Below are 57671 nucleotides of genomic sequence, written 5' to 3'. Positions count from 1 at the left end.
CCAAGATCAATATAAGCCAATACCTTCTTCGATTTCGTAACCAGCGCGTTGGCTGCGCCTTGTCCAACATCCAAAACGAAAACTCTCTCGACACTGTCGGCCGGCAGAGCTTCTCGGAGTTCATCGCCTGATTTTGCGTAGGGCGATAAGTCGGTTACTCTCTTCAAGCTGCTTAGAACATGCGGTGTGATACCCGCTTGAGAGAAGCGCACACGCACGGCTGGTCCGTTTATGTTTCCGTATAGATTAGCTGGGCCATGTTCGTCTTCGAATATTTGAAGCTCTAACCACGTCGGAAGCCTGCCCGACCAAAAGTCGAGCCATTCCAGGGCCGCGAGATCTTCGCCGAGCCGTGAGTTGATCTCGATCGCGTAAACCGGGGCCCCCATGGAGAGCGAAAGCCAACGGCCACTGGTCAGAGGTCCCAGAGATGAGGCGTTCTCACCGTCGAACCAGTCGGCGTCGACTGCATCAAACAGCGCATACTCTGACCGATTCCATTCGATCAGTCGCGCGTAGACTCTGCCGGGAACCTTAAAAGCACATTCAGGCAGGAAGAAGTGGTTCAGTCTCATGGGGGATGCCGGCTCGCTAGTTAAACTCGTAATCAATGAATAATTCGCCCGTGGCCGGGATCTTGAATTGATCCGGGAGCTCGCCAGCCGTCTTCTCAGCCTTCGTCCCTTGCGTGGCCACTTGATCGCTCCTTGCCAGTTGACCTTCCATTCGCCCGCGCAGAGCGTCCAGCAAGGGCTCTCGAGGAACCTGGTTGTATGCGTGGATCTGAGTGGAGCACATCCCAACGCAGCCGAGCCTCATAGCTGCTACCGCATCCTTGGGCGTCGCATTTGCACTGCCATGATGACCTACCTTGTAGAAGTCGATCTTCCCCAGGATCGACTGGGCATTTTTGGTCAGCTCGGTATGGCCCGGGGTTCCATACGCCCCGCCGTACAGAAAGTTTTCCCAGTTGCCCCACTGGGCGTCACCGGCAAACAGCAAATGCCTTCCTCGAAAGCTGAACAGGACAACGAGGCTTTGGTTGTTCAAGGTGTTATCCGCCGCCTTGGCGCGAGCCGCTAAGACGTCGGGCTGCGCGCCGTCGATCAAGCGGATTATCGTCTGATCGTCATAAATTCTGAAAGCGTCATTGGGATAGCCGTTCTTGTCGGTGCAAAATGCCTTGGGAAACGGTCGCACCACTTCGTCATCTGTCTCGATCTCGTCAGACAAATACTGCTGGTTCACCTTGGTCATTTGCGAGATGAGCTTGGGATCAATCGGCGGACCGAGGATCTGGGCGGATAGACCGGCATCAGTGAGACTCTTGGGCAAGATAGGCTGGTCGCCGGCCTTGTAGTAATCATGGTCCGCCTCGTTCTTGAAGCCTCTGTGAAGGACGTCCAAGGCCTTTTGATTTTTTGACCCACCGCCGGCGGCTGCCATCCCTCCGGTGATATTGTCGACCATATCCTTGAGCATCGGCGAATCACTGCCGCCTCGCGCGGCGAATCTCGCCGAAAGATTATCCGCCATCGCAGTGAGGCTCGCCTGAAAGGCCATCGCTTTGTCGTTCTTTGGATCCTCGAACCAAGGCATCCAAACACGCTCGACCGTGAAGCCGCTGAAGATGTCGCTACAGCTCGCAAAGCCCGATATGTGGTCGGCATGTCGATGCGTCATGATGACGAGCGCGAGCTTAGAGCCGCAATCGTTAGCCATCTGCTGCACCGCATCCCGGATGCTCCCGAGGTCCTGCGCGTGAACGCCGCAGTCTATCAGAACATGCTCGCTCGCCCCGCCGGCCACCGGCACAGTCAAGAGAAAGAAATCGCCAAAACCAACTCGAAACATTCGTACCCGTAGCCCTCGGGCGCTCTCGTTTGAAGAAGGATCGGTCGAAGGCGAGCTCGTGTCCTTCCCGCGCGGAGGCATCTTCGCGGCCTTGCCGCCCTTCCTGGCAGGTGCCTTTGCCGTCTTGTTCCGAACTTTGGGGGCGGATTTTTTCTTGGGTGCCATGATTAAGCTCCGGCGTGCAGTAAGCCGAAATCAAGCTGGAAGCGTGCGTCGTCTCCTGCTTCGCCGACCTCGCCACTTTCAATCTTGGGGCTGATCGCGCGGCCGCTCGAGGCATAGTATGTCCGCACGCGATCCTCGCGCTCAGCGCTGTGAAGCTTTGCAATCACAAACCGTATTCTCGGCGGCGGCCTCTTGTCCGCTTGCGGCGGGTCCTGAGAGATCAGCAGCGTCACGCCGTTCCGCATTGGAAAAGTACCTGAGCCAGCATCACCGAACGGCGTTCGCACGGTTTGGACCAATTCAGCCACCATATCCACAAACAGCCGACCGTCTTCGCCCATGTGAAACATGGGATGAAACGAAAGTGCCTGGATTTTGCCGAGATTCTTATCAAACCCGAGCAGGTCACCGTACTTCTGCGCGTAGGCGCGCAGAACGTCCCCGTTATTGTCCTTCTCGGACTTGGTCAATCCGTTCGGATCGCCGAATTGAAGTCCGTCGACGGTCGGGAGCGCATCGCGCCGGACTTTCGGCCAGAACAGGGATTCTTCAGAGAATGAAGCCGCTCCGTCTGCAATGATTCCGCGCAGGCGGAATGCCTGCATCAGCGCGTCGCGAACACCGTCCGGATCGTTTGGATGCAGATCAAGGTCCGCAGTCAGGACGGCGCGCAAAAAATCTCCAAAGGTGATGTCGACCGGCGGGCAGTAGTCAAGCGCTCGTGCACAAATGACGAAAAACTGCTCTGCCGTATGACTTGCTTCCGCTGCCAGGCGTTCGGCGAGCGGCGCGGGCAGATCGTCATGGTCGAGATTGCCGCCACCAGCGCGATGAATCCGAAACAGATCCGCTGTTCTGCGGATATAGATGGTGAAGTACGCATCGAACACCGCAGCGACCAGGATCGACCCGCGATCGTGAGGTTCCGTCTTGACGTTAATGTCGTTTGAATTGGGCGGTGTGCCGAGCGCGCTGCGGAGCGCGCCGCGCAAACCGACTGCCTCTCCAAACTGGGTCGCGAGGGCGACGAGGGGATTGGCTTTTCCAATCTGCGCCTGAATGTCCGCTCCAGTCGATCCGGCCGAAATTGCCAGCTCTGGTTTGAGGTGCGAGTCGAACAATCGGCCGCCGGTTTTTTCCAAGGTGTCAAGCAGGAACTCCTTGTGTGAGAAGTGCGAGAACAACGCGGCAAGATCTGCGAATGCCTCGTGAAATGCCGGAACGTCGATATTGGTTGGTTCGGTAAAGAAGCTGCGTATGCCGTCCACGATCGCATGCGTCGTCTCGTGCGCGATAATGTCATGCGACAGGCACGTGAAGACGGTCTGCCCGGGAAGATTGCTTCCCGGATTGCTGCGGCTGGCTCTGAAATACCCGAAGAGGATTCCGTGTGCCTCGGGACTATAAAACGCATTCGCCTGGCACATGGCGTGAGGAAATAGATTGAGGCAGCGAGACGCACCGCGCGGAACTGGATCGGCGCTCGCCGAGCGCTTTGTGCCTCGCCAATGAATCCGACGTCCCAGCGCGAACTCGAACCGCTGCAGCGTTTCGCTCGCCACCGCATAGACCATCTGCTGGTGAAAGCGAGGATCTGCCTCGCTTGGTGCGAGGCCCCCGCGGATCAGGAGCCTCGGATCGTTTAGATCGACCGGCTGGTAAAATGTCTTGTTTGCCCCGTCGTAGTCGATCACGGCAAATCGTTCGCCGATCGGACCTGGTTGAACCGCTTCATAGCGCACCGAGGCGGTCATGTAGTTTCCGACAAGCCGGCCTGCGCTGGGGTCAAATGCGTAGACGTTTAGCGGGCGTTCGCTCGGTGTCGGTATCTCCGATGACGTATAGATGTCGGGAGGCGACGAAGCTTGCGGTTGCTTCCCGCTATCGCCCTGATCGCGAACTTCCTCGCAAACAATAGTCGGACGTCTCATCATGTTGCCTCACAATGAGCGAGACTAAGCGGCATTGCGCTGGGTGCGCGCTGCCGCTATCTCGCTGATCCTCAGTATTCGTCGGGAAACGGAAAGCCCGTGGGATCAGTAATCTTTATGTCAAGCGTCGTCTGCAATCCGGGAGGGATATGCTTGCGCAGTGCGGCGTCGCAGATCGCGTAGCCCCAATTCATGAGCTGATTTTGAAGTTTGATCGGCATCCGTTCCAAACGGGTGGCGACTGCAGCCAAAGCAGCGGACTGTCTGGTCGCACATTTCAGTGGGTCGGTCGCGAGCTGGTAATCTGAAAATGAGGTGCGAATTCCCCAGAACGCGCCGGTGTGGTCACCGCGCTTGTAAGCGTCGATCAGGTGTCGCTTGCGAAGACTGCGGACCTGGTTATCGATCGTGTCGAGGATACGCATGGAGTGGCGTACCCAATCGTGATGCGGATCCTCTTCGGGCGCAATCTTTTGGCCGGCATCACTCACCAGCAGCGTCTTGAAGCGTTTGGTCGTTTCCAAGCCGAGATTGTCATAGACCCCGCCATCGCTGAGTACGGCCTGCGTCGTGAACGGAGGACGGTTGAGCTGACTACCGGGCGGCGCTTCTACCTTTTGGCCGATAGGCAGGACCATGGGGGAGAGGATGGGCGGAAAGGCGGATGATGCTGCAACCGCAGTGCAAAGCGATACGTCTGGATCCTTGACCAGGCCGACGAGATAATCGCCCATGTACGGCCTTGAAAAGCGCCAGAGTGCCGAGCTTTGGACGTTGGTCGCATTGATCACAAAGCGGGGAGCCTTGTTTTGCGAATCATCGGGAAGGTCCTTTAGCCTTGCACCCTTGAATAGTACGTCGTCATACGACTGGGCGACCTTTTCGCTGATCGAAAGTGAAGAGAAAATCCCACCGATGACAGCGCCGGCGTCGACTGTGGTGTCTGCCATTGCGCGAATTCGGTCAACGAGCAGACCGAACTTTACTGTTTTTCCGTTGCTAAACTGAAGTTCCTCCCAGAGCAGGCCCAGCACACCTGCAGTGATGGACCCGCCCGAGACACTAGATATCCTCTTCAACTTTCCCAACAGGCCGATCTCGTTGAGCCGATAAAGGGCTCCAACATGGAAGACCATGGCACGATATCCGCCGCCTGAAAGCGACAGGGCGACCCCATCTTCGATGGCTATAGATTGCTTATGCGGATCAATAAGTTCTTCTTCCATTTGAGGTCCCAGCTGCTGGCGTTCTCACAAGGTCAAATCGCAAATCGAGCGGTCACGTCCAACCGCTGGTTTGATCTCGTTCAGCAGATCTAAGCCGTGGGGAGCCTTGCACGGGGAGTGATTGACTGAATAAGCCAGAAAGACTGAGGAATGGACGTGACATCTGAATGGTTCACTGAAAACGTGTGACGCAAAGGCTCAAGCGCGGCCAAAATATCCGTGGCCCCGGCGCTGTTGAAATATGACTCGATCAATTATGTCGGCGTATGAAACCGCTTATGCAGCGTCGCTGCGTAAGATTCAACCACAACGATAGTATTGCATGAGTTGCTCGAGGATTCCAATCAATACGTGTGAAAAAATGCAGATAAGCTGCGTCCGCCTTCGGCTACTTTCGGTAGGACCTGCAAAGCGTGGAGGGGGCCGGGTTTGTGGTAATCGACTGGACTGGCTGAACAGAGCGCATCGGCAGGCTCACGGGGGCGTCAGTGCCTTAGCAGCTCAGCGTGCGTTTGCGTTTCAAGGCATGTGCGTCAAATTGCGCAGAGGAAGACGATTGTCTTCGTGGATCGTAGAGCTTGGCGAATGCGAGGAAGTGAGCGGTTCGCGCTGAAGACAATTCCGGGAAGAACGGTAGAGCGGGACCTTTTAGGACGTCGCTTGTTTGGCTCTTTCTTATTCGAGACGAAGCTCGCCTTTGGCCAGATTGGCCGGCCGCTTCTCGAGGTTCTCATCGCAGATACCGCCTTCCGCGCCTTGGGCTCCTTGCGTAGGCACGGCTGCGGTTTGAAGCGAGCGATATCAAGGCAAGCATTGCCATCAGGATCGAACGAAATGTTCGAGGCCCTTCGTGTTGCCCGCCGGGCTGGATATGCGTGTGATCTGCCGCGCTAAGTAGACTGAGAAAATTCATTTGATAGTTCTGGGGATTAGATGATCAATGCACTTCGCGTGGCAAAGACAGCCAATTTTCACAGTCTGAAGCGAGCGCTGAGCAACGCCGCGGTTGATGATCTTTTCCGGCGGATTCGCGCGGGGCAGCCATCCGCCTCCCAGAATGTTTTCCACCATCGCCGCATTTTGGCGGGGGCGACCTATTGGTCAGCGATTTCCTTTTTTTACGAACGCCCATCGGCGTTCATGTCCGAGGAGGCCGGCATTCGGGAGCGGATTTGTGGGTTCCTCCTGCTGGTCGAGCACCGAGGCCACGTCGCCATATTCAAGTCAAAGCTTGATCTCCCAGCCGAATTCTCAACGCGATACTTCGCGCGGGTGCCGTCCGAGCGGGTCGACATCGCCGTCGCGCGTAATGACGCCGTGTTCGAAAAGATCCGGCTCCGCAACATGTCGATCTCAAAAGACGTGATGCGAACCAAGACATTTGAGGCTAGCGATCTAAGTAACGTCGTGGGACCGGCCGGGGCGAGCCGTTACGTGCCACAAGGTTACACAGTCCGATCGAACGCCGGCCACTATTCGACAACCCCTCGCACGGGCCGGATTGGTCAACGATCCGATCGTGTCGGCCACCAGGACTTGATCGATTATGCGACTTCCGTAATTGATCAGCTGGTCGACGCTCAGGGAGCCCCAGCCAGATTCATCGGTACATTCGCCCGTGCGATTGACTTGTCGAGCATCCAAGGAAGCGTCAGTCCGACTGCGTTTGCGGTTGACCTAGCTAGCCTGACAGACGCCGTCCACGAGCGACGTGATATTAGGTTGGTGCGTAAGAGCAACGAGAACTATGTCGTTCTCTCAAAGTCGGAAATCGACCAGGTGTTATCGGAATTGGACTGCGTGCTAAAGGTCGACGGCCAAGGTAAGCTGCTGGATCTGGTCGATAGCGCTACCAGCAGCAAGGTCGGTGCCATAGCGATCAATCAGAGTCGGATTGCGCTGCGCGACCTACGCCTTCCTCTTGGCGCCGATGTTGAGATTGAAGATTCGGATCGTCCGCTGGGCGAAGATCCAGATCGAATCTCGCTTCGACGTTACATTGAACGGGAGGATTATTTCATCGTATTGTTCGACTCGCCCTCGCTGGCGTATATAGACGGCACTCTGTTCAGGGATGAGGGGTTCGGCGACGGTGGCGTGGCTTTGCTACGTTACTTGCGCGCGAACGCCCTCCTCGGCGGCGTTGTCGACGAGAAGGGAAAGTTTACGGCTGCACATGCGACGTTTGATTCCGATTCAACGTTCGGAGTTATCGAAAAAAGTGTCGCTGATGGAGACGAAGTTCTTGTATGCGACGATTTGGGCGACGAATGGGCGGACTTCATCGGGCTGAATAATTCGAGCAGTCCACCTCGCATCACCTTTTATCATGCTAAGCACGGGCCGCCTTCGCTGGGCGCCGGTCCGTTTCATATTTCGGTCAGCCAAGCTATCAAGAATTTGCAGCGCATGAGCCTGCCGGCAGATGCGATGGGAGCAAAAATCCGCCGGTGGGAAAAGAATTATAGCAACGGCGGGGCAACGACCAAGATCCCGCGGACCCTCCGCGGAAGCGTAGGTCAGCTCGCCACGGAGTTTGCACGTGCGCGAACCGCTCCCGATGCAATCCGCCGGGTCTTTATCGTGACCTCATCGCTCAGCCGAGGTGCGGTCGAAGCCGCTCTTGCGCGCGTTAAGGCAGGTCACGCGGCGGACCCATATTTCGTTCAGCTCTACTGGCTTCTGATGTCGTTTTTCTCGGCTTGCACGGAAATGAATGCGCACGGCTATGTCGTTTGTCAGGATTAGAGAGCACGCATTCCCTCAGCGACATGATGAGATGGTCAAGCTGCACTTCGGCTTAACCCGGCCGGCTCGTTCTAAATTGGGGCGTTCAGAAGCCTTGGTCGGCTGTCGCGTTGTAGAGAAGAACAGGGGAGAGTGCCGCTGCCACACTGACTGGTTAGACAGCCGCGGGCCATGGCAATCCAGTATCGGATGAGGGCAACTGCGTACCCTCAATTGCATTCATTTCAAGAGTAGTTATTGCGTGCCTCACAACCTAGCATAAACTCTAAGCCATTTGTCATTTTATCTCGATTTCAGGAAATCCATATGTTCGGTCGGATCACGGCCCGTTTCGGGTCACTTGCGGTATTTCTGTCCATCCTTGTAGCGTCGCCGATCTTAGCCACGTCAGCATCCGCCAACGACCTGCCGCAACGAATGAGGTTGCCGGTCGGCAGCTACTGGATTGGGGGTGGCGGAGGCGGGGACCTCCCGTCGGGGCACCTGGGGCTGAACCGCACGGCCAATACCGACGGACGTTCCACCTTCAGCATGCCCGCCTATTGCATCGACAAGGGGCGATCGGCACCGAACAGTGGTCACCCGATTACAGCGTTCAGTGGTGACGTCCGAATTCAGCGGTACGAAAAGGGCCCGCTTGTCGCAGAGAAGCCATTTGTCGACGCCATTTCAGGACCAACGCCCTGGGTCTTTGTCTCGGGGCAAGACGATGAGGGCAAAGAGGGATCTCCAATTAGAATTGCGATCACCCCGCTTGATGGTCGCTACGACTACGCGGTCCACGTCCAGGGCTTGGCGATTGCAGGGACCGACGCCAACGATGTTGCCAAGGCCTCACAGGAGTGGAGGGGCAATGAGGGAGTTCTGAGGGTCTCCAGCGCCTTCGATGTAATGAGGGCGATCGTTGCATTGGCACCAGATCCATACGAGACTCTCGATAGAATTGAGAACGTGAGGCAGGGGCTGGAGTGGCGCTTCTTCGGAAGCCAATCGTCCGGTGCAGACGTGGCGGGCGCCAAAGTGAATTTGCCTGTAGTGCGGGCCGCAGTTGACCGCCTGATGGCAGCGGATTTTGCGCCCCGAGGCCGCGCGTTGAAGGCGCGCGATCGTGGCGACTGGATAACGTTTGCAAAGGGCGGCAATGTTCCAGCTTCCGAGGGAGAGCAGCTTTCGCGAGTGTTGTCTGATATCGGCACGGAAATCGCTTTGCCGGATGACATCGATCAGCCCGAAACTCTTTCGATGCTTGCAAACGTCAACAGACTGATGGCTCTGGATCGCGCTCGGGCGCTTCAACCTTCTCGAATAATTTCTGCTGAGAGCGAGGTCGGTCTCGCCTCAGGGCCGAGCATTTTGCGGTCGTTTTACGCCACCCGGACCCAGGGCGGTCAGTCTTTCGCAAAGGCGCTTCGGATCGCAGCTTACCAGCGATTTAATCCGCTTGATGTGGCAAGCGGCCAGGTTGAATACGATCTTCTGCAGGACTTGCAATGCGCGGCTGAATTGGATCGGGAGGATGTAGCCGCAGGCCTTTTGGGCGGCAGGCTATTCGTTCGTAACGAACAAGCTGCAGCCTTATCGATTGCTCCGCTGCAGGCTTTGGCTCGTCAACTGCATCTCTACGCTGACGAATTTGGTAAATCGCGCAAGGTGAAGGTGTCGAGCAACGATACGCATATTTGTTTCCAGTGGTTTGATGATCATGGAAAGCTAAATACAAAGAAGATACCGCGAGAGGAATTCGGAGGACGCTTCGTGTCAAGCTTCGGTCCGGCCGTATTCATCACAGACGGAAGTGATGGCGCTTTGGATGAGTTGCTCAGCGCGGCCGGCGCCGAGGCTCAAAATCTCGTTAACGCGAGATTGCGGCTCGCTGCAAGTTCTGTCCGAATGCCGACAGGGAAGCCTGGCAAAAAGCCCGATGTTGAGATCGTGCAGCGAGCGGGGGCAGGGGAGCGCTCCACGGACGTTTCCATACTCGAGCTGGACGGAAATGGTGATGCAGGCGTGATTAAGCTGGAGGATGGATCCATCGTCATAGTCGATACCGGACGAAGCCGCGACATCGTCCAGCAATTGAGGAAGTTTCTCGTTCGGAACTACAGGAATGAGAAGCCGCAGATCAAATTGATCATCACCCATTCGCATCAGGACCATATCGGTGGGCTTGACGCTCTCATTGATGCTGGGTTCCGCATTGATGAGATTATCGTCGGCAAATCCATGCAAGACTTGGCAGACGATGGGGTTATTGCCAATCTACAAAAACGCTTGAAGAGCGCGGGATACAACGACAAATCGACAGATTCAATCGGCCACTTCGTTCGCGACGGCGTAACGCCTTGGATTAATCTAGAGAATGTAGTCGAAAGAGATGGAGTTGAGACCTTCACGCTTTATCCCGGCAACGATACGACAATCACCCTGCATCATGTGTCGGACAGCAAAGAGCCGAACGATGCTGGGATCGTGGTCAAACTCGTCAATAGGGGGACCAGTTGGCTTTTGACCGACGACATAAGCGCAAGTACTATGAGGACAATGCTTCTCTCCCTGCCGCCGGGATCGCTGTCTGCAGGCTATCTGAAATGGCCACACCATCTGTGGTTTCCAAAAGAACACTCCACTCCGCGCGCCGACTTGAACCGCTTCCTCTCAGCGGTCGCGGCGCATACATATGTCTTTTCGAATAAGGGCCATGTCTCACATACTAGCCGACGCTATAAGGATATCGTCACGTTCATCCATTCAGCTTTCGACAAGGACGTGAATGCCTTGTGGACGGACGAGTGGAAATCGAACTTGGTATTTCGGTAGCGGCGCAGTGTGCTGACGGCGACTATTAACTGCGTGATTCATCGCCACGGCTGTTGCTATCCCGGGAGTTAGATAAAAGAACCCGCGGAGGAGCGAGCGCTCGTGGAAATTTTGAGCAGTGATCCGCAGCTGCGACGATCTCGCATCGTGCATGCATCTGATTGTGCCGAGCACAAGGAGATTTCGTCAAGGCTTTAGCCCAAGAAGGACGAGTTCATTGAGTTAGCGAAGTATGGGTTCGATGGAGTAGCTGACGTGAGACTCTCCGCGCGACTAAGGCAGGGCTGTTCAAATGGATACCAATGAGGCTGCCCCAGTGCGCGCATGATACCTTTTCAGGTCGATCCGCCCATGGCGCCAAGGTAGCTGTTCAGCGCCCCGGGGCGCGGAAGTAAGGGGCAGGTATGAGATGACTCAGTTGGCAAGCGAGTTGATGCGTCGCGCGCCAGAATTCAAGCGCAAGGGTGCCAACGAGATGCGAGCTGATCGATGCAATACTTTTCGAGCTCTTGGGTTGGACCAAAGAAGATGTAATGAAAATGTGGAATTGGATTTCCGCGATCGGTGTAACCATTGAATTCGTCGGGTTCGCGATCCTGGCGATTGAAGTCTATCGGACGCTCAATTCCGATATTCTCGATAACCTCCAAGTCGTCGCTGAGAAGAGCGCGGCCGATTCTATGGTCGTGGACGACGAGAGCGGTCTGCACTTTGACGGAGGGCAAATCGGTAAGTTGATCGAACAGATCAATGTTCGGCAGGTTTCGTTGCGGAGCCGCAAGAGCCTCATCAGAATCGGTGCGATAATTAGCGCCGTCGGCTGCATTGGCCAAATCGTCGGTAGCTTTGGCCAAGCCTGGACCGCAAATTGACGGTGCGTCTACCGTGAATCGGGCCAGCGATTTCAGAACAAGACTCCGAAGCGTCGGTTCAGGGCCAAGCTGCCCGATGATCGAAGGCCGGCCATACGGTCGAACTGCGATCGACTTCGTCCATGAGCAGTTGGCGACAGGTACAAAGCTTCGCGAGCTCACGATCATCGACAGCACTTTCCTCGCTCGCGGCTCGCACCTTGTGTTGTGTACGTCGAGACTTGTGTTCTGTACGTCGAGAGGGGTGCCGGCGCAAATTGCGTCGCCGGAAATGCTGTCATTATAGCCAAATTAGAGGGACGGTGCCGTCGGCGTGGCGATCGCGGATGCCGCTGCAAGCCATCGATTGGGCCGGCGAAAGTGCCAAGCCCGGTGCGCGGTCGTCATGTTTAAGTGCGTGGGATCGTCAAGAGCCTGCGCATTGCGCTGCAAAGAGCCTCGCCGTTCATGTAGCTGAGGCTCCGGTCTTGCTTGCCGGCGATGAACCATTCGGTTTCAGCGCATAGCTGTTTCAGAGCTCCGGAATTGGGGAAAAAGAGGTCAGCATGACTGATTGCTCCGCAACGCTGGACGAGACAGCTAGCTAGCCTTGCTCTTTGAGCGAAGCAACACCCCACGCAGGTGGATGACAGGACTTCCGCGTCCGATATCTGGCTGCTTTTCTGACTTCGAACGATACTGCCGGTGAGCGCGTCGCATTGCGGCGTCCGCACCTTCTTCGGAGCAATGGTCAAGCGCGCGTGAGCGCAGAGGTCAGGTTACTTTTTATCAAGAGCGAGGTGATCGCGACCAGCGCCAGGTCCTCACTCATATGCATTCATGCAACCGACACAAATCGCAAGTATCGGGAACTGATCGATCGAGACCAGTGCATGGTCCCGCCGCTACCCGTTCCCGTCATTGACGCTCGGATCGCGATTGAGCACTTCCGGCCGGCGCGCCGCGCGACGGGTTTCACTTATCGCACCTCGAAGGACAGATTCAAGAAGCTGCTGATCTCGAGCGAATCGTCAATCGCCATGAGCGTTCGAGGAAGACATCTTATGGCCAGAGGCTGCGCGACGCACTCATATGCGTCTCGTCTGATCAATAACGCACCAATGTCGGTCGACAACAACTTGGAGGGAGAGTGGTCGATGGTGTGGATTTTTGCGTTCTGCGCGAACGAGCGAAGAAAAAGTGCGCCAAGTCGACAGATTGAAGCGGGAAACATCGATGTCGTGTTCTTGGCTGTCTGCAACGAAAATCTCTTGACCGTTCAACAGAATATTCGATAAATCGCGCCACTACTGTAGGTTAAGTTCTCAATTTCTAGCGCGGTGCTCGATAGGTGTTGCTCGTCGGCTTGACGGCAAGCCTCTCGCAATCTGCGGCGCAATGCCTTCGACGAGCGAGTTCGTAAAATCCTGGGCTACTTCACTCGCTCAGGACGATCTCCGATAGACAGTAGGAAATTGACGCGATGACTGTGCGCGAGCAGCTGTTTACATTGTTGCGCAACCTCCGGTGGATTGCCGTTCTCTCGGTGGTCATTTCAATTTTGCTGTACCTGCCAGATCAGATTCAGGAGCTCTACCGGATAGCAGCTGACGACATCGGGTTGATTACGCTCAAGGAATTTGTCGCCCTTGGGGTGATTGCGCTAACGATTTGGGCAGCCGCTTTTCAGCTTACCGCGGCAACCCTGCCTCACATCCCCCCGGCCACGGGTCGCCTAGCCTTCTATATAAAAGCTGCTCCCGTTGTGCTCGGAGCGCTGCCGATAGCCGCCGCGATGGCAGGTCAACTCGCCTCACGGCCGGCTGAAAAGGTCGGTGAGGTCGAGGAAGTCGGAAGCATCTTCCGCATTCAGGACCAGGCGCTCGCCTTCGAGCGGAACATGCTTGTTATCCTCGCGTTCGCGATGTTGATCCTGCTCGCCTCGTTTGTCGTCTTTGCTTGGCGGTTGGGATCGAAAGGTCGTTCGACTGCGCTCGCGAGTCGGGCGAACATTGCTTATTTCACACGATACAGATTTCTCGCGCTCACGATCGTCGTCATCGCCCTGTTGACGACCGGGTTCGTTGTGCTCCCGGACCGGCTTGCGCAATTCGTCGGATCGTTCGGCGTGATCGCGCTCTTTACGATGTGCGTGGTCGCTCTCACCACTCACTTTGCGCTGCTGACGATCAGGTTCAGTTTCCCATTCATACCAGTTGTGTTTGGAGGTTTATTCCTGGTTGCCTCCTTGCTCGGAGGCGATGGTCACGGCCTGCGCGCCTCGAAGGAATCAACTACCCAACCGGAAGAAAAGCGCTTTGCTGCAGTTGAAGCATTTCGTGAGTGGCTTCTGCAAAAACCGCGTGTTGCCGAGGCCAAGAGGCTCGGAGAATATCCCGTATTCATTGTGGCCGCCCAGGGCGGCGGTATCTACGCAGCTAACAATGCGGCGCGCTTTTTGGCCAGGATGCAGGATCTCTGTCCGGCATTTCGGCAGCATCTGTTTGCGATAAGCGGGGTTTCCGGGGGGAGCGTCGGTTCGGCAGTTTTCGCGGCTGCGCTTCATACCGACAATGCGCCACTTGATACGATCGCTCCCGACGCAAAGACATGCCCGAAGATCGCGGACTTCCTGGCCGGCGTCGGCCGGGCCGAGGATATCGATGCCTCTGGGCCGGTCGAACAGCGCGTTGCAAGCGTCTTGGAGACGGATTTTCTTTCGCCCTTGGTCGCCGGCTTTCTGTTTACCGATTTCACCCAGCTGTTTTCTCCAGTCGCTATTCCCAGTTTCGATCGCGCGCGTTTTCTGGAATACACGCTGGAGAATGCTGCAGACAGAATGCTCAAGGCCCAGAAGGGCGCCGGTGATCAATCCAATCTGCTAAAAGCCGACTTTCAGTCACATTGGACAGCTTCCAACAATATGCCGGCGCTGTTGTTGAACACGACAGATGCCGGGAGCGGCAAACGCGTTGTTATCTCGCCCTTCGATATCGACCCGCTACACGCGAAAGACAAGGACCTTTGTATTCTCTCGAGCGTTGATCGCACAGGCAGCGGAGCCGATCAAACCGTCAAAAGCCACTCGTTGCGAATTCCGCTTAGCGCTGCGGCCTTTACGAGCGCGCGGTTTCCGTGGGTGACGCCGGCCGCGACGGTCTCTTTGAAGAATGATTGCATGACCGCCAATTCGCAGGCGCGCCTGGTGGACGGCGGATATGTCGAGAATTCCGGAATAGAGACGGCGCTCGATCTGATTGAGCGGCTCAACAGTATCAGGGGCACGTCCGATGCGCCGAAGTTTAGGATCTATCTGCTGTCGCTGGTGAGCGGTCAATTCGGAGACCACGGCTCCTTCATGTTCGGTGAGCTCATGGAGCCGGTGCGGGCGCTCTTGAGCACGCGAAGCTCTCGAACCTATGTCGCGCTCAATCATGCGACCAATATCGATCGTCGCCCGGAGAACGACCTCACTTCCAGCGTGCAGCGCTTTCCAACGTTCGGACGGATCGACATAACAGGCAGGTTTTACAACCTGCCGCTTGGCTGGACGCTATCTCAGAGAACCGAAGATATCATCTCGCTGAGCAGTGGCCGCTTCTGGGATTGTGTGCCGAAGGACGATTTCGATCAATCCCGCAACAAGCAGAGCAATGCTGATTGCCTGCAAGTAAAGTTGTTCCATCTCTTGAACGGATCTGTGGCGTCCGCCTTTGAAACGCTGAGGGATGCCAAGCTTGCCCAGGCTGCTTACGCCGATGAATTGAGCAGGGAATACAGGCCCGCTCCAAAGATCAGGCCGCAGCCGCTACTTGCCTGTTATGAGACGAAGTGGTTGCAGGAGCGTGGCTATCAGAAATACCAGGATAAAGTCGCTACGTACGAGCAACAGCTGGCGCAGTCGATCGAGGACCATTCGCCGCCTCCTGCACCTGTGCCGCCATATCGAAAGAGCTATATGGCTTAGTTCCAGGCCGAGCAAGTCAAAGCCTTGCTCGAGGAATGGGACCGTATCGAGGAGACCGATCCGCGGATCTTGGCCTATATCCTGGGCGCAATCTCCTACGACAGCGCCGATTTTACCCGCAGCAGCGAAGACTTCTCTTATAGCGCGGTCTCGCAGCTGCCGGCCAAATGGCAGAAGCGAATAGTCAAGAACAACGCGGACCTCGCGGCCGCGAACAAAGCGTCCGTCGGCATGGACGCATTGCTTAATCATCCCAAGGATTTGGCCAACTTCGTTCTTGGTTATGAGGGCAACCCATTCGGAAACAAGGTCGGAACGGATGACGGTTGGCTGTTTCGTCCACGAGGAATGTATCAACTGGTCGGGCGCGAGCAATATCAGGAAGCGCAAAATCAAATGCAACAGATCGAAGAGCTGGCGGGACTTGATCTTCTGGCACTTCCCGACGCCCTGCGTGACGCGAAGATTTCAGCCAAGGTGGCTTTCGCTCACTTTCGGCTTCATCCCTATCAGAACCGAACGCTGCTCGAGCTTCTTAAGGATCGTTCGATGGACTGGATCGCCGTGCGCGCGTTGCAAACGGACATGGAGCACGGCCCGGCCGCAAGAGAGCGTGTCAATGCAAGAAGCCAGATGTTTCTCGGCTGCATTGAAGAGGCGTTACATCCGACGCAACTCAAAGCATTGCAGAGCAAACTCTACGGCAGCGAGTGAACACCCCGATCCACCTAGGCGGCACGCCGCGTGCGGAGATGATGTGGCTGAAGGCGGCTTTTCTACATAGGTTTTCGTTTCTCCAATCTGACATGGGAATTGCCGACGATGGCAAACAGTAAAATGCGCCGGTCGAAGCTTGGTCGGCTGTTTACAAAACTGTCCGCAGCGGGGCTGATATTCGCCGTTGCTTTCGGAACAGGAACGGCCATTGCCCAGACGCCATTAAAGCCGCTTTCGGCCAACGACGTGTCTATCCTGTTTCCTCCACCCAAGACACCAGCAGACCTCGCTGGGCTGATTGCGGTGTCCGATCTCGCCGGTCCCACTGGAGCTCCGCAGCGGCTGTTGTCCGACGAGGATTTCGCACGCTTCATCGCTAACGCCGAACATCCAGAACGCGAAGGCGTGCCGGACTCGGGCGCGCGCCGCATTCAGCTGCCTGACGCCGTGAAGAAGATCGATGCCTGGTTCGTTGCAGGCATCCGGATCGACCCGGGAGCACCGGGATTATCTGCTGATGTCATCGCCCAGTTTGGCCGCCAGCCGCAAATCCGCCTGATCATTCAGCCGGTGACCAATGGACCCCAAGGGTTCAAGGTCCATGACACTGCCGGTCACCTTATCTTCAGTTTCAACTTGGTATCCGATCCACCTCTTGATGGTTGCGCGCCGTTCCCGCGCTTCAAACCTGATGACGAAGCCTTCAAGGCGATCGTGCGGGACGTTGCGTCTATGCGTGATCAACTCGCCGCGGGAAAATTCGGCAATGCCAAGGTCTCGACTGCCGGCGACATGAATGTGCACCCGGGACTGCTCGGTGCCTCCGCAAAGCCATTTCGTGATGCAGTCAAAGCTTTCTTGGAAAAGCATCTCTCGCCGCAGCGTCTCAATACCATGGCTGTGATGGGGATTTCACCGCCCGAACCCTGGGTGTTCGTCTCGATGCTGAGGGTCCCCAAGGCCGGCCTAATACCGGTGCCTGGCCCGACGCTCGATGGTGCCCATGCCGCACAGATGTTCAGCATTGTCGGCGAGACGCACGTCGTCCCGCGGCCTGTCACGAATAATGAAAATCCAGTGACTTGTCGCCACGCTGCGCTGCAGAATCCTCCTCTGCCGTCCGCGGATCGTAAGGGCGTTTCAACAGCCGATTTCATCGATGCCAACGTCCCCAATAGCCGCGTTCTCGAGATCGTCAATGTCATTGCGGATCCGAAGAAGAGCCATTTCTTCAATACGGACTGCGTGAGCTGTCACACCGAAACGGCGCAGCCACTCAAAAGGAAAGTGCAAGGCTTCACGGTGCCTGGCGTGAACCGAGCCGTTCTACCGAAAGAAGACTGGAATGTTCGCAATTTTGGTTGGTTCCCCTCATTCCTGCATGGTGGCCCAGCGGCCGCGACCATCACGCGACGCGCGGCAGCCGAGACCGCTGACGTGGTGAGCTTCATCAATAGCCAATTGCTGAACAAGTAGTACGGGCCATCGTCGGCCAGCGCGATCGCGCAGCAGAGGACGCCATTTGAGATCGAGGAGGGTTGCTATGGGGGCACGTTCGTTCAGCTCTTGGGTAGGTGGCCGCTTAAGGCGGTGGCCTCATATCGTCGGTCTCTTGTTTGCAATCGTGTTCGTAATTGTGTTTGTCGCGGCGGCGTCAGTAGGCATCACGGCGTATTTCGCGCCGCAGAAGCTTCGCGATACGGCGCTCAAGATCAAGAATGGCGCAAATCTGGTTGCCCAACTGCTGCCGGCGACGCTGCCGGCGCCATCGAAGCTCGATGGCGCATACTGGCTGCCACAGAACTGGAGTGCGCGGCAGCGTTACTGGTTCCACCACACGTCTCAAGGCACGGCGACCATTCCTGTCCCCTATCGATGGTTCCTGGCTCTCGAACGTCCTGAGTTGTCCACTCATTACACGAGCTTGACGGACGATGAGTATCTGAGACGCCTCGGTTTCATTCCAAGTCCGAGCTCGAAGGACTTTGCCGCTAACGCACCTGCATACGGCTACCACGAGGATGCGTCGAAAGACGTGAGCTCCACTTGGACACCAAGTACGCCAGACAATCCAAATGGCTTGCCGGTAGGCTTCGCAATCCTGAAGGGAGGCATCGATCCGACGACGGGAGCATTCTACGAAGATCAGATCGGACTAACCTGCGCCGCCTGTCATACCGGTCATCTCGAGTACAAGAATGTTAGCATCCGCTACGATGGTGGGCCGGCAATGGTCAATCTCGGTGAGGTTGAACGAGTCATTGGGCTGTCGATGGGCTATACGCTAAAATTGCCATGGCGTTTCGAACGTTTCGCCGACCGGCTGGAAAGCATTGAAGGTCGAAGCATCGACCGCAAGAAGCTTCGACGTGATCTGGAGCTCGCACTTCGAAAGATCGAGAAGCAGAAGATCGCAAGCGACAATCTTCTGTCGGGGCAGGGCGTGACGAATCTCGACGAGGGATTCGGTCGGCTTGATGCCTTGAACCGGATTGGCAACCAGATCTTCTATACCAACTTTCTGGACCCTGTGACCGGAGAGCTCCCAGATCCGCTTCTGAAGGGCAACTTCGCGCGCAATGACGCGCCTGTGAGTTTTCCGCCAATCTGGGACACGCCGTACTTCCTTTGGGCGCAGTATGACGCCTCTGTTCTCAACGAGCTTGTTCGCAATTCCGGCGAGGCGCTCGGCGTCAGTGCGAAAATCAACATGAAGGCGCCGGCGACCGGACGGCCGCTTTTCAAATCATCCATCCATCTATCGGACATTGCACGTTTCGAGGAGCTTTTGCGCGGTACCGATCCCTTTTCGTCGACGGAGGCAAGCGGCAGGAAATTCAGCGGGCTTGTGGCGCCCCGTTGGAAGGACGCGCAGGACAGGTTTCAAGGCGACCCGGCCTGGGCCATAGACGAAAAACTCGTTGAGAAAGGTCGCGATCTTTATCGCTCGCACTGCTTTGAATGCCACCGAGGACCGGTCAATGACCCCGCGTTTGACGCCAAGTGGCCGGAAGAGTCATTCTGGAAGCCGGAGAACCCGGATCGATCGGCCAAGGGCGAGAAGAATTGGGTGGAGATCGGCGGACGCCATTATTTCAATGTGGTTCAGCTACCGGTGAACGTGATCGGCACTGATCGTCAACAATCCAACGTGCTGACGACGCGGCGCGTTCACTTACCCGGCTCGGTCGGTCTCAATCCGATCGAGGATCTGAACAGAGCCTGGGGCTGCGGCCTTCCAGCCGATCGAGCTGCCAATCCCTTGTTCGTGCTTGCGCTGATGGACGTGGTGGGCAAGACGATTGATCAATGGAACATTGCGAACGATTCCTCCGAACAAGCCAAGCAGCAGATGTGGGGGCCGAGAAAAAACTGTCAGAACCCGCGAGTCTATGTTGGAGCGCGGGCGAGCCGTAGCGGCAAGGACGAAGATGTCCTCGCTCTTGAACCTCAGTACCGGGCGCGCCCGTTGGATGGTGTCTGGGCAACAGCTCCGTATCTGCACAACGGGTCCGTGCCGACGCTGAAAGACATGTTATTGCCGCAGGGCCGGCGGCCGAGTTCTTTCTGCGTTGGCAGCCGGACGTTCGATCCAGTCAACGTCGGACTTGTTACGAAACTGCGAGCGAACGACGCTTGCGCCGCCGGCCTGACCGACTTCAACGTATCGCTGCTTGGCAACAGCAATCGCGGGCATTCGTTCGAGGGCAAAGAAACCGACATAACGAAGCTGCCGCCGGGGGTCATCGGTCCAGAATTGACTGATGCCGAACGACGGGCCCTTCTTGAGTATCTGAAGACGCTGTGACGGAGCTGTTAGCACCTCGAAGCTGAGCGCTCGCCATCAGAGTGTCGACCGAGCCGATCTTTGGGAGGGATACCGTCAACGTACACTCGCCCCGTGCTGCGAACATGTGATTTTGCGCCTGGGGTGGGAGTTGCTGGACTTCATTACGCGGATCCGGGTGATGGCGCCGGTCCGATGTCCTTTGGTGATGATAACTCGACAGGTGCTCCCGAGCGCGAGCTGGGCGTGCTGATTGCGCAGACATCTACTCGGTCTGTGAACCAGATCGCACGCGGGCCATCTGCGTGATCGACGGACCTACGTCGGGCTCCCGACGTCGAACAACTCGCCGATCATTGAAGAGGGGCCGCAAGCGGATATCTGAGCGCATTTCTTCAGTCGCGAGGTCCCGCTTGGCGCCGAGAAAACCAATCGCACGGTCGAACGATTTGTCCGAATGTATCGGCAATCTCGCCAAAGACTACCAGATTGATGACACCTGGCGCCGTTTATTGTATGATCGCGCAACCGTAAGTAAAGCAGGTCAGAAAGCCAATTCGACGCCCGTAACGCCGGCCAGTGATGATATTTATGTCGTGAAACTCGCGTTCGCAGTGTAGTCATTGCGCCGCTTCATTGGAGGAGACCTTCTATGCTCGACTCCGAAACGACTGCTCGTCTCCGTCGCGTTCTAGATGAGGTTTGCAAGGAGTTGCCCCCTCACGAGACCGGCACCCGAACGACATGTCGCTTCCAAAATTCTAGAAGCCGCCACTCAAGGCGAGACATCCGCTGAAGTCCTTCGGCAAGTCGGACAGAACGCTTTGACCAGCGCTCCGTCGATGTGGCTTCAGCAACGTCATCGTCGGTATTCAACCGAAAACAGCGGTGCCAGCGAACGCAATAGCTCAACCAAGCAGGATTAAGCACGCCGATCCAGATCCGATACCAAGATCACGCGGAGCTGGGAGCATTGACGCGACATCTGGAAGCCGGAACGGCTAGGCGCGAGAGATGACAAGGATCGCCGTAACGGATTCACTTCAGGGACTGGCCAGCGGGTCTCGCGAAGTTGGAGCGCAGTGGCATCCGCGACTGACCAAGCCTACCGCAAGCAACGTGGGGCATCGAGAAGGCCACCGGCGTGAGCTAGGGTAGACTATTCTGGATGAATAAGATGGCGCGGAAGGGCCGGAGGTGCCGCAAAGGCGAAAAGGTTGGGCCTGATGATGTCGCGTCGATGGATTAATTCGCGAACTGCCACTCCGGCAGGAGCGCAGACATCGAAGCACTCCGGGCAGCGTTGCGGTGACTTCGAATCAGATCGCTTGGAGTGCTGGAGAGTGCCGGATTTTCGGAACGAGCCATCAAGGCTCGCGGTAATCGAGTGCGGAAGGGCTAGCCGGAGCTCACGCCGCCGATCTTCCGGTCAAGGCGAAGGCTGTAGAGTACGTGAAGACCTGCGCGCTTTACGGAGCGGGATTTTATTACGTTCCGGGAACTGACACTTGTCTCAAGCTGGGCGGTTACACTCGTGCTTTGCTGCAAGTGAATAGTAACAGTATGAGCCTCAACCCGGACTTTGGCGTGGGTGGTGCAACAAACCGGTTCAGCAATGCCTACACGTGGCGTGCTCGTCAGGCTCTGAGCGTTGATACGCGCACGGCAACCGACTACGGCTTGGTGGGACCTACGCAGAAGCTTGGTTCACCTGGACTTCGGGGAGCTACAGCGGAGCAGGAGACGGCTCGACCATTTACCTGGGCGCTCCAGGAGGCGCTGTCGCTGGCGGTACATTGCAGTTCATGTACGCTTTCATCCAGTTTGCTGGCTTCACATTTGGCAAGGCACAATCGCAGTTCTCGCTGCCCTGGGGCGAGTATCCCGGGAACTTCGTTGAACTACCGGGCAGCAGCGCTTGGGATCCGGTAAACCAGTTCACGTACACCGCTGACTTCGGTCCAGGCATCACAGCCTCCTTCTCGGCCCAGGATCAAGTCCAACATGATACATCAAACCATCTGGAACGTGAGCGCAGCGACGCCTGCAGGTCTGGCGACTGGCGCGTATGGTGGCAATGACATCGCTGGTACAGCAGCTCCAGACTTCATCGCCATGCTTCGCATCGACCAGGCTTGGGGCCTCTTTCAAGCGTCGCTGGCTGCGCATGATAACCACGCCGCTTACTATGGTGCGACTGAGTTCACAGGCCATCCGGACGACAAGTGGGGCTGGGCTGGTCAACTTTGCCTTTCGATCAAGAACATCCCTACCGGTCCCGGTGACTCGATTAACCTGTCGGGCGTGTATGCGAATGGTGCAAGCCGTTACACCTTCAATGACTATCTACCAGCCACTTACGCAAGGTACGGAGGCACGAGCTTGGCGGGTGCGTACCAGAGCGTCGGACTTGCTGGTCTTTCGGATTCAGTGTTCGTTGCAGGCGCTGGCCAGCAGCTGACTACGACCTTCGGCTTCAATGGTGCCTATAACCACAACTGGGATTCTCGCTGGGCAAGTAGTATCTTCGGTGGATTTGGCGCCGTTCGCTATAACAGTACGGCCAAGAGCTATATCTGCGGGCATTCGTCGGGGCCCTCGCACTTTCGAGCGGGATTGCCGGCTGTAACCCCGACTTTAACTATGCGGTTGTCGGTACGAAAACCTCGTGGACCCCGGTCAAGAATCTAACTTTTATGGCCGAACTCGATTACAGCAGGCTTGACCAAAAATACGCGAGCGGAAGCACTGTGGTGCTGCCGCAGCAATCGGCTATCGGAAAGCCGGCTGCTGCTTATCAGCTGAAGGATCAAAGCAGCCTGGCGTTCCAGCTCCTCGTTCAACGTAACTTCTGAGTATCTGCGAACAAACGAAGAGCACACGGCTTCATAGATTCAAAGTTTCGCCTGCAAGGAGCCCCTGGCATGCCCGCCAGGGGCCTTATCCACATTTGCGGTAGCGACGTGCGTTGCGCATTTCGCCGTATGCTGGTGAGAAACTCTCAAGTCCAGAGCTTTACTTACTTGCGTCGCATCGACAACTGGCCCGCGTCTGATCGCAAGAACGCCTCCCACCGCGGGGAACGAAAAAGCCTCATGCCAGCCTTTGCTTGGGGCTTTCAAGAACAAGGCTGACTAGGTCGTTATCCAAGTGCGTATGACTGCCGATTTCGCAGGGAAGGCGACGCATCTCCGCAGCAGAAGTATCCGCCATTTGCATATATGTTCGTCTTCCCACACCCGGCCGCGGGGTCGCACAGCCAAATTGGCAGGACGACGAGCGGAGCCAGGCCGACTTTGCCGGTTTCATCGGCCGTTATTCAATGGCTGCGCCATCGCTCATTCTGGCCGGCTAACGTAGAGACGGCTAAATGGAACTCAACGCCGTAAAGGCGGTGCAGATCAGCTTCGATTTGCCGTTCTGCCTGCTTTTAGGCCGATTGACTGGATGGTTGAAATCCGTTGCAGAGTGGGCCCTTGGCGCAAAATTTAAGCGTTGGCACGGCGCTTATTGCATCAATTTGAATGAGGGCGGGTGCTAAAAGCCGTGACCAATTTTCTTGTCAGCGAGCGGGCGGTATCGAAGCCACATGCTAGGAGAGGGACAGTGACCGATCACGTGACCACCGTCCTTCAACTGCGTGACTGTTCTGGAGATAGAGCTCTCGAGCGGGGGCCCGCCACGCAGCCGATCCTCCACGGACCTCTAGCGGTAAGTTCCAGGAAGCAGGCTTCGGTCAAAAATGCGATTCTGGCGAGACTTTCTGTGGAGGATCTTGCCGCAATAGGGGGGAGCCTTGAGCCGATCGTCCTGAAAGAACGTATGGTTCTGCAGGAGCCGAGAAGACCGGTCGAACACGTCTATTTCATGGAATCGGGTCTCGTCTCGTTAAGGGTCGTCGCGGCGGGAAGCATGCTTGAAACGGCCGTCATAGGTTATAGGGGTGCCGTCGGCACTTCGTTCTTGTGGGGTGGACATATTTCGCCCCATCAATCTGTGGTGCTCTTTCCTGGAAACGCGTACCGGATTCGGGTTGAGAATTTGCGCCGGCTGATGAAGGAGAGGCCGGACATCCGAGAGCGTCTCTTTGAGTACCTTCAGGCGCTGACCTTTCAGTGCGTCCAGACAGGCCTGTGTGGAGTTCGGCACAATCGCGAGCAGCGGCTTGCGAGCTGGCTCTGTCTAGCGAGTGACGCTGTTGACGCTTGCGTGCTGCCAGTTACTCACGACTATCTTTCTTCCGTCTTGGGATTGCGCCGGGCGGGGGTTACGGAGACGCTAATTCGATTCGAACAACAAGGGCTGATCCGCAAGATGCGTGGGGTTTTGCAGATCGACCAGCGCGAATCTCTCGAGCAAAAAACCTGCTGTTGTTACAAGCTAATCTCAAGCGCTTATGCCTCATCTCTGTCCGCATTTGCTTCATGCGCGGATTAATCGGAGACTTGCGACAATCCTGTCCTTGCTGGTCCCGATGATCATCACGGCATGCGCTGACGAACTTTGCCGGATTTAGCCGGCGCGCGTATTCGTTGGCTATCAGCACGGCTAGATTTGCCTGCAGTGGCAGACGTCTGCCCTGCAGCAGAGTTCGATGCTTTCTGCTGTAGGGGGAGGCGATTCCATCCGTCAGGTTCATATCGAGCCTCGGTGGTGGCTCGCATGCGGTCTCATCCTGCTGACCGCTGTCGTGTGGGAAACGTTGTCGTCGTTGCCGCCGTTCAAGTAACCGACTGCCAGTATGGCCGTATGGCCGATCGTCTCACGCATTGACTCCGACCGTGAGCGCGAGCGAACTCGGAGCCATATGAAAAGGCCTCGCACGCGCAAAGTCTGTCGCTAGCCATTGGCCGATTCGGCTAGACTAGGGTGGGCTTCGCAGGATTGCCGAGCTTTGAGAGCACCGGTGCCTTAGTGTACCAGTTCAATGAATCCGGAGGCTTTTTTGCCAGGGTGGGCGGCTCGTGGTCAGTATGCCAACAAGCTGAGATGACGCCGGGCCTAGTTGCAGTTCGCCGTTTTCGACTGCTCTCCACGCTTCGCACGCATTGTTGTAAAGGCCGACCGCTTAGAAGCTAGGCACTTGCCTGCTCCCCGGCCTCGGCAAAAGCTGGCTCGCCTCGGCGCTCGGCAACAAGCCCTGCCGCGACAATCGCTCCATCCTTTAAGCGCTTCCCGCGGCTGTTCATCGATCTCGCTTTGGCGCGCGGCGACGGCCGCCATCCCTGTCTGCTGCGTGCGCTAGGCCGTGTCGATCTCCTCATCCTCGACGAACTGGGGCCTTGAGCCGCTCGACGCAGGAGGCCGCCACGACCTCCTGAAGATCCTCGAGGATCGCTGCGGCCGCCGCTCTACCATCGTCACCAGCCAGCTCCCCGTCGACCAATGGCACGCTGATCGGCGACCCCCACCTAGCCGACGCCGTCCTCGACCGCCTGGTCCATAACGCCCACTAGGTCGGTCTGAATGGCGAGAGCATGCGGCGAACCCGAAACCCAGCCGAAAGGCCTGAGCAAGTGGCGCTGTGGACATGCCGCCACGCTTAGACAACGCGAAGGGCGTTGCCCACATGCCCACAGCACGAACAGGAGCAGAAAATCGGCCCTTCACGCCGCGATTCAAGATTGACCCCGCGGCTTCGCCGATGCCAGAAACTAGACAGCCAGAACGCCTCCCGCCCCGGGGCGAGATCAAATCGGTAACGGTGGGCGAGATCATCTCGGAATCCTGGGCGAGATCAAATCGGAATCTTTAGGGTTGAGCTGGGTCGCGCTTGAGGATGCGCGACCCAGGCACGAGCGCGACGCAGCTCAAGCCGGGTTGAACGAAGCCGCGGGCCGGGAGCTCAAGCGGTTATGGGGATTGAGGGCGCCGCAGGCGTGCGCGATCCGCGATCAGTTGGGGATGGGTAAATGGACAGAGTGGTGCGCAGTCGGGTCGTCGCGGCCGGCTCGCTGTGTAATAACAGCGGAATCGTGCTTGCAACGGCGATTGCAGCATGGCTGGGCGAGCACCGACCCGCTGTCGGCCACAGCGGTGGTAGCAGTGACATCGGCGAGAACTATCGTGCGCGATTGGGTTCATGAGGTGTCCGGCCTACGATTACCCCGACGAGCTCCGGGAAGGATCTCGATAACGACCATGCGGCTTCCGCAACAGGGGCATGGTGGTCGTTCGGATGTGTCTGCGACTGCGCACGCAGGCTGCTGGTCGGGCGCCTGATCAGCAATCGAAGGCGGCGTTGCCGCAAGCAAGCGACGGATCAGCATGAGCTTGGCACGGCGATGCCCGTTAGCGAGAAATCCATAGTGGCGGATGCGCTGGAAACCATCGGGCAGGACGTGCAACAAGAACCGGCGTATGAACTCGTCGGCCGCGAGCGTCATCGACTTCATCCGTGCTCCGTCGCGATAGTCGCGCCAAGAGAAGGTGGCGCCGTCATTATCGACTGCGAGAAGCCGGTGATTGGAGATGGCAACGCGGTGCGTGTAGCGAGCCAAATAGGCGAGAACCTGCTTGGGGCCGGCGAAAGGTCGCTTGGCGTAGACCAGCCATTCGATGCGGCGCAGCGACGTAAGGACTGCATCGAACGCTGAATGATCGCTGAGGTGCTTCAGATTGCCGAAGAAACGCAGCTTGTCGGCACGATAAGCAGCCCTCAGCTTCTCCAGGAACAGCCGGCGGTAGAGACGCGACAGCACGCGCACCGGCAGAAAGAAGCCCGGTCGGCAGGCGATCCAGCGATCGCCGTGCGCCGACAGCCCGCCGCCCGGCACGATGCAGTGGACGTGCGGGTGATGGGTCAGCGTCTGGCCCCAGGTGTGCGGCACCATGATCGCACCGATCTCAGCGCCGAGGTACCGCTTGTCGGCCGCAATCGTCTTCAAAGTCTCAGCCGCTGCCTCGAACAGCATCGCGTAGACGGTCGCCTTGTTGTGATAGGCGATCGCCGCCGCCGGCGCCGGCAGCGTGAACACCACATGGAAGTACTCGACCGGCAACAGGTCGGCAGCGCGGGCGCTGAGCCACTCGCGGGCTGCCGTGCTCTGGCACTTCGGGCAATGACGGTCGCGGCAGCTATTGTAGGAGATCCGCTGGTGCCGGCAGTCGACACAGCACTCGACGTGACCACCGAGTGCGGCAGTCCGGCACGCTTCGATGGCCCCCATCACGCGCAGCTGGGACCGGCTCAGGTGCCCGGCGTGGGCGACGCGGAACGCGTTGCCGTGCTGGCGGAAGATGTCCGCCACCTCGTACGCCGGACGTGCGCCGGGCGCTTACTCGGGCCGAGATCTCAATCGTGCGTCGAGATCGTCGAGCGGACTTCTGGCCCGTGCGATCAGATTGGTTGCGACTTGCGTGTAGCGCTCCGTCGATGACAGTCGCGCATGCCCAAGAAGGACTTGGATGAGCCGGATATCAGTACCGCGCTCGTAAAGGTGAGTAGCAAAGCTGTGCCGCAGAACATGTACCGTCACCCGCTTATCGAGGCCGGCATGTTGCCGAGCTTTGCGGCAAGCCTCCTGCAGCGTGGCGACGCTCACCGGATCGTCCGGATTGCGCCCCGGAAACAGCCAGTGGCGCGGTTTGGCCAGACACCAATAGGATCGCAGGATGCTGAGCAGCCGCGGCGACAGCATCACGTAGCGATCCTTGCCGCCCTTGCCGCCCTTGCCGCCCTTGCCGCCCTTGCCGCCCTTGCCGCCCTTGCCGCCCTTGCCGCCCTTGCCGCCCTTGCCGCCCTTGCCGGCCGTGATCAGGATCAGCATGCGCTTGGTGTCGATCGCGCTGGGCGTCAGGCGGCTGACCTCGCCGACCCGTAGCCCGGCAGCGTAGGCCGTCACCAGCGCAATGCGGTCGCGCAGGGCCGGTACAGCCTCCAGGAAACGGGCGACTTCCTCCGCACTCAGCACCAGCGGTTGCTTGATCGGCTCGCGGGCCGAAATAATGTTCTCAATCGCCTCCTTGCGCCCGAGCGTCACCGCATAGAAAAAGCGCAACGCGCACGTCACCTGGTTGATGTGGGTCCACGACCGCTTCAACCCGATCAGGTGCAGTTGGTACGCGCGCACCTGCTCAAGGCCGAGCTTGTCAGGTGATCGGCCGAAGTGTCGGCTAAAGTTCGCAACCGCGTAGACATAGGATTGCTGCGTCGACGGTGATAAGTTGCGCAGCGTCATATCTTCGATCATGCGGCGGCGCAGCGGGCTCGAACTCATCGTGGCCATAAGGCACTCCTGTATTAAGAGGAACGGACTTGCGGTCCAATCCTCTCAAACAGATGCCTCTCAGATAAATGGCCTCGCCACGCCCTCCCGCGGAGCGGGTTCGTTCAATACCCGGGCGAGATCGTCGGAATCGGCACCACCATCAGCTGCTCGCCTTTCCACCTGACATGGCGCGAATTCGCTGGCCCAACCCAGCATCCATTTCGTCGTTGGCAAATTCAACACGTGCCCACGCTCTTGATCGAGTCTGGGCAGATCATGACGGCGATGCCGCACCACGTCTGCCAGCAGGTGACCTCGCAGCTGCGTTCGCCAGCCGACCGGCGTCTGCACGACGCTGGTTGCGTGTCGCCTTTGAGATGGCCGTAGCGAGAACCGGTCTCGGCTAACTCAAGGCCATCCGCGAGTAAAGGTTTCCTGATCTCACAGACGTACTTCGGCATCCCCGGTCAAGTCCACCTGATCTACTCCAGGGCTCACCTCGATCGCAGGTACGGCACCGAACCGGAAGCCAAATCTGACGCGGGTCTATGAATTTGACTTCGGGGCTCTGGGGCGCTCGGAAAGTTCTTCATCAGGCAGGACGAGGGCGACGTGGCTGACGCCTAACGCGCTCGCGAGTTCGAACAACGTCACTACGGTCGGATTGCGCCGGCCATTCTCCAGGCCGCTGATATACTGCTGAGTAAAGCCAGAGGCCTCGGCGAATTTCTCCTGCGTGAAGCCCTTCCGCTTCCGCAGCTTGGAGAAATTCCGGCCTACCAACTTGCGCATGTCCATCTGCGCAAGTTGCGTCTTTACATACTAGGAGGTTTATCTCCTATAGTATGTAACTCCCAAGCCGAAGACGAGTTGGGATGTAGGACGGTCTTTCGAGGCGCACGCCGTTGATGAGGCCATTTTGCGATTCTTATGGTAGACTTGCAGCATTACAGCGCTGGCAGGGCCATGCTTGCAGAAATTGAGAGCATTGAGCAACAAGTTAATGGTAGGAACATGCCGAAGCCGCCCATCGCCAATCCTGACGTCGCCGATTCGGCTCCGAATGATCCCGTGCTTACGAGTTACGATGAGCAGCATCTAGCGACCTATTGGCGCCTCCTTGATGCCGCAGCTGAGGGGGCAGACTGGAAAGAAGTAGCTCGCATCGTGTTGCGTATCGATCCAGATCACGAACCTGCGCGCGCCCGCCATGCATTCGATACCCACCTGGCGCGAGCAAATTGGATGGCAGACCATGGTTACCGCCATTTGCTACGTGGCGGAGCCTCCGAATAGCAAGCCTTTGTCGTCTGAGATCCGCGATTGAGAATAGGTTTCTTCTCTATTTAAGGTGATCGTTCCTACGCATCACGCGATGCGACATTCGCGACTTGCCTCGCAACCGCTGGCTTTATAGACATTGCCTTGCAATTTAATTGGGGATCAGTTGCATGTCGGAGCTCGACTGGCGCTCACCGGAACCATATCAGCGCATGATGGAAGCAGGGGACAGGGCAAATTTTGCTTGGGAATCGCTCAGGCGCAGTCCGAACTTCCGAATTGCTTCTCTCGAGGCTAGCAAGCGGAGCGGGAACGTGAGCGACGAATTCCGAAGGAGATGGGGCGTCTGCTTTCGCGCATGACCCCCAGCGGTCCTTCTTCGAGCAAACCATCTTCTGGGCCCCCGAGGCTTTGCCGAGCGTGGTGCCAATAGTACGTAGCACGTCTGCCTCGCAGGTCGTTGGCGTGCCGTTGCTGCTCGCTGACCTTGCGTCAGGCAGTATCAAACGGGCTTCGGATGGTTGGCATGCCGTATTGCGCATTCAGGGAGTGCAGCATCACCTTTGGCTGAAACAGGCGCCGCAGCTAGGAGCTTTCTATTCCGCCGAACTGCCGTACGATGCGGACTACGAAATTCGCGGTTATGCCTCACATCGGCTCTGGCGCGCCATTAATGGTCGCCCGGTGGGACCTCCGTACCATCGGCTGTCGGCGCAGCAGCGGGAAAGACTGGCGTTGGCGCTGCGAGCGTTGGATGGGTACGCGGATGGTGCATCATATCGCATTATCGCGGAAGTGTTGTTTGGCGGAAAACGCATCCCTGAGCGTGGCTGGAAGACCCACGACGTTCGTGCCCGAACAATCCGCTTGGTGAAGGCTGGGCGTGCTCTTGTGCGCGGCGGCTATCGCGCACTGCTTCGTCCGCCATCTCGCAAGCATTAAATTAGGGGTGCCGAAAAAGACATCCTTGAATGTTCGCCACGCCCTAAGCGCGACTACCCCGCCGTCGTGACCGCCGACGCCGCCCCACTCGGCCGCGCTCCGAACGATGGCACAGACCCGAACACATCGGTCCGAACGCTAGCTTGCCACTGCGATCCCTACGCACGCATGAAGCTGCGCGCCTTCTCGGCCTGTGCGAGCACACAGTCAATCGCGACCCACGCGCCACGGGTGGCCTGACGTATCGCAAGCTGGGTGAACGTGTCGTCTATCCGTCTATCCGCTCCGAGATCTCAAAGCTTGGGTTGACCGCGGAGCCGTATCGACGAGCGATGCCGGCGCCGGATCCATGTTGTCGGCTACAGGCGGGTTAGCTCAACTGATTTGCACCGATGTTTGCGGCGCGCTCCACCGCTGCGGGCAGGCGCTTTTCTGAGGGTTCGACGGGCGCATTAACGTCCGAGCGGAGGCGAGGGGTAGCGCTCAGAGACTAGCTGCAGGAAGACGGCCAACGCCGGGTTTTCATTTTCGCCTTGCCAATAAACTGAGAAGCCGAACCGGCTGGGGCCGGTGCCATCGCGCAGCTCTCGGTAGGTCAAGCCCGCGAAATTAGCCCCCATGTCAGATTCGAGCACGAGGCTTATGCCGGCACGCATGCCGATCAGACTCTTGATGATGCCGCGGCTGACATCGTGGCGTTCAATTTTGGGACGATCCTCAGGCGAGACAAGCTTAGAAATCAGGAGATCTTCAAACTCTTTTCCGGGATCGTAATGGCTCAACAAAACTGTCTGCTCGCGCAGGTCAATCCAATTGACAGTCTCACGCGAACTGAGAGCATGGTCTTGAGGTAAGGCAACCAGGACGCGCTCGCTCCACAGCGGCAGGGCTTTGGCGTCCAACAATGGCGGGCGCCCTGGTACAATCAGCATGTCGATCACGCCGTTGCGAAGTGCGGCCGCCAGACGTGTTCGTGATCGTTCGATTGTCGCTAGTTCGATTTGGGGATATTGCTGCTTAAATTCGAGCAGCGAGGTTTGGAGATTGCCTGCCGAAAGGGAGGTGCAGAAGCCGACGCTCAGACGGCCGCTTTCGCCATTCTGAACTGAATTCGCGGTAGCGATAAGTGCGTCGAATTCTTCCACAATCGTCCTTGCCAGCCGTAGAATAGTGCGGCCAGCCTGTGTGGGGCGCACACCTCCGCTATAGCGCTCAAAAATAGCAATGCCCAAGTGGTGTTCAATCTCGCCGATTCTCCGGCTGAGGCTCGATTGTTGCGAGCTCAGCAACTCCGCAGCTTGACGGAAACTGCCGCAATCGGCCGCGGCAACGGCAGATCTCAGGTGTTTCAGTTCGAGAGCTTTGCCGGCTTGGAGTGACGGCCGCCGTCGACGGAACTTATGCATTTTAAGGCTTAAGCGAGCGGCGCTGCCGCCCCAATGTAGCGCTATTGAGACTTCTGCCTGCTTCTCAAGGCCTAAGCGGCAGCTCGGATGACGGGGGCCCAAAGCACTGGGCCTGAGATGCGCCCGGCCTTACGGATGCGCTCCAAAGCGTCAGTAGAAATCTCTAGATAGCCGGCTAATGCGGTCGTATTCCCGAGCGTTCGCGGCATTCCAATCGAGCGAAGGGGCCATCCTGCACGCCGCAGAATACGGTCCATGCGAGCATCAGTGACGGTGACGATGTCCGTCAGTCCAGTGGAGAGACCAAATTCGATCATGCCTGCAAAGAGCTCGTACGTGGCGGCAGCAAGTCCACCGCTCGCTTTCGGAGCATCAGGAGGAACGTCGAGAGCGAAGCGGCTGCTTTCCCACACCTGAGAGCTTCGTGGTGCACGTTGTCCATCAAGGAGAACTGGGAAAATCTCTCTGAGCATAGTCGGTCCAGTCGACGGCAGAAGGCGGACACAACCCTGAATTCTCCCATCCGTTGCGCGATGCAGCAGATAAACTGGCCTAAGGACGTCATATTCGTCGATCTCCATATCGCCGTCGACCCCGACATTCCAATTCAGGCGCAGCTTAAACACGCGATGGCGCAGCCGGTGCATCTCAGCAAGATCGTTGGTAAACTCGATGTAGTACTGTGGCGTGATGAGCTGGATCATTCCTACTTCCCCGCTTTGATTTAGCAAATCAAGCAGGAAGCCGCGGCAGTCGCACCCTGTACAGTCGCACAGGTGCTTATCGCGAGGCGTGGCGCCTATCTTCGAGATTTGGCCTCGGCTAAAAGCGCGACGGCTTGCCGAAGCGAGCGAACGCCGAGCTTCGCTCGGACGTTATCCAGGTGAAAGCCCGCCGTCCGCCGAGATATTCCGACAATGATCCCGATCTCCCCGGCAGATTTGCCGCGAGATGACCATTCGAGACATTGGAACTCGCGAGGAGATAACCCAACCCCGCCGACGACGCGATCCGCGGTCGAAAGACGCTTTGCTTGTGCATGGAAAAACATAGCGAGTAGTCGCAGATTCTGGGCCTGCTCGATTATCGAGCGCTCAAAATTGGTCCGACGGTCATCGGTCGCGAAACTCAGCGCCGCGATCGCGCCCCCGTGATCGTGGATTGGAAACGTGAGTCCGCAACGAATGCCAAAGCCGGCAGCCTCTTCGAATAGTTCACGCTCGGAGTCCGACTGATCTCGCGGTTCGTATCCGAGTCCCCATCGAAAGGGTTCCGTCTGGCGAATCGCCCGACGTACAACGGGATCGATGGTTTCGTACTTGCGCAGCAAATAGCGAGCTATCCAGGAGGATGGATACGTAGAAATTAAAGTCGGGGAATTAGCCGGCCTGTGCGGTAGCGCAAGGTATGCGAAACACGACAAGTTCAACGCCGCAGTTATATACGCCATGCTCTGTTGAGCAGCGTGGCGGTCTGTGCATTCGGTCAGCTGATCGACGAAGGTCTGAATGATGGCATACGTCCGTGACGAACGCGCAGCATCCCTTCTCATCGGGGCTTGCCAACATTGCGGCCTACGCGCGGTAATTAATCTGTTGGTCTGGCTCATGCGCGGGTTGGGCTCTCGAGCTGCGGAGTTTAGCGAGGCCATGGTAGCTTGGAGGTCTGCAGATGAGAACCTTGTGCGTCGAATGCGGCCAAAACTGGAAGACGGCATCCTCGTAAGATCTATCTGGCAACGCGTCCTTAATCATTTATGATTGCGAATTCTGACCGTGAGCCTAGATGGAACTTCTTCCGGTGTTTCGCCATAGCCCTCTCAATCAGCGAGTGGTTCGCTCCGTACCTTTCATCGAGCAAAACTATCATCGGCTCATAAGATGGCCCACAGACATGCGCCTAGGTCTCCGAGCCTGCTTTTGTGAATTGCATGCGCGGAGCAGCGCGTGACCGTATTAGGTATGTATTGTGTCCGCCTGGAACTGCACGCTGTAGGTCGGTTGATAATGATCTTCTCCGGCCGTGGTTTCTCAAGTTCCGAACGCGTTCTCACCGTGAGATGCGGCGGCTCGTCGGATTCGACGAGCAGGGAATGATGGTAGTACCCAACACCCTGCGGACCATTGTGCGTTACGTACGAAAAGCGGCCGTGCATGATTCGACGTGCACTCGCCACACCGCAGCCAAAAACCTAAATACAGGGTGACCGATGCAGATGTCGTGAATTGGGACGGAACTCGACGACGGCATATCTCGGCCTCGATTCGAGGTGGGGACCACGCGAGATCACGATTGGGCGGCTTGAGGTTAACAATATCCATCAGGCCTGATGGGGGTCAATCCAGGACCGCTTTCCGTGGCTTCAACGGGTTGCTCGAAAAGGCATTCTACACCGCTCCACAGATGGAGCGCCCCAAGACGGCGTGATCTCGCCACCGCTCGCGAAATCTACCCGCCATGCTGGATGAATGGTTCGAGCGGGTGGTGCGGCTGCGGCTTAAGTGGTCGTCCGTGAAGAATGCGGATTGACTTGAGAAATAAGCAGAATTGGTCTTGATGTAGTATTCGATTTTGCAGGAAAGCGGGGTATTGGACCTCGCTTTCTTGCGTTTTAGGTTTTGCTTTTGGGTGATTCGTGATTCCCTGACAGCGTCGTCGACATTGGGGAATGCGATGAGCAAGCCGCGGGATGATCGCCAGAAAGACCTGTTGCTTCCGGCGCTTGATCAGATCATCGACATGGGTCATCCGCTGGTGCGGTTGGCAGCGCTGATCGACTGGAACATCCTGAATGAGCGCTTCAGTTCGGTGTGCCAAGCAGGGTCGGGACAGCCGGGCTTGCCGACGCGGCTAGTCGCCGGCCTGTTCATTTTGAAGCACATGCACAACCTGTCAGATGAGGTGCTGTGCGCTCGCTGGATCGAGAAGCCCTATTACCAATACTTCTGCGGCGAGCTGAGCTTCCGCCACCGTCTGCCGTTCGATCGATCGTCGATGACGCGCTGGCGGCAGCGGCTCGGCGAGGAGCAGCTCGTTGCGCTAATCCAGGAAAGTCTGTCGGTGGCGCACAAGACAGGCGCCCTCGGCCCGAAGGACCTGGAGCGCGTGGTGGTCGATACCACGGTGCAGCCCAAGGCGGTTGCGCATCCGACCGACGCGCGGCTCCTGCATCGAGCAATCATCAAGCTGGTCGGGCTCGCCAAGCGCAACCGTGTGCCGCTACGCCAGAGCTATCTGCGCCTGGCCAAGCGCGCCGCCATCATGACCGGCCGCTATACCCACGCCCACCAGTTCAAACGCGCCCGGCGGCAGCTCAAGTTCCTGCGGACACGGCTTGGCCGGATCATCCGCGACATCCGCCGCAAGATTGATGGCGATACGGTGCTGGAAGCTCGCTTCGGCCCGTTGCTCGGTTTAGCGCAGCAGGTGCGCAGCCAGGATCAGCATCAGCGCGGTCCGAAGGTCTATGCGTTACATGCTCCGGAGGTTGAGTGCATCGGCAAGGGTAAAGCCCGCGCGCCCTACGAGTTCGGCTGCAAGGTCAGCATCGCCATCCCTGTGACGTCTCCGAAGGGCGGCCAGTTCGTGCTCGGTGCCAAGGCGCTGCATGGCAACCCCTTCGATGGGCACACGCTCGGTCCCGTAATTGCCGACATGGAGAAGCTCACCAGGGTGGAGGCTCGCGGTATCCACGTCGACAAAGGATATCGCGGTCACAACCACCCGCATCGGTTCAGGGTCTGGATCTCGGGTCAGATCCGCCGCATCACAGCTTCCATCCGTCGCGAGATGAAGCGTCGCGCTGCTGTCGAGCCCGTCATCAGCCACGTCAAGGCCGAGCACCGCATGGACAGAAATTATTTCAAGGGACGCCTCGGCGACCGCATCGACGCTGTTCTCGCCGCTGCCGGCTATAACTTCGGCCTGCTGCTGCGATGGCTCGCAGAGCTCTTGCGTGTCATCATCCGAGCCTTCTTCGAGACCGTCCCGGCTCGAAACACCGCTTAAGCCGGGCGCCGGCGCCAGTTCTTCACGAACGACTAAGTGGCGTGTGCCAACTGACGCGATACGCTATCCCCCGTATGGGACGCATGTGTCACGGTACTGCCTGATCGGAATCTGCGAAAAAGTGCTTCGTCTTGAGCCGTCAACGTCACCTCTCCTTGCTGCTTGTTCGGCTTTCCTAAATGCTTCTACCCGTCGGATACCGCCGCTAGCTCACCGACACTACGGCATAGCCTGCAATCGGCGACCTCAAACTTTCGGAATCTCCGCGATCACGCTTGTGGGCAATTTGCAGCCGTAACCCCGCAGTTGGGGCCGAGTTACGCGAAAACTCCAACAATCCAACGGCACATCGACGTCTTCGCGGGATTTGCGTATTCGATAAGGTGCTTATGGATTGGGCTCAATATTGCCTCGTTCCCGTTGCCTTGAGAGACGATACTCCCGGACAGAAACTCGCCGCGTTATAAGTGGCCCACTCGTGTCCGCTTACTGTACCGGAAATGGCCAGGCGGACAGACGCCAGCCTCGAGCATCAAGAGCAATCTGGACGGTCGCTAGAGTTTCAAAGACGATCGTTGCGAGAGCTGACCGAAGTTCTGCTCGGGAAATCGCCAAAGGTTGGTTGACAGGCGATCGAAAGCGTCCACGTCAACCGGACGCCGGAGGTCACAGGCTGCGGCCGAAGATTCATTCTCCTCGAACTCGCCAGACAAATCTTCGCGGCCGATGCCAGCACGGCATGTAAGCCGTCGAATCCCCGGTATCGGGACAACTTCGTGCCCTCGGTCGAACACTTCCCTGATCCTCTGATCTGCCAGTTGAGCCGATGCGTTCTAACATTATTCGGCGTCCAAGATTGCGCGAAGTAGAATGGGCCAGCAGGGACTACGGCGCAACTGCAGACGACAACGTCGGATCGCTCTGAGGCCCTTGAAGCACGATCAGGCTCGAGATGTCGCACCGTTTCATTGCTCCATGATCGCCCGGATAGATGGTCCATGCGTGACGCCGGGATGAACGAAGAACACATTATAATGGATACTCCGAACAAGAACTTGTTACTTGCGCGCTGGTTCGGATTCGGAAATAAGACAATCTATAGTAGAGCGCGCAAGAGGCGTAGAATTGAGGTGCTCTGCTGCAGGTCCATTCGATAATGATCTCGATGGGAGCCGACTTTCGAGTGGGTTATGGTGGCAACCACGCGATGGTCGCCAATGACTTGGCTTTTGCCTTTCGTGTTTGCCGCAAGACATCGCGGCCGAATAGGGTCCGCCAGCGACCAAAGTAAGTTGGCTGAGCTTCCGTCGCCAGTTCTGCCGACCATGGGTCTAGAGTCTTGTTTAGCGTCACGATAGTGAGGTCATGATCATGAGCAATACGACCATTGGCGGCATCATTCCGCGCGCGGATATCATCGAGCACGGAACTCGGCTTGGTAGCGAGATCAAGAACATCAGGCTCTCCGATGAGTTGTCAGACGAAGCCGTCCAGGCCATTAGTCGATTGCTCCTCGCGCATAAGGTCATCTTTTTCCGTGATCAGGCGCACCTTGATGATGCCGAGCGGCAGCGCTTTGCCGTCCGACTTGGTTCGCTCAGGCCGCGTTCGACAGTCCATGCGATCAGGGAAGCACCGTTCGCAATGGCGTGGGTTGGTGGCAGCCGTTCTGCCGACCAGATGCACATGGGTGTCAGTGTCGGTGAGACATGTTCAAAAAGTTCAGTCCTGCCCGACGGCGGCGACATCGTCTGGTCGAGCGCTGCGGCAGCATACCTTGACCTTCCAGAGCCGCTACGGATGCTGGCCGACGACCTCTGGGCCGCGCGCTACAGTGACCATGATTGCGCCGTGACCGGATGCGTGGAAGAGACGGACCGGCTGCATCTAGACGATGTTTTCACCGGAACAATCTATGAAGCGGCGCATCCGGTCGTCTGTGTGCATCCCGAGACTGGCGAACGGATGCTCGTACTCGGACATTTCGCACAGTACTTTGTCGGCCTGCAGAAGCCTACCAGCGAAAGGCTATTCAACTTACTTCAATCCTACCTCACCGCGCCAGAAAACACCGTGCGCTGGAGCTGGAAGTCGGGAGACGTCGCAATCTGGGACAGTCGGGCAACTGTATATCACGCCGTCAAATATTCCGGCGGTCAAGATAGCACATTGAGCCGCCTCATCAGCGATGACGACGCGCCGCTTGGTAACGCTGGTCGTCTCACTGCACATATCAAGGAATCAAAGCGGCAGGCGGCCAGGGCTGCATGATGGTGGTCCACTGATCAAGTCTACCATGACAGGCGCTACGCATGCGCCGCGGTTATGTGTCACCGCGGGGAGCGGTGATGTTTAGAAGACATTTGGCGTTGAAACTTTCGCTTCCGACAATTTGCCGGTACTGCTCGAGAAAACTCACATCCGGAATCGAGGCTTGGCCACGCAAGTGACGTTTCATATTCATCGAAATTCCAAGTCATCTGGCAATACTCAAAACGTGAACTCCCTCGGAGTCGACGGTGCTTGACCAGTTGGCAGCAAGGGCAGGTCTTCTCCTCCAGGTCAATGACGATCGCAATCGCGCGACGATCCGGCCAGTAGCTACCATTGCCGCGGCGCCTACGTGGCTGGCCTACGGCCCGCACATGCGCTGGCATCCTGCGCCCTCTCGCCGTGCCAAATGCCGCGGCTCATGTTGGTGGCCGACGCATCTACCGCATCTACCTCGCCGAAGAAGCGAACTGCTCCTTCCCGGCCTGCATCTGAAATCGGGACGGTGTTTCGCAGCTTCGCAACGTCGGTTCCGACATATGCTTCCCTATAATCCGCCATAGCTCGCCTTTGCGAGGATCGGCTCGATCCGCCCGAGCACCCCTCGGATGCGCAGGTGTAGGACAAACCTTGTCGGTATGGGCAGACATACGGTCTTACGCGCTAGCGGCCCAGCGCTCGGCAGCCCGTCACGCGGAGCCTGCCGCCTCACGCCGGGTTCGTTAGATCGAGGGATGTTCCGGCCAATTGGTGGCGTCGCAGGACGGCACGTCTGAACTCGTCGGGAAAAGGATCTTGAAACCTGGATTAGAGCGTGGATACGAGGAGCATAGCATTGATCAGGATCGCAGCGTCGTTACAGTTATGAGCCGGACGGCGTCAGATGCTAGGATACTATGGCACTATGATTGTACGGTCGGCAGCGAACGAGGAGCGCCAGGTTGAGGAAGAGTGGTTGCTTGGAATCTGCGGTGAATTTGGCGGGAGCGTTAAGTTCCTTGAAAAGGCTTATTCCTGCGAGCGGAGTGAGATCGCTTCGGCGCTCGCAAGCTTCCTCAAGAGACAAAGGCGGATCCGCATCCGATCGCGGGAGTCGCTTTCTGACCAGCTTGCAAGAAGGAGAGATCGAGAGTTTCGGCAGCCATTTTCAGCGCGGCATCCTAGCAGTAAGAGCAGGTTTCCACAAAGGCGCGGGATCTAGTGTTCGTGCGCATGGTGATATGGTGATTTGGATCGCCTTCTCGGCGACTCACACGCGTCGCCTTTGTTTGAAGCGCCGCGCCGATCGCGATCAACCTAATTGGACCCTCAATAAGAATCCCCGGAGCGGGCATTGTGGTAAGCAGAGTTCTTTCCGACAGCCTGCTGCGATAATCGCCAGGACCGCCTGTCGCAGAAGGGGCGTTCCTTGTTGCGTTACTGACAAAGGAGGGCCGTCGGGTTTGAACAGCCGGTCGCGGTGCGGTCTGTGAGAACTTCTTCCTGTAGTTAGAAGCTTAATGCGTCGCACCGCATTGGCACGGCCATTGCTATTGAGAGCTAGAAAAATTGAATGAGGTGCCAGCGCACATTTCGACACGCAAACTGAGCGATGCGTTCCGTCTGCAAGAACAATATCCATTTGCGAAGCGGACAGGCACGCCATGAAAGGAATATTTCATTGGCGCTGAGTTCTAATGCCAGAACCACCACATTCCGTTTGGCAGAGAATCCATTGTCGGCGGTCCACCATCTAGCTTCGGGATAGAACTTGAGATGTCATAAGACGATGCGTCTGTCTCAAACTCACGCATGTGAGCCGGGAGGAAGCATGTCGCGGGCGAGCGGTCGCCGGCGATAAGCGATCTGGATCGCCGCTGATCTCAGTCGGCTATGAAATCTGCGCTGCGCCACGTCCGTGCCGCTCCAAAAAGGAAGGAGCGCGACAATTTGCCAGAAAATTGCGGCAATCACGGAGAGTCAAAGTTGCCGTCGAACTGATCGAGAGTGGACATCTGCTTATTGCGCCCGTTTGACGTTAGAAATAAGGGAAGGTGACCGGTGCCAATCGACTATCCCGCAGTACTCAATCTCAAGACCGAAGCTGTTCCCTATTCGTGGAGTGATCGCGAGGTAATGCTCTATGCGCTCGGCATCGGCATGGGCTCCGATCCGTTGAACGAAAAGGAACTGCATTTTGTCAATGAGGCATTTTCAACACCGAAGCGGTTGAAGGTGGTTCCAACCTTTGCTTCGGTCTGCGTCTGGGGGGCGAGACCTGGAGTTCTCGGCCTTAATCGTGTCATGGTCGTTGATGGCGAACGCGACATCACATTTCACAAGGAGATCCCTGTCGCAGCCAGCGTTACGGCGGATGCACGTGTGCGCGGCGTATATGACAAAGGCAAGGAGAAGGGTGCGATCATACAGAACGAAGTCATCGTCAGAGATGGCGAGGGGGACAAGATCGTCACTATCATATCTTCGACGTTTGCGAGGGGCGACGGCGGCTTTGGTGGATCTTCGGAAGGAATGCCCGAGCCGCACCAAGTCCCCGATCGAGCGCCGGACAGATCGATTGAAATACCGATCCGTCCCGATCAGGCGTTGATCTATCGGCTGTCGGGTGACCGGAATCCCTTGCATAGCGATCCTGAATTCGCTCGTCAGGCTGGCTTTCCTAAGCCAATTCTTCATGGAATGTGTACTTACGGACTGACCTGCAGAGCAGTGTTGCAGACCTACGCGGATTACGATCCTTCTGCCTTCCAACGTCATCGCGTTCGATTGTCTGCACCGGTGTTTCCGGGTGAGATCCTTACGGTCTATCTCTGGAAGGACGGAAACTCGATTTCGTTCGAAGGCCATGTACGAGACAGGCAAGTTACCGTCGTCAAGAATGGACAGACGGCGCTGGCGTCTTAGCACTACTTTGGGTGCGCCGGGAGACCGGCAAGGAGTAGATGGTGAAAGTCCATTGCGATGAAGGTGTAGCGAACCACATCGGCCCCGAGCCGTGCGCAGGCCTCCGCGAGGGGGTCGGCGAAGCGTCGGTAGGGGAGCATGCAGGCCAGCCATTGAGCCGCGAAACAGTGTTATCCCGGGCGTCGACGCTGTCCAAAGAGCGGAAGGCAACATGGGCGAGTGCGCAAACGCGAGCACCCGTCCAGCCCGGCGTGGTCGTAGACCCTGGCATGCATGGAAGCTCCTTGTACGGGAACCGGGATATCTCCGGGTCGGCCACCTTCCTCCTCCGAGGATATGGTCCGCAGCGGGAAGGCGAGGAGCCGTAGCCGCTGATGCACGACACGGAGAAGTCTGACTCTGGCATAGTAGCTGAGAAGCCGACGAACAAAGCCGGATTACCGGCGGAGGAGTGGGTGGAGCCAAGGCTGGGGACCAAGGGAAACGCGGAACAGCGGCGCATACACCGGACACAGGGCCGGGCTCGCATGACCCAGTCGCTGGACCGCGTACGGGCAGCCGCAAGGCTGAGGAAGAAGGACCGGTTCACCGCGCTCCTTCACCACATCAATGTCGATACACTGCGGGCGGCGTTCTTTGCGCTCAGGCGTAGGGCCGCTCCCGGAGTGGATGGCATGACGTGGCAGGACTACGAGGAAGATCTCGAGCCCCAGCTCGCCGATCTGCACAAACGGGTCCAACGAGGAACATACCGCCCGCAACCGTCTCGCCGGACGTACATACCAAAGGCAGACGGCAAGCAGCGGCCGAGCGATCGCGGCTCTCGAGGACAAAATCGTCCAGGGCGCCACCGTCATCGTGCTCAACGCCATCTACGAAGGAGACTTCTGTGGCTTTTCCTACGGGTTTCGGCCCGGCAGAGGGCCACATGATGCGTTGGACGCGCTCTGCACAGCGATCGAGACGCGGCAGGTGAACTGGATCGTTGACGCCGACATCCAAAATTTCTTTGGCGCAGTCAGTCAATCTTGGCTGGTGCGCTTCTTGGAACATAGGATCGGCGACAAGCGCATCATCCGCCTCATCCAGAAATGGCTGAAGGCAGGTATTCTCGAAGACGGCGTCGTAACCGTTGATGACAGGGGAACGGGTCAAGGTTCGGTGATTTCACCGCTCCTCGGCAACATCTACCTACACTACGCTCTCGACCTGTGGGCCAAGCGCTGGCGACAACGCGAGGCCTCCGGCGGCATGATCATCGTGCGTTACGCGGACGATGTAGTGGTCGGCTTTGAGCGCGAGGACGACGCACGTCGTTTCCTCGATGCGATGCGCGCGAGACTGGAGGAGTTCGAGCTGACGCTCCATCCGGCCAAGACCCGCCTGATTGAGTTTGGTCGCCATGCGGCGGCTCAACGTAAGCAGCGCGGACTCGGAAAGCCGGAAACCTTTGCGTTCATGGGGTTCACATTCATCTGCGGCAAATCACGCCAAGGGCGCTTCCAGCTTCAACGGAAGACCCGTAGCGACCGCATGCGAACCAAACTCCGCGAGATCAAGGAGGAGCTGAGGCGCCGAATGCACTGGCCGATCCCTGCACAGGGGAGATGGCTCAGGCAGGTCGTGACCGGCCACTTTGCGTACTTTGCTGTCCCGACGAATGGCCGAGCGCTCAATGCGTTTCGGTTCTATCTGACCGACCTCTGGAGGCGTACGCTTCGGCGGCGCAGTCAGCGGAACTGTCTGACCTGGGATCGCATAACGCAGATCACCGACGACTGGCTCCCCAAGGTTCGCATCCTTCATCCATGGCCGAAGCTGCGCTTCGCCGTCAAACACCCGAGGTAGGAGCCCGGTGCCTTAATTGGGCTCGCCGGGATCTGCGCGGGGGGCGCCCAGTGATGGGGGTCCCTACCGCGAACAGATTGTTGATTTTGCCGCGTTTTATAGGATTCCCGAATCAATTTTTCAATGATTCATGGGTGGTCGGCTCTGGAAGGGCTGACCATGGCGGGATGGGAAGACGAACTCGAACCTTGGCTGATGCCGTTCTTGGACCGGCTGGGTCATAAGACCCGGCAGCGGATGTGTCCTCTGTATGTTGCGGGATTGATCGGTCCGGGCGATCGCAAGAGCGTTCAGCCGATGGCGGAGCGCCTTGCCTCGGGCAACTACGACCAGTTGCCACCATTTCATTGCGGACGGTGTCTGGGACGCGACGCCGCTGGAGACGGAGCCGCTCAACCAGGCGGACCGACTTGTCGGCGGCAGGGATGCGATGCTGGTTATCGATGACACCTCACTGCCGAAGAAGGGTGAGCGATCGGTCGGTGTTGCGGCTCAATACGAGTCGGCTCTCGGTAAAACGGCAAATTGCCAAACGCTGGTGTCTTTAACGCTTGCGCGCGGCGAAGTGCCAGTGATGGTCACGTTACGTCTCTTTCTGCCAGACAGTTGGACAAGCGACGTATCTCGTTTGAAGCGCGCTCGCGTGCCGTCGAACATCGAACGGCACGGTCCAAGCCCGAGATTGCTCTAGCCGAGATTGACCGCGCGATGGCAGCCAACGTGCGCTTTGGATGTGTGCTGGCGGATGCAGGATACGGCCTCAGCGCACCGTTTCGACAAGGGCTAACAGAGCGCGGGCTGGCCTAGGCTGTCGGCATCCCTCGGCACCAGAAAGTGTATCCGGTCGATGTGAAGCTCATTTGGCCGATTACCAGCGTCCGCGGAAAACCACGAAAGCACCACGTGCCCGATATCTTATCGATTGCCGCAGAACAAATGCTCGCCAGCGCCAAATGGAAAGCCGTGAGTTGGCGTCGTGGGACGAAAGGTCGGCTGAAAGCCCAATTTGCTGCTCTCCGTGTCCGGACCGCCGACGGCCCTCCGCAGCGGATATGGGATAAAGGTCGGCAGCATTTCCCAGGCGACGAAGCCTGGCTCATTGGTATAGCGCGACAATCTGGCTGGGAAGCGCGCGACAATCAGGATGGCGAGTCGGTGTCGCGGTGAGGTGAGGTGAGGTGAGGTGAGGTGAGGTGAGGTGATGATTGCCGCGATGATTGTCGCGCGCAAGAGTTTTGTTGGCGCTGATTGTCGCGGAGCGTCAACCAGCGATTGTTTTTGGTGTCGCGTGCGACGGTGGCCGTCCTGGGCCGCGTTTTCGCTCGAGCGCGGTGCGCCTGCGATAGCTCTCGACGTTCATTTCGATGATGGTGGCGTGGTGAACGAGGCGATCGATGGCGGCGAGCGTCATGGCGGGGTCCGGGAAGACCCTGTTCCATTCGCCGAAGGGCTGATTGGCGGTGATCAACATCGAGCGCCGCTCGTAGCGTGCGCTGATGAGCTCGAACAGCACGCTGGTCTCGGCCTGATCCTTGGTGACGTAGGCGAGGTCATCGAGGATCAGGAGGTCGAAGCGATCGAGGCGGTTGATGGCGGCCTCGAGGTTGAGCTCGCGCCACGCCACCTGGAGCTTCTGCACGAGATCGGTGGTGCGGGTGAACAGGACCCGCCAACCGTTCTCGATCAGGGCCAAGCCGATCGCTGCCGCCAAGTGGCTCTTGCCACCGCCAGGCGGCCCAAACAGCAACAAATTGGCGCCCTTGCCGACCCAACCATCGCCAGCGGCAAGCGCGGTCACCTGCGCTTTGGAGATCATCGGCACGGCCTCGAAGTCGAAGCTATCGAAGGTCGTTCCGGCCGGCAGCCGCGCCTCGACGAGATGGCGCTCGATGCGACGGCGGCCGCGTTCGGCGATGATGGCGAGGAAGCGGGCCGCCGGCCAACCTTCCTTGTCGGACTGTTCGGCGAACTGTGGCCACAGCACCTTGATGGCGGGCAGGCGCAGCTCGTTGAGCAACAGATTGAGGCGCGCGGTGTCGACTGTGTTGGCCGTGTTCATGCGGCGTCTCCGATCTGGCTGGCGCCGATGAGGCACTCATAGCTGGCGAGCGGGGCAAGCTGCACCATGACTTGCGGCACGCAGGCAGGATCGGGCGCGAAGTGGGCGCGCAGCTGTCCGAGGTCGGGCAGTCGGCCGGCGTCCAGGTTGGCGGCGAGCTGACCGGCGAGTTCGGCCTCGCAGCCGCGCTCGTGCGCCAGCGCAAGCAGATCGACCATGAGCCGGCAGGCTTTCCTGTCCGACAGCCGTTCGCGCAGGCGATCGAAGGTTCGGCGATAGGCCTCGCGCGGGAACAGTCGATCACGGTAGACGAGATTGAGCAGCGCCATCGGCTTGCGCCGTAAGGAATGGATCACATGCCGATAATCGACGACCTGGTCGTGCTTGCCGTTGGGATGCGGCCGTCCACGCGACAGGGTGACGAGATGGGTGCCGCCGACGAACACGTCGAGACGATCGTCGTAAAGGCGCACCCGCAGCTGGTGGCCGATCAGGCGTGACGGCACGGTGTAGAACACCTTGCGCAAGGTGAAGCCGCCACTTGACATCACGCGGACAATCACCTCCTCGTAGTCCGAGGTGCGGCGATCTGGCAACGCCTGCAGGATGGTGCGCTCGTGGTCGATCCGCTTGGCGTTGCGGGCATTGCGGCGGCTGACGATCTCGTCGATGAAGCCGCGGTAGGCGGCGAGATCATCGAAGTCGGCAGTGCCGCGCAACAGCAGCGCATCGGCGATCGTCCGCTTGAGATGGCCGTGCGAGCTCTCGATCGCCCCGTTCTCGTGGGCGATGCCGCGATTGTTGCGGGAGGGCCGCATGCCGTAATGGGCACAAAGATCCTCGTACCGGTGCGTCAGATCATCCCTCGCGTTCCGATCGAGATTGCAGAAGGCGGCCGACAGACTGTCGGTCCGATGCTCCCGCGGTGCGCCGCGACCACAGGGCATTCTGCAGCCCTTCGGCCAAGGCGACGAAGCTCTCGCCACCGAGCACGACATGGGCGTGCTCGAACCCGCAATAGGCCAACCGGAAGTGATAGAGGCGATGATCGAGCGGCATGCCAGCGATGCTCACCCCCAGCTCACCCATGTCGGTGAAGTCGGAGAGGCCGAGTTGGCCGGGCTCGTGGGTCTGGCGGAAGATCACCTCCTGCTCCTCGCCGTGGATCGCCCGCCAGGCGCGGATCCGGCGCTCCAGCATGTGGCGGATTCTGGTCCCGAGTTCAGGGTGGCGTCGCAAGATCTCCTCGAAGATCGCGATCTGCCGCACGCCGGGGGCGGCCTTCAGCATCGGCACCACCTCGGCCTCAAACACGCTGGCCAAGGGATCCGGCCGGCGACTGCCGCGGGCTCCCTTCTTCCGCGATGGCAGGCGGGGATCCTTCTCAATCCGATAGGCGGTTGACGTGCTGAACGACGCCTTGGCGGCGGCCACGGGCGGGGTATCGGTCTGACGGTACTTCATGTAGAGCCTCATCTGGTGATCGGTAATGTGTCGGCCTGGCAAGCGAGTGATTCCTCTTGGCGGAAGAACCACTTGCATAACCAGCCGGCCGCGATCACCAGACGGCGCGGTCCCTTGTGGATCGCGCCGTCGCCGAGCTCGTAACTCCGGTCGGGCTACGCCCTCCCTGCGTCACGAGCTCGGCGACGCTCTCTCATCCTGATTGACGCTCTGCTTCCATCCTGATTGCCGCGCGGCACTCATTGGCGAGCAACGTGCGTCCGCGGGAGAAAAAATACTATCTGGCCAACCTTGATGACAATGATTGCCTACGCCTTCCTGCAACATCGTCGCCTCGCATACGCGGGGCGGAAAAAAAGAATCAACGGGCCTCCGCCTCAGCCAGCCATGCCAGCCGTACGTCATGCCATCGTCGATCTCATCCTTCGGCCGCCGTCTCAGCGGTGCCCATATTGCCGAAAGCAAATCCGTGAAAAACGGCGGCTAAACCACAATCTGCCAAAGTAGTGCTAGACTGGATATCTTTGAAGTTACCCAGAACCGCTGTCAAGTTCGACAGACTCCGGCTTCGCACCTACAAGCCAGAGAGAAAGCGATCGTCCCAAATGCTTCCTCCAGTCCAACTGCAGTACCCGGCGCTAAATCGGTGTCCTCAAGTATCGCCTGATGCCGTCCATGCGTTCTTCGTCACCTCATGCATTCGCGCGCGCTCGTTTTCTGGTCCGGTTCCTGCAAGGTGTAATCTAGGCGCAGACGAGCGGCAGGGACTTAAGAATCCATGCAATCCAACGACTTGTAATAAAGTCTTCGAGTCGGCGGCTGCTTGACATTGGACCTTAGCGCCACCTTTCAATGCTTTAGGAATGAGAGACCATTGTATGAAAAGCTGCGTTTTTACGGACAAGGATATGCAATTTATCGAATAATGGCCAAAGTTGCGGAAATTCGTCTCCAGGGACTGGTAGCACTTAGGGGCAAATCGATCTGTCGACTTGGCGGGCCGACCCTTGATAAGTTGATCGCTTTGCCATTGTACGACGGTGCAGGGGGCAATCTCGCTAACCCTTGGTGACGCGTCATGATGGAGCTTCTGTTCGTCTCATCCGCGAGCCGAGCCGAAGCGAAGGTGGAGGTCAAGCAGCGTGAACCTTGATGTCGCAAACCAAATTGTTCGTGCTGTTTTTTCTGACTCTTACACAGAGGCTAGGCAAAAATTCTTGGCGACGGCGTTAACCTCGAGACCGTATCCATGCAGCACGAAGGGGCCATCTGGTGAGGCTCTGTTCACCGATGCGGCGTATTACGGCGACCCGGATGCCAAGAAGGTCTTGGTCTTGATCTCGGGCACGCACGGTCCGGAGGGTTACTGCGGATCTGCGGCGCAACTTGTATTTCTCCATGCCAGATTCCACGAAGCCCTTCCGCCGTCAACGGGTATTCTCGTTATCCATGCTCTGAATTGCCATGGTTTCGCCTGGGACCGTCGGGCGACTGCAGAGGGGTGCGACCTTAATCGGAATTTTGTGGATTTTTCAAAGCCGTTGCCGTCAAATCCTGAATATGAGGAGCTGGCAGAACATCTTGTTCCCGTGGACAGGACGGGGGAGGGGATGCGACGCGCAGAAGCCGCAGTCGCGGCATACCGCGCGCGCCACGGCGAACTGAATTACAGATCGGCTAGAAATCGGGGTCAGTATACCAGGCCGGGTGGTCTGTGTTACGGCGGAGCGGAGCCCACGGAAGCGAGGCGAACCCTCGAGAAAATAGTAAGCGACTTTAACATAGCGGTCCGTGACAGCGCAATCATCATCGACTATCACACAGGGCTCGGTCCTTATGGCTACGGAGAGCTGCAATGTGAGCAGCCCTCCGGAGTAAGTGGGTATCAACGGGCAGCAAGTATTTTTGGCCCTTCGGTCACGTCGCCGGATCTCGGAACCTCATCCGCGGTCATTTTGCACGGGACACAGGACGAATTTTGGCAGCGTACTTTGGCGGACAGGCACACCTACGTTGCTCTCGAATTTGGAACGTATACTAACCCGTCGATCGTGCCAGATGAACATTGGCTGTTCACGTGCCAACCGGAAGCAGTTGACTCCGATCGTGGGCGCCAGATTCGCAATGCGACCAAATTCCATTTCTACCCGCAAAAGTCAGATTGGAAGGAGATGGTCGTTTGGAGAGCGCACCTAGTGCACCGACAAGCGATTGAGGCGCTCGCATCTGCGGGGTAGCTCACTTTCGTGCATGCTCTACTAAACGGTGAGTGCGCACGCATACCCACTATCTGTGAACATTCTAGGTCAATCAAGTCGACAGCATTTGACGGACCAATTGCTCCGCATCAACAAGCCCGAGCGGCCGGGTCTATAGGCCCAGAATAAAAACAGGCCTCGGTACCCTTGTTTCCGCCGTGACGTCGAATCTGGTGCAAGACGTACGTTGGTGCGCTCGGCTACGAGTGATTTCCTACTCAAACTGGTCGATTGAAACGCAGCATCAGTAATGACAAAAGGAGCTAGTCTATGACCGCAACGTGTAAGTCAATTCCTTTCACTGGCGCACCATTCCCGAAATCAGAGTACGAGCGTCGGCAGAAGAATGTGCTTGAGACCGTAGCTCGCGCTGATCTCGACGCAATCGTGGTCACTGCCCATGGTCATCTCCGGTACCTTACCGGATATGACGGGATGGGTGGCTACTTCATGCCGTTCCCGTTGATCCTAGTGCCGGGGCAGGCGCCGACATACGTTGTTCGCGAATACGAGCTGACGGGCGTTCGCGCGGAAAGTTGCATTGACGAGATCATTACGTATACCGAGCAGCCGGACTTTGCCAAAGTGTGCGCGGACGTTCTTCGAAGGTTGGGACTAGCAGGCCGCAGGGTAGGCTTTGAGCTCGGTTGTTGGAACCTTGCACCTGCAGATGTAAGTGCGGTTCAGACGCGCCTTCCGGATATGAAGCTCGTCGATGCTTCTCGTCTCGTTCCATCGGTGATGGCCGTGAAGAACGAGCTGGAGATCAGAGTTATGCGCGAGGCGATGGCCATGACCCGGGTGGCCGTGGGAGCGTTTCAACAGTCGCTACGGAACGGCATCACTGAAGCCGAAATGGCCGCAGCCATCCAAAGCGAGGTCAAAAAGGCAGGCGGCGACGAAGTTAGGCTGGTTTCAATCGGATTCGGAGAGCGAGTAAAGCTACCACACACCAAGCTCACGCACCACCCGATCAGGAGCAATGAACCTGCCATGATCGAAGTCGGCGGAATGAAGCAAGGATATGTCGGGCCGCTGGTCCGGGCCGCCGTGCTCGGCCGCCATCCCGAGACCGAATCCCTGCACGCCTTGGCGGAGGAGGCCCTTGAGGCCGCGATCGCCGCGATCAAGCCGGGTGTTATGGCAGGAGAGATTGACGCCGCCGCTCGTAAGGTTATCGAACGATCCGCACGTCCGCATGCGCTTAACCACCGCGTTGGATACCAAACCGGCGCTCCGTGGAACGAACGCGGGAACATGAGCTTGGAGCCGGGCGCAACCGACTTCCTTGAGGCCGGCATGACCGTCCACATGCCAGTCATTCTCCTCGGAGAAAGCGGCTATCTGTTTGGCTGCAGCGAGACCGTGTTGGTGACGGAGCGCGGTGCAGAGATCTTCAGCGGTATACCACACACGCTTTATCGCGCGTGATGAATTGGCAGGCCGCGCCAAGGGGAGCGGACGACGTCTGCGAAAAGGTCCGCCCGTTCGTTGGCTCGCCCCGATTCGCGCCCTGCCGCTAACGGGCAGGGTGCGAATTTGAATGTGTCAGAATATACATCGCTCAATCGACTTCATAGTCGTCCGTGAAGAAATGCGAATTGACCTGAGAAATAAGCAGAATTTCTTGATGTAGTATTCGATTTTGCAGGAAAGCGGGGTATTGGACCTCGCTTTCTTGCGTTTTAGGTTTTGCTTTTGGGTGATTCGTGATTCCCTGACAGCGTCGTCGACATTGGGGAATGCGATGAGCAAGCCGCGGGATGATCGCCAGAAAGACCTGTTGCTTCCGGCGCTTGATCAGATCATCGACATGGGTCATCCGCTGGTGCGGTTGGCAGCGCTGATCGACTGGAACATCCTGAATGAGCGCTTCAGTTCGGTGTGCCAAGCAGGGTCGGGACAGCCGGGCTTGCCGACGCGGCTAGTCGCCGGCCTGTTCATTTTGAAGCACATGCACAACCTGTCAGATGAGGTGCTGTGCGCTCGCTGGATCGAGAAGCCCTATTACCAATACTTCTGCGGCGAGCTGAGCTTCCGCCACCGTCTGCCGTTCGATCGATCGATCGTCGATGACGCGCTGGCGGCAGCGGCTCGGCGAGGAGCAGCTCGTTGCGCTAATCCAGGAAAGTCTGTCGGTGGCGCACAAGACAGGCGCCCTCGGCCCGAAGGACCTGGAGCGCGTGGTGGTCGATACCACGGTGCAGCCCAAGGCGGTTGCGCATCCGACCGACGCGCGGCTCCTGCATCGAGCAATCATCAAGCTGGTCGGGCTCGCCAAGCGCAACCGTGTGCCGCTACGCCAGAGCTATCTGCGCCTGGCCAAGCGCGCCGCCATCATGACCGGCCGCTATACCCACGCCCACCAGTTCAAACGCGCCCGGCGGCAGCTCAAGTTCCTGCGGACACGGCTTGGCCGGATCATCCGCGACATCCGCCGCAAGATTGATGGCGATACGGTGCTGGAAGCTCGCTTCGGCCCGTTGCTCGGTTTAGCGCAGCAGGTGCGCAGCCAGGATCAGCATCAGCGCGGTCCGAAGGTCTATGCGTTACATGCTCCGGAGGTTGAGTGCATCGGCAAGGGTAAAGCCCGCGCGCCCTACGAGTTCGGCTGCAAGGTCAGCATCGCCATCCCTGTGACGTCTCCGAAGGGCGGCCAGTTCGTGCTCGGTGCCAAGGCGCTGCATGGCAACCCCTTCGATGGGCACACGCTCGGTCCCGTAATTGCCGACATGGAGAAGCTCACCAGGGTGGAGGCTCGCGGTATCCACGTCGACAAAGGATATCGCGGTCACAACCACCCGCATCGGTTCAGGGTCTGGATCTCGGGTCAGATCCGCCGCATCACAGCTTCCATCCGTCGCGAGATGAAGCGTCGCGCTGCTGTCGAGCCCGTCATCAGCCACGTCAAGGCCGAGCACCGCATGGACAGAAATTATTTCAAGGGACGCCTCGGCGACCGCATCGACGCTGTTCTCGCCGCTGCCGGCTATAACTTCGGCCTGCTGCTGCGATGGCTCGCAGAGCTCTTGCGTGTCATCATCCGAGCCTTCTTCGAGACCGTCCCGGCTCGAAACACCGCTTAAGCCGGGCGCCGGCGCCAGTTCTTCACGAACGACTTCATAATCTCGCGCCATCTCGTCGCAGCGGTAACACCCCGTCTCGCTTATTTTCTCATCTGCCACTTGCGTTGCAATCGAGAGACGCGTGAAGGACGGCCGTCGAAATTGCGCGTGCCGGGCGATCGCTGAACTGACCAATAATCGTGTGCATGCGTTGCTCTTCAATTTCGACAAGCCATCAAGCACTGTATTATTTTAGTATGCATCCGACGGGCGCCGTCTTGCGTGACGCGTGGTAATTTGTGGAACGTGTGACCTTATGTATGGTCCGGCCGTGCGTTGCGAGAAGATTCGTCGAATTGGTGGCAGCGGTCTTGCATCAATGTGTCCGGCCTCTTATTGAAGCGTTTGTGCTCCGGGCCATCATGGACATCTGCGCGTGCGTTCTGATTAGTCAACAGGCCTCGAACGGGCCATTAAGGTCACCAGTATCCGCACACGCTCGGAAGTCCTCCATTTTGTCTTGTCTTCTCGCAGATCTCGGCTGGAGACTGTTGATGCGGCTATGTCATCGCTTGCGCCTGATGTTGCGTCGTTCCTTTGTTCGGACCAAAGGTCCTTCGTCCCGGCCCGCAGAACGTCGATCGCGTCGCGCGCAGGGGCGGTCAAGGCCGGCCGTCGCTCTTGCTTACGGCTGACTGGACGTCGCCAGGCCGCGCCAAGCACGGGGCGATCGTTAGGCGGGTCGAGCGTCTGCATCGCCGATCCTGGTTATCTCGAAGACGCGTCCTTTGGCCAGCACAGCCCCGGCGATGTGGGCAAGTTTGTTGGCGAGCGTGATTGCGAGCACATTGTGGTGTGGCCGCTTCTTGGCGGCTTCGATCCAGGATGTGAACCCGTAACGTTCCCAGTTCTTTATCCTGACCAGCACAACCCAGCGCAACATGCGTGGTGACAGGGCATCGGTGCGCGTCGTAAGAATGGTGGCAAGTTCTGCCTAGGAAGCCGATGCCCTGTCGCATGGCGATCCCGCGCTCCAGCATGAAGGCGGCGGTCTTGGTCGCGACGAACGTCATCGTCGTGCGCTGCACGGCCTCGGCAATCGCTTCGGCATCATTGAAGTCGTTCTTCTGTCCCTTGCTGTAAGGGCGGACGTATTTGGCCGGCACCAGCCTGGCATCGTGACCAAGCGATGCGAGTTTGCGGTCCAGGTGATGTGCGCCGACGCAAGCTTCCATGCCGATGAGGCAGCGCGACATATTGGCGACCGCCCTTCCACTGCGTGTTTCGGCAATTTCCGGACAGCAATTTCGCTAATTCGCGGACAGCGATTTCAGTAATTCCGGGACAGGGATTCCGCTAAATCGCGGACAGTTGCGGGAGGTTGGTTTTCGGGAGCGCCGTTCAGGCAATGTTCTCTCTCAAGCTGAGTTTGAGAGGGGCAATGCCGAGACGGAAGCAAGCGAAACGAACCACTGTGAAGGACCTACGATCGATCCTGAGGCTGACGTACGAGCAGGACCTGTCGGTTCGGGAGATCTCGGAACGGCTGCAGATCAGCAAGAGTTCGGTTGCCACCTACCTGCTGCGAGCGCGTGAAGCGGGTTTGAGCTGGCCGCTGCCGCCGATTTACGAGAGCGAGGCGGCCTTGCAGCGAGCCTTGTTCCGGCGGGTCGGGCGCCCCCCGCAGGACTTGAGCGAGCCAGAGTGGCCACGGGTGGCGCAGGAGCTCAAGCGCAAGGGCGTGACGCTGACGCTGCTGTGGCAGGAATACCGGACGGCGCATCCCGACGGCTATGGTTACACGTGGTTCTGCGAGAAGTTCGACGCCTATCGGCGCCGGGCGAACCCGACCTTCCGTCATCGCCACGCGGCGGGTGCAGTGATGCAGACCGACTATGCCGGTCCGACGGTGGAGGTGATCGATCCGCAAACCGGCGAGATCCGTCAGGCGCAGATATTTGTCGCGGTGCTCGGGGCCTCGTCGCTGACCTTCGCTATGGGGAGCTTCGGTCAGCGACTACCAGATTGGATCGAAGGCCAGACCCGAGCCTTGTCGTACTTCGGCGGAGTTCCCAAGGCGATCGTCTGCGACAATCTGAAGGCCGGGGTCGTCAAGGCGTTGTGGTTCGAGCCGACGCTCAACCAAACCTTTGCCGCCATGGCCGAGCACTACGACACGACGATTTTGCCGACCCGCAGCCGCAAGCCGCGCGACAAGGGCAAGGTTGAAGGCGCGGTGCTGATTGTTGAGCGCTGGATTCTGGCACGGCTGCGCCATCGGCGGTTCTTCAACCTGACCGATCTCAATACTGCGATCGGCGGTCTGCTGGAGGAGCTGAACCATCGGCCGATGCGCCATATCGGCAAATCCCGCCGGCAGCTGTTCGAGGAGATCGAGCGCGCTGCGTTGACGCCGCTGCCGGGCGAGCCGTTCGAATACGCCGAGTGGAAAACGGCGAAGGTCCACCCCGATTATCACGTCGAAGTCGACAAGACCTTTTACTCGGTGCCGCACCGGCTGATCGGCCGTCGGGTGGACGTCCGGCTCACCTATCGAGCCGTCGAGATCTTCCAGGATCACACGCGTGTCGCCAGCCATGTGCGCCGCTCTCAGCGCGGCGGCCATGTCACCGTGAACGAGCACATGCCCAAGGCCCATCAGCGTTATGCCAATATGACGCCGGCGAGCTTGATCAAGATGGCAGCGCGGATCGGCGTCAACACCGCCACTCTGGTCGAGCGGATGATGCGTGAGCGCCCGCATCCCGAGCAGGGTTATCGCTCCGCCATGGGGATCATCGCCCTGGCACGGCGCTACGAGCGCGATCGGCTCGAAGCGGCCTGCGAGCGGGCACTCGTCATCAACGCGATCAGCTACTCCTCGGTGAGCGCGATCCTCAAATCCGGGCTCGACCGCGCGAGCCCTGCTGCCGCACCCGTCAAAGCCACCCCCTCGCACGCCAACATCCGTGGTGGGGGCTATTATCAATGAAGGAAAGGAACATCGCGATGCTGACCCACCCGACCCTCGAGCAGATGCAGGCGCTCGGCCTTGCCGGAATGGCGGCCGCTTACCGGCAACTAGCCGAACAGGACAATGCCGCCGATCTCAGCCGGGATGAGTGGCTCGGCCTGATGCTCGATCGCGAAGCCGCCATGCGTGCCGACCGGCGCCTGACCAATCGGCTGGCCGCAGCCAAGCTGCGCTTCGTCGACGCCTGTATCGAAGACGTCGACTTCGCTTCCCGCCGCGGCCTTGACCGGCGCAACACCCTGCAGCTGGCGCAAGGCGCCTGGCTGAAAGCCCATGAGAACTTCATCATCACCGGCCTGACGGGGACTGGCAAAACCTGGTTGGCATGTGCCTTCGGACGCCAGGCGGCCAGGCTCGATCATTCCGTCCTTTATTTGCGTATGCCGCGCTTGTTCGAAGACCTCGCCATGGCCCGTCTCGATGGTCGCTTCCCGCGCCTCATCGATAAGCTTGCACGTGTCCAGTTGCTCATCCTCGACGATTGGGGCACCCACACCCTCAATGACCAGCAGCGCCTTGATCTCCTCGAAATCTTCGAAGAGCGCTACAGGCGCAAATCGACCTTGATTACCGCTCAGCTGCCCGTTGCCCAATGGCACGACATGATCGGCGAGCCAACCATCGCAGATGCTATCCTCGACCGGATCATCCACAACTCCCACCGTATCGCCCTCGAAGGCGACAGCATGCGAAGGAAAAAAGCCGCGCGCCCCTTGACCGACGTCGAAAACAGCGAAACGAATATCAACTGACTTCAACAACCAGGCAACCAAAAGCCAGCGCCGCCACGCTGTCCGCGATTTAGCGAAACTGCTGTCCGTCAGTTAGCGAAACCGCTGTCCCGTTTTTGCGAAATACGCACTTCCACTTGGCCGCGCGACCACTTTTGCCGCAGAACGATGGCGACGCGCGCATCGTGGTCCACGACGTGGTACAAGTTTTTGCCGATATCGATGCCAATTACGGCGATCGCGGAGGGGATCGTGGAGCGTTTGCGTTGATCACTGATAAGACGATCAGTCGCGGCGCCTTTTTCAATGTTAAGCAACTCGTCCGAAAAATCGGCACTTCGTCTCAGCATACAACGCTACCTGCCAGCCCTTCCGATGCCATGGCAGACGCAATCGTCGAGAGGCCGCATCGACTTTGCTCACGAATTATCGGGATAGGACAGTAGCTGTACCGTCTTATCGACGATTGAGAGCCGACGGCGCAAGCACCTCAGCGGAGGAAATCGAAGCTCGCCCACAACTCGGAAGGCTAAATCGAAACACCGAGAAGGCTTGGGTTTTCCGCAGTAGGCGCGGCGCCGGCCTGTTAGAAGTCGGCCGGGCGCGGGGGACATAAGACTACCAGCTTTAGTAGCTTCGTTGTTTGCCTTTCATGGGTAAGTAAGCGCAGTCATTTCGAGACATACGTCACGCAACACAAGCCGTACGTCCTGAACCTGGTGTTATCCGCAGTCTGCACAGACGAACAGAAGTGTGATCGACGTACAACTTGTCAAGGAGCCCATGGATGCTGCGATGGCGAGCCGCACCGTCGACCCCCATTTGCGGAGACACGCGCTACAGCTGTTTCGATTCAATCATCAGCCGGATTGTGCCGGCACGACCGGCCGATCCGAGTCTGGGTGAAGAACATCTATCACCAACCAGTCGCGTCAAATCGCCATCTACTGAACCCAATGTCTACCCGCAGATGGACTCTTAAATGAAAACCGACGCTTTCTCGGCTCATGAATCAAACGTTCGTCGCTATGGGCGGTCATTTCCAACGGTCTTTACGAGAGGCCTTGGGGCCACAATCTGGGACGAGGCCGGCAAGCCTTACATAGATTTCTTTGTGGGGTCCGGCGCGCTCAACTACGGACACAACAATCCGAATCTTATCGCGCCAGCAATTGAATATCTCGCCGGTGGAAACATTCTATTGTCGCTTGATATGTATACAGCTGCAAAGCGTGAATTCATCGAGGTGTTTGTCGATTCGATCCTGAAACCCAGGGGCCTCTATTACAAGATACAGTTTCCTGGACCCACCGGGACAAATGCCAACGAGGCCGCGCTTGCATTGGCGCGAAAATATACTGGCCGCTCGGGCGTCATGGCCTTCACAAATGCGTTCCATGGCATGTCGCTTGGGTCCCTGGCGGTATCTGGGTCGGCGTCGACCAGGGATCTGGGCGGGGTTGCTCGCCACGATGTGATCCGCGTTCCCTATGAAGGCTATCCTGATCGATCTTTTGATTCCGCAAGTTACATCGACTACGTACTGGGTGACCAAGGCAGCGGGATAGAAAAGCCGGCCGCAATAATTCTGGAGACCATCCAGGCAGAAGGGGGCATGAACAGCGCATCCGCAGCTTGGCTCATAGAAATGCAACGAATCTGCCGAAAGCACGACGTTGTTTTGATCGTCGACGACATTCAGGCGGGTGCGGGACGAACGGGCGATTTCTTCTCGTTTGAATTCGCGAAAATCGAACCTGACATCGTGTGCCTTTCGAAGTCCCTGAGCGGTTCAGGTAATCCGTTATCCATTGTTCTGATTCGCCCCGACTTGGACATTTGGAAGCCTGGGGAGCATAGCGGTACGTTTAGAGGCAATAATCTTGCCTTCGTCACTGCAGCCGCCATGTGCAAATTGTGGTCCGACAGGCAGTTCACTGGAAGTGTTGCGCGGACACTAGTCGAACTGCAAGCACATCTTGATCGCCTCGTTGAGAAATTTCCCAAAGTCATTGAGCAAAAGCGCGGCCGTGGTCTGATGGCTGGCCTCAAGTGCCGTTCGCAGAACGTGGTCGGTCGTGCGCACGATATCGCCTTCGAAAACGGCCTATTGATCGAATCGTCAGG

The 57671-nt window shown here is 58.0% G+C and carries 35 protein-coding genes and 8 pseudogenes (2 of these 43 only partly in view); 27 read left to right on the top strand and 16 right to left on the bottom strand.

The features are described 5' to 3' along the window. From J2R78_RS08010 to J2R78_RS07995, 4 genes are all read right to left on the bottom strand, one after another. Positions 1-575 carry the 5' portion of a hypothetical protein gene (locus J2R78_RS08010; RefSeq protein WP_253603751.1) on the bottom strand. Its footprint begins 370 nt before the window's first position, so the window shows 575 of its 945 coding nt (coding positions 1-575); its start codon is at positions 573-575; its stop codon lies off the left edge, out of view. Between the two features lie 16 nt (positions 576-591). Beyond that, positions 592-2019 carry an MBL fold metallo-hydrolase gene (locus tag J2R78_RS08005; protein ID WP_253603749.1) on the bottom strand — a complete coding sequence of 476 codons (1428 nt, stop codon included), beginning with the start codon at positions 2017-2019 and terminating at the stop codon, positions 592-594. A gap of 2 nt (positions 2020-2021) precedes the next feature. Beyond that, on the bottom strand, positions 2022-3773 hold the full coding sequence (locus J2R78_RS08000) for a peptidase M4 (protein WP_253603747.1): 1752 nt from the start codon (positions 3771-3773) through the stop codon (positions 2022-2024). Positions 3774-4021: 248 nt separating this feature from the next. Then, the gene (locus tag J2R78_RS07995; protein WP_253603745.1) at positions 4022-5176 is read right to left on the bottom strand and encodes a patatin-like phospholipase family protein; all 1155 of its coding nucleotides are present in this window, start codon (positions 5174-5176) and stop codon (positions 4022-4024) included. A gap of 933 nt (positions 5177-6109) precedes the next feature. Between J2R78_RS07995 and J2R78_RS07990 the strand changes: the two genes are divergently transcribed. Together J2R78_RS07990 and J2R78_RS07985 are read left to right on the top strand one after the other, a co-directional pair. After that, a complete protein-coding gene (locus tag J2R78_RS07990; RefSeq protein ID WP_245313803.1) occupies positions 6110-7924 on the top strand; it encodes a hypothetical protein in 1815 nt (604 codons plus the stop codon). 306 nt (positions 7925-8230) lie between these two features. Beyond that, entirely contained in the window at positions 8231-10741 is a 2511-nt protein-coding gene (locus J2R78_RS07985; protein WP_069276435.1) for an MBL fold metallo-hydrolase, read from the top strand. A 452-nt stretch (positions 10742-11193) separates the two neighbouring features. Here the strand turns inward: J2R78_RS07985 and J2R78_RS45290 are convergent, their stop codons facing one another. After that, positions 11194-11790: a hypothetical protein gene (locus J2R78_RS45290; protein WP_375166998.1), complete on the bottom strand. Its 597-nt coding sequence runs from the start codon at positions 11788-11790 to the stop codon at positions 11194-11196. Between the two features lie 695 nt (positions 11791-12485). Between J2R78_RS45290 and J2R78_RS07975 the strand changes: the two genes are divergently transcribed. The 9 genes and pseudogenes from J2R78_RS07975 to J2R78_RS07930 all read left to right on the top strand — a co-directional run. Beyond that, positions 12486-12890 (top strand): hypothetical protein, encoded by a 405-nt coding sequence (locus J2R78_RS07975; RefSeq protein ID WP_253635999.1) that lies wholly within the window; start codon positions 12486-12488, stop codon positions 12888-12890. 185 nt (positions 12891-13075) lie between these two features. Beyond that, entirely contained in the window at positions 13076-15559 is a 2484-nt protein-coding gene (locus J2R78_RS07970) for a hypothetical protein (protein WP_253603741.1), read from the top strand. Positions 15560-15628: 69 nt separating this feature from the next. Beyond that, positions 15629-16273 carry a hypothetical protein gene (locus tag J2R78_RS07965; protein WP_253603739.1) on the top strand — a complete coding sequence of 215 codons (645 nt, stop codon included), beginning with the start codon at positions 15629-15631 and terminating at the stop codon, positions 16271-16273. A 108-nt stretch (positions 16274-16381) separates the two neighbouring features. Further along, on the top strand, positions 16382-17752 hold the full coding sequence (locus J2R78_RS07960; RefSeq protein ID WP_253603737.1) for a hypothetical protein: 1371 nt from the start codon (positions 16382-16384) through the stop codon (positions 17750-17752). Positions 17753-18017: 265 nt separating this feature from the next. Then, positions 18018-20084 carry a di-heme-cytochrome C peroxidase gene (locus J2R78_RS07955; protein ID WP_375167112.1) on the top strand — a complete coding sequence of 689 codons (2067 nt, stop codon included), beginning with the start codon at positions 18018-18020 and terminating at the stop codon, positions 20082-20084. A 1377-nt stretch (positions 20085-21461) separates the two neighbouring features. After that, a pseudogene (locus J2R78_RS07945) lies at positions 21462-22918 on the top strand (porin); the annotation flags it as partial. 515 nt (positions 22919-23433) lie between these two features. Beyond that, a complete protein-coding gene (locus J2R78_RS07940) occupies positions 23434-23604 on the top strand; it encodes a hypothetical protein (RefSeq protein WP_176731291.1) in 171 nt (56 codons plus the stop codon). 65 nt (positions 23605-23669) lie between these two features. Further along, the gene (locus J2R78_RS07935) at positions 23670-24500 is read left to right on the top strand and encodes a Crp/Fnr family transcriptional regulator (protein ID WP_253603733.1); all 831 of its coding nucleotides are present in this window, start codon (positions 23670-23672) and stop codon (positions 24498-24500) included. A gap of 656 nt (positions 24501-25156) precedes the next feature. After that, positions 25157-25519, top strand: a pseudogene (locus tag J2R78_RS07930) (ATP-binding protein); the annotation flags it as partial. A gap of 624 nt (positions 25520-26143) precedes the next feature. On the opposite strand, the gene J2R78_RS07925 reads toward J2R78_RS07930, so the two are convergent. The 3 genes from J2R78_RS07925 to J2R78_RS07915 form a co-directional block, all read right to left on the bottom strand. After that, on the bottom strand, positions 26144-27313 hold the full coding sequence (locus tag J2R78_RS07925; protein ID WP_253603731.1) for an IS91 family transposase: 1170 nt from the start codon (positions 27311-27313) through the stop codon (positions 26144-26146). A gap of 27 nt (positions 27314-27340) precedes the next feature. Further along, entirely contained in the window at positions 27341-28291 is a 951-nt protein-coding gene (locus J2R78_RS07920) for a site-specific integrase (protein ID WP_253603729.1), read from the bottom strand. 528 nt (positions 28292-28819) lie between these two features. Beyond that, entirely contained in the window at positions 28820-29071 is a 252-nt protein-coding gene (locus J2R78_RS07915; protein ID WP_069276439.1) for a helix-turn-helix domain-containing protein, read from the bottom strand. A gap of 216 nt (positions 29072-29287) precedes the next feature. Between J2R78_RS07915 and J2R78_RS07910 the strand changes: the two genes are divergently transcribed. The 3 genes from J2R78_RS07910 (at position 29288) to J2R78_RS07900 (ending at position 30496) form a co-directional block, all read left to right on the top strand. Next, positions 29288-29569 carry a DNA -binding domain-containing protein gene (locus tag J2R78_RS07910; RefSeq protein WP_253609777.1) on the top strand — a complete coding sequence of 94 codons (282 nt, stop codon included), beginning with the start codon at positions 29288-29290 and terminating at the stop codon, positions 29567-29569. Between the two features lie 155 nt (positions 29570-29724). Then, positions 29725-29916, top strand: coding sequence for a transcriptional regulator domain-containing protein (locus tag J2R78_RS07905; protein WP_081334903.1), 192 nt, complete (start codon positions 29725-29727; stop codon positions 29914-29916). Between the two features lie 103 nt (positions 29917-30019). After that, positions 30020-30496: a DUF2285 domain-containing protein gene (locus tag J2R78_RS07900; protein ID WP_253641393.1), complete on the top strand. Its 477-nt coding sequence runs from the start codon at positions 30020-30022 to the stop codon at positions 30494-30496. A gap of 452 nt (positions 30497-30948) precedes the next feature. Here the strand turns inward: J2R78_RS07900 and J2R78_RS07890 are convergent, their stop codons facing one another. From J2R78_RS07890 to J2R78_RS07880, 3 genes are all read right to left on the bottom strand, one after another. Next, positions 30949-31902 (bottom strand): LysR family transcriptional regulator, encoded by a 954-nt coding sequence (locus J2R78_RS07890; protein ID WP_253603726.1) that lies wholly within the window; start codon positions 31900-31902, stop codon positions 30949-30951. A 71-nt stretch (positions 31903-31973) separates the two neighbouring features. After that, entirely contained in the window at positions 31974-32606 is a 633-nt protein-coding gene (locus tag J2R78_RS07885) for an acyl-homoserine-lactone synthase (protein WP_253603724.1), read from the bottom strand. 95 nt (positions 32607-32701) lie between these two features. Continuing rightward, positions 32702-33454 carry a LuxR family transcriptional regulator gene (locus J2R78_RS07880; RefSeq protein WP_256558811.1) on the bottom strand — a complete coding sequence of 251 codons (753 nt, stop codon included), beginning with the start codon at positions 33452-33454 and terminating at the stop codon, positions 32702-32704. 1121 nt (positions 33455-34575) lie between these two features. On the opposite strand from J2R78_RS07880, the gene J2R78_RS07875 reads away from it, so the two are divergent. From J2R78_RS07875 to J2R78_RS07855, 6 genes and pseudogenes are all read left to right on the top strand, one after another. Beyond that, a complete protein-coding gene (locus J2R78_RS07875) occupies positions 34576-35910 on the top strand; it encodes an IS5 family transposase (RefSeq protein WP_253609775.1) in 1335 nt (444 codons plus the stop codon). A 1371-nt stretch (positions 35911-37281) separates the two neighbouring features. Continuing rightward, positions 37282-38181, top strand: coding sequence for a TauD/TfdA family dioxygenase (locus J2R78_RS07870; protein ID WP_253603722.1), 900 nt, complete (start codon positions 37282-37284; stop codon positions 38179-38181). 2040 nt (positions 38182-40221) lie between these two features. Next, a complete protein-coding gene (locus tag J2R78_RS07865; RefSeq protein WP_253603720.1) occupies positions 40222-41085 on the top strand; it encodes a MaoC family dehydratase in 864 nt (287 codons plus the stop codon). A 374-nt stretch (positions 41086-41459) separates the two neighbouring features. Continuing rightward, positions 41460-42933, top strand: a pseudogene (gene ltrA, locus J2R78_RS07860) (group II intron reverse transcriptase/maturase). Positions 42934-43056: 123 nt separating this feature from the next. Continuing rightward, complete coding sequence (locus J2R78_RS45285) at positions 43057-43380, top strand: transposase (protein ID WP_375166989.1); 324 nt, start codon at positions 43057-43059, stop codon at positions 43378-43380. Beyond that, positions 43280-44100, top strand: a pseudogene (locus J2R78_RS07855) (IS701 family transposase). The gene J2R78_RS45285 and the pseudogene J2R78_RS07855 overlap by 101 nt, the downstream one beginning before the upstream one ends. Before the next feature lie 94 nt (positions 44101-44194). On the opposite strand, the gene istB (J2R78_RS07850) reads toward J2R78_RS07855, so the two are convergent. Beyond that, positions 44195-44992, bottom strand: a complete 798-nt coding sequence (gene istB / locus J2R78_RS07850; protein WP_253603718.1) for an IS21-like element helper ATPase IstB — start codon at positions 44990-44992, stop codon at positions 44195-44197. Further along, positions 44989-46534: pseudogene (gene istA, locus J2R78_RS07845) on the bottom strand (IS21 family transposase). Before istA (J2R78_RS07845) ends, istB (J2R78_RS07850) begins: the two are co-directional and overlap by 4 nt. A gap of 213 nt (positions 46535-46747) precedes the next feature. Here istA (J2R78_RS07845) and J2R78_RS07840 point away from each other — a divergent pair. The 3 genes and pseudogenes from J2R78_RS07840 to J2R78_RS07830 all read left to right on the top strand — a co-directional run. Then, positions 46748-46929, top strand: a pseudogene (locus J2R78_RS07840) (IS701 family transposase); the annotation flags it as partial. Positions 46930-47598: 669 nt separating this feature from the next. Continuing rightward, on the top strand, positions 47599-48693 hold the full coding sequence (locus J2R78_RS07835; protein WP_253603716.1) for a DUF2817 domain-containing protein: 1095 nt from the start codon (positions 47599-47601) through the stop codon (positions 48691-48693). A gap of 291 nt (positions 48694-48984) precedes the next feature. Further along, the gene (locus tag J2R78_RS07830; RefSeq protein ID WP_253603714.1) at positions 48985-50145 is read left to right on the top strand and encodes a Xaa-Pro peptidase family protein; all 1161 of its coding nucleotides are present in this window, start codon (positions 48985-48987) and stop codon (positions 50143-50145) included. Between the two features lie 133 nt (positions 50146-50278). Here the strand turns inward: J2R78_RS07830 and J2R78_RS07825 are convergent, their stop codons facing one another. Then, a complete protein-coding gene (locus J2R78_RS07825; protein ID WP_253610077.1) occupies positions 50279-50536 on the bottom strand; it encodes a hypothetical protein in 258 nt (85 codons plus the stop codon). On the opposite strand from J2R78_RS07825, the pseudogene J2R78_RS07820 reads away from it, so the two are divergent. After that, positions 50462-51800, top strand: a pseudogene (locus J2R78_RS07820) (IS5 family transposase). The gene J2R78_RS07825 and the pseudogene J2R78_RS07820 sit on opposite strands and share 75 nt — an antisense overlap. Positions 51801-52512: 712 nt before the next feature. Here the strand turns inward: J2R78_RS07820 and J2R78_RS45280 are convergent. Continuing rightward, positions 52513-53044 (bottom strand): annotated as a pseudogene (locus tag J2R78_RS45280) (IS110 family transposase); the annotation flags it as partial. Positions 53045-53220: 176 nt separating this feature from the next. On the opposite strand from J2R78_RS45280, the gene istA (J2R78_RS07805) reads away from it, so the two are divergent. Together istA (J2R78_RS07805) and istB (J2R78_RS07800) are read left to right on the top strand one after the other, a co-directional pair. Then, on the top strand, positions 53221-54771 hold the full coding sequence (gene istA, locus J2R78_RS07805; RefSeq protein WP_253603713.1) for an IS21 family transposase: 1551 nt from the start codon (positions 53221-53223) through the stop codon (positions 54769-54771). Positions 54772-54788: 17 nt separating this feature from the next. Then, the gene (istB, locus tag J2R78_RS07800; protein WP_253609770.1) at positions 54789-55565 is read left to right on the top strand and encodes an IS21-like element helper ATPase IstB; all 777 of its coding nucleotides are present in this window, start codon (positions 54789-54791) and stop codon (positions 55563-55565) included. A 68-nt stretch (positions 55566-55633) separates the two neighbouring features. Here the strand turns inward: istB (J2R78_RS07800) and J2R78_RS45275 are convergent, their stop codons facing one another. Further along, positions 55634-55894: a hypothetical protein gene (locus tag J2R78_RS45275; RefSeq protein ID WP_256559073.1), complete on the bottom strand. Its 261-nt coding sequence runs from the start codon at positions 55892-55894 to the stop codon at positions 55634-55636. 632 nt (positions 55895-56526) lie between these two features. Between J2R78_RS45275 and ectB the strand changes: the two genes are divergently transcribed. Beyond that, a protein-coding gene (ectB, locus tag J2R78_RS07790; RefSeq protein WP_253603710.1) for a diaminobutyrate--2-oxoglutarate transaminase crosses the window boundary here: on the top strand, positions 56527-57671 show its 5' portion. Its footprint extends 127 nt past the window's final position; only the first 1145 of its 1272 coding nucleotides appear in the window; its start codon is at positions 56527-56529; the stop codon falls past the right edge of the window.

Origin of the sequence: Bradyrhizobium sp. USDA 4538, assembly GCF_024171045.1 — a bacterium.
Lineage (GTDB): Bacteria > Pseudomonadota > Alphaproteobacteria > Rhizobiales > Xanthobacteraceae > Bradyrhizobium > Bradyrhizobium australafricanum.
Note: the sequence above shows the minus strand (reverse complement) of the source record. Positions and strands in the feature narration are given on the sequence as shown.

What these genes read in the sequence shown, in the direction of transcription:
- J2R78_RS07910 (WP_253609777.1), top strand. Translation starts at nt 29,288, where the DNA reads ATGCCGAAGCCGCCCATCGCCAATCCTGACGTCGCCGATTCGGCTCCG.
- J2R78_RS08005 (WP_253603749.1), bottom strand. Translation starts at nt 2,019, where the DNA reads ATGGCACCCAAGAAAAAATCCGCCCCCAAAGTTCGGAACAAGACGGCA.
- J2R78_RS07975 (WP_253635999.1), top strand. Translation starts at nt 12,486, where the DNA reads ATGGTCCCGCCGCTACCCGTTCCCGTCATTGACGCTCGGATCGCGATT.
- J2R78_RS07880 (WP_256558811.1), bottom strand. Translation starts at nt 33,454, where the DNA reads ATGAGAAGGGATGCTGCGCGTTCGTCACGGACGTATGCCATCATTCAG.
- J2R78_RS07920 (WP_253603729.1), bottom strand. Translation starts at nt 28,291, where the DNA reads ATGGCCACGATGAGTTCGAGCCCGCTGCGCCGCCGCATGATCGAAGAT.
- J2R78_RS07990 (WP_245313803.1), top strand. Translation starts at nt 6,110, where the DNA reads ATGATCAATGCACTTCGCGTGGCAAAGACAGCCAATTTTCACAGTCTG.
- J2R78_RS07890 (WP_253603726.1), bottom strand. Translation starts at nt 31,902, where the DNA reads ATGCATAAGTTCCGTCGACGGCGGCCGTCACTCCAAGCCGGCAAAGCT.
- J2R78_RS07970 (WP_253603741.1), top strand. Translation starts at nt 13,076, where the DNA reads ATGACTGTGCGCGAGCAGCTGTTTACATTGTTGCGCAACCTCCGGTGG.
- J2R78_RS07905 (WP_081334903.1), top strand. Translation starts at nt 29,725, where the DNA reads ATGTCGGAGCTCGACTGGCGCTCACCGGAACCATATCAGCGCATGATG.
- istA (WP_253603713.1), top strand. Translation starts at nt 53,221, where the DNA reads ATGCCGAGACGGAAGCAAGCGAAACGAACCACTGTGAAGGACCTACGA.
- J2R78_RS07830 (WP_253603714.1), top strand. Translation starts at nt 48,985, where the DNA reads ATGACCGCAACGTGTAAGTCAATTCCTTTCACTGGCGCACCATTCCCG.
- J2R78_RS07885 (WP_253603724.1), bottom strand. Translation starts at nt 32,606, where the DNA reads ATGATCCAGCTCATCACGCCACAGTACTACATCGAGTTTACCAACGAT.
- J2R78_RS07915 (WP_069276439.1), bottom strand. Translation starts at nt 29,071, where the DNA reads ATGGACATGCGCAAGTTGGTAGGCCGGAATTTCTCCAAGCTGCGGAAG.
- J2R78_RS07875 (WP_253609775.1), top strand. Translation starts at nt 34,576, where the DNA reads ATGAGCAAGCCGCGGGATGATCGCCAGAAAGACCTGTTGCTTCCGGCG.
- J2R78_RS08000 (WP_253603747.1), bottom strand. Translation starts at nt 3,773, where the DNA reads ATGACCGCCTCGGTGCGCTATGAAGCGGTTCAACCAGGTCCGATCGGC.
- J2R78_RS07940 (WP_176731291.1), top strand. Translation starts at nt 23,434, where the DNA reads ATGGAACTCAACGCCGTAAAGGCGGTGCAGATCAGCTTCGATTTGCCG.
- J2R78_RS07995 (WP_253603745.1), bottom strand. Translation starts at nt 5,176, where the DNA reads ATGGAAGAAGAACTTATTGATCCGCATAAGCAATCTATAGCCATCGAA.
- J2R78_RS07985 (WP_069276435.1), top strand. Translation starts at nt 8,231, where the DNA reads ATGTTCGGTCGGATCACGGCCCGTTTCGGGTCACTTGCGGTATTTCTG.
- istB (WP_253603718.1), bottom strand. Translation starts at nt 44,992, where the DNA reads ATGAACACGGCCAACACAGTCGACACCGCGCGCCTCAATCTGTTGCTC.
- J2R78_RS07870 (WP_253603722.1), top strand. Translation starts at nt 37,282, where the DNA reads ATGAGCAATACGACCATTGGCGGCATCATTCCGCGCGCGGATATCATC.
- J2R78_RS45275 (WP_256559073.1), bottom strand. Translation starts at nt 55,894, where the DNA reads ATGCTGAGACGAAGTGCCGATTTTTCGGACGAGTTGCTTAACATTGAA.
- J2R78_RS07960 (WP_253603737.1), top strand. Translation starts at nt 16,382, where the DNA reads ATGGCAAACAGTAAAATGCGCCGGTCGAAGCTTGGTCGGCTGTTTACA.
- istB (WP_253609770.1), top strand. Translation starts at nt 54,789, where the DNA reads ATGCTGACCCACCCGACCCTCGAGCAGATGCAGGCGCTCGGCCTTGCC.
- J2R78_RS45285 (WP_375166989.1), top strand. Translation starts at nt 43,057, where the DNA reads ATGATTCATGGGTGGTCGGCTCTGGAAGGGCTGACCATGGCGGGATGG.
- J2R78_RS07825 (WP_253610077.1), bottom strand. Translation starts at nt 50,536, where the DNA reads ATGACCCATGTCGATGATCTGATCAAGCGCCGGAAGCAACAGGTCTTT.